We start from the raw sequence: 52656 nt of genomic DNA, 5'->3' as shown, positions 1-52656 counted from the left end.
TTTTATTCTTTGTTGCAAAAAACTAATTTAGAGTACTAAACTGCGTTTCTTGCGCCGCGACTAAAACGTTTTTAGCTCGAACAAAATTTTACCTCGAAAGGTAAGTTCGCCCTATGTTCAAAACTGTTAGAGACTGAAGGCATTAAAAGTAGATCGGGCCCGATCTGGATAAAGAGAGATTCATAGCAAATGATAACTAAGCTACTGACAAAAGTGATTGGTAGTCGCAATGACCGAACACTGCGCCGTCTGAGAAAGATTGTAAAAGAGATTAATAACTACGAACCAACATTTGAAGCACTTTCTGATGAAGAGCTAAAAGCGAAAACAGTTGAGTTCCGTCAGCGTTTAGAACAGGGTGAAACTCTAGATAAACTACTACCAGAAGCGTTCGCGACTGTGCGTGAAGCGTCTAAGCGTGTTTACGGCATGCGTCATTTCGACGTTCAGCTTATCGGTGGTATGGTACTGAACGCTGGTCAAATTGCAGAGATGCGTACAGGTGAAGGTAAAACGCTAACTGCAACACTTCCTGCTTATCTTAATGCGCTGCCTGGTAAAGGCGTACACGTTGTTACCGTCAACGACTACCTAGCGAAGCGTGACGCGGAAACCAACCGCCCTCTATTCGAATTCTTAGGTATGTCCGTCGGTGTTAACGTACCTAACATGCCACCTCAAGAGAAAAAAGAAGCTTACCTAGCGGATATTCTTTACGGTACAAACAACGAATTTGGTTTCGACTATCTACGTGACAACATGGCATTCCGCGCTGAAGACCGTGTACAACGTGAACGTTTCTTCGCTGTAGTCGATGAAGTGGACTCGATTCTTATCGATGAAGCGCGTACTCCGCTAATTATCTCTGGCCCTGCAGAAGACAGCTCTGAGCTATACATTCGAATCAATACTTTGATTCCTCATCTGCAAAAGCAAGATCAGGAAGACTCAGAAGAGTACCGCGGTGATGGTCACTACACGGTTGATGAAAAATCAAAGCAAGTTCACCTGACAGAAACAGGCCAAGAGTTTGTTGAAGAGCTGATGATCAAAAACGGTCTAATGGAAGAGGGCGATACGCTTTACTCTCCGACAAACATCAGCCTGTTGCATCACGTGAATGCAGCGCTTCGTGCCCACGTACTGTTTGAAAAGAACGTCGATTATATCGTAAATGAAGACGGCGAAGTCGTTATCGTTGATGAACACACGGGTCGTACTATGCCTGGTCGTCGTTGGTCTGAAGGTCTTCACCAAGCGGTAGAAGCGAAAGAAGGCGTTAAGATCCAAAACGAAAACCAAACGTTGGCATCGATTACCTTCCAGAACTTCTTCCGTCTATACGAAAAACTGTCAGGTATGACAGGTACGGCAGATACTGAAGCGTTCGAATTCCAGTCTATCTACGGCTTGGAAACGGTTGTTATCCCAACCAACAAACCAATGGTTCGTAATGATATGCCAGATGTGGTTTATCGTACCGAAGCAGACAAGTTCAACGCGATTATTGAAGATATCAAAGATCGTGTTGCCAAAGGTCAGCCATCTCTAGTGGGTACAGTGTCTATCGAGAAATCTGAGCTTCTCTCTAATGCACTGAAGAAAGCCAAGATTAAACACAACGTACTTAACGCTAAGTTCCACGAGAAAGAAGCTGAAATCGTTGCAGAAGCAGGTACACCTGGTGCAGTAACAATTGCAACTAACATGGCCGGTCGTGGTACCGATATCGTGTTAGGTGGTAGCTGGCAGGCTCAAGTTGAGAAGCTAGATAACCCAACTCAAGAGCAAATCGATAAGATTAAAGCTGACTGGAAAGTGGTTCATGATCAAGTACTAGAAGCAGGTGGTCTGCACATTATTGGTACAGAGCGTCATGAGTCTCGTCGTATCGATAACCAGCTACGTGGTCGTTCTGGTCGTCAAGGTGATGCGGGTTCATCTCGTTTCTATCTATCGATGGAAGACTCACTACTGCGTATCTTCACCTCTGATCGTATGGCAAGCTTGATTCAAAGCGGTATGGATGAAGGTGAGGCAATCGAATCTAAGATGCTGTCTCGCTCAATCGAAAAGGCACAACGTAAAGTTGAAGGCCGTAACTTCGATATTCGTAAACAGCTACTTGAATACGATGATGTTGCCAACGACCAACGTAAAGTGGTGTACGAGCTACGTGATGAGTTGATGGTTGTAGAAGACATCAGTGAGATGATCGAACAGAACCGTCAAGACGTTCTAACTGCGGTTATCGATGAGTACATTCCGCCACAATCTCTAGAAGACATGTGGGATGTGGAAGGTCTACAAGAGCGCTTGAAGAACGACTTCGATCTTGATGCGCCAGTGAAGCAGTGGCTAGAAGAAGATGACAAACTTTACGAAGAAGCACTGCGTGAGAAGATCATCGAAACAGCGATCACTGTATACAAACAGAAAGAAGAAGTGGTTGGCGAGCAAGTGCTGCGCAACTTCGAGAAATCTGTGATGCTACAAACGCTAGATACGCTTTGGAAAGAGCACCTAGCTGCAATGGATCACCTTCGTCAAGGTATTCACTTACGCGGTTACGCACAGAAGAACCCGAAACAAGAGTACAAGCGTGAGTCGTTTGAGCTGTTTGAAGGTTTGTTAGATGCGTTGAAGTCAGACGTGATTACCATTCTGTCTAAAGTTCGCGTTCAGCAACAAGAAGAAGTAGAGCGCATGGAAGAGCAGCGTCGCACTCAAGCGGAAGAAGCAGCTCGCCGTGCTCAAGCGCAACATGCGTCAGCGCAAAGCCAGCTTGCAGACGGTGAAGAAGAGGCAGAAGGCGCGCACCAACCAATGGTACGTGAAGAACGTAAAGTTGGTCGCAACGAGCCTTGCCCATGCGGTAGCGGTAAGAAATACAAGCAGTGTCATGGTCAGATTAACTAATTAGATCATCACTGTATAGAGATTGAAGAGTCGCTTAGGCGGCTCTTTTTATATCTAATGGTTATCTCAAAAATAGTCAGCCACAATGCAGGGCATGACAATGGAAAGTAAATAGGAAGTCTGATGAAACGAATTCATATCGTCGCGGGAATAATCTTCAATCAAGATAAATCGCAGGTGTTTATTACTAAGCGCCCTGATGACAAACATAAAGGCGGCTTTTGGGAGTTTCCTGGCGGTAAAGTAGAGCAGGGTGAAACCATAGAGCAAGCCATGGTTCGCGAGCTTGAAGAAGAGATTGGCATTACCACGACTGAGCAAGCGTTGTTTGAGCATCTTGAGTTTGACTACCCTGACAAGTCATTGAAGTTTGATTTTATGACGGTGACACAATTCGAAGGTCAGCCTTATGGTAAAGAAGGGCAACAAGGAGAGTGGACAGCGATCGCTGATCTCTCTAATTATACGTTTCCCGAGGCCAATGTCCCGATCCTAGAGCGCGTGATTAAAGAGTTTTCCTAAGCGATCAAATTTTCTTAAACGATCAAAGCCCCCTAGCCAGCGGTAGTGAATACTGTTAGTTTTAATGGATTGGCTAAAAAAAACGATTATTCGAAACGGAGATATGCAATGGTACGTATTGCAGTTGCAGGAGCAGCAGGCCGAATGGGCCGTAACCTAGTTAAAGCAACTTATCTAAATCAGCAGGCGCATGTTGGCGCGGGTTCAGAGCGACCAGAATCTTCACTCGTGGGTGTGGATGTCGGTGAACTGTGCGGTGAAGGTAAGTTTGATGTTGTTCTGACTGACGACCTAGCAAAAGAGATTGAAAACTTTGATGTCATCATCGACTTCACGGCGCCAGCAAGCACGCTTGTTAACTTGGAGCTGTGTCGTCAACACGGTAAGAGCATTGTTATTGGCACGACGGGGTTCACCGATCAAGAGCGAGAGCTCATCGATACGATTGCCAAAGAAGTACCTGTAGTGATGGCACCGAACTACTCGGTTGGCGTTAACTTGGTCTTTAAGCTTCTTGAGAAAGCGGCCAAGGTGATGGGTGATTACTGCGATATTGAAATTGTCGAAGCACACCACCGTCATAAAGTGGATGCGCCTTCTGGTACGGCTATTGGCATGGGTGAAGCGATTGCCGATGCGATGGGTAACAAGCTCAATGATGTCGCTGTCTATGCTCGTGAAGGTATTACCGGTGAGCGTACTAAAGATGAGATAGGCTTTGCTACGATTCGAGCGGGTGACATTATTGGTGAGCACACGGCCATGTTTGCTGATATCGGTGAGCGTGTTGAGGTGACCCATAAAGCGACTGACCGTATGACCTTTGCTAATGGTGCTGTTAAAGCCGCCGTTTGGCTAAATGAGAAGCCTGCAGGCTTCTATACCATGACCGATGTGTTAGGGCTCAATGAGCTGTAAATCAATAATTATGCGCTGGGCTTGCCCGGCGCTTTTAGTATCTAGCCAGTAATGCTCGTTTAATAAACCAGCTGGAGTACGCTGGTTATATGGTTTTTGAGTGCCCATTTTGGCTGTTATGACGTGCTTTTTGTTTTAACTGCTTAAAAACCTAAGTTAACTTAGGTTGTTCAACGTTTGCGCAAAAAGTGAAAACAAAACTGTGATCTGTAATGAGTGAAAAATGACACAATTCATAAATTTTTCATCTCATCCTCCCAATGCTCTGACTAAACTTTGTTTTTTAGCCATCTAAAACCCTTTTTTGATTTAACCGCTCTAAATATCCAACTTATTTTCACGACTCTGTTGACACAAATCACAACCATCATTAGAATACCGCCAATTTGTCTAATTTCCATAAACACGCACTTTTGAGTGTTGCAGGAAGGTAGATTTGCAAATTAAATCAATTTTAATGCATTTTTATTCCGGAGGTTGTCTTGAGCAAGTCAGCACTGCTAGTCCTAGAAGATGGGACAGTATTTCACGGTGAATCCATTGGCGCAGATGGTTCTGCTGTCGGTGAAGTCGTTTTTAACACCTCGATGACGGGGTACCAAGAAATCCTCACTGATCCTTCCTATTCTCAACAAATTGTTACTCTTACTTACCCTCACATTGGCAATACCGGAACCAATTCCGAAGATGAAGAATCCTCTTCAATCCACGCACAAGGCCTTGTGATTCGCGACCTTCCTCTTATCGCTTCTAACTTCCGTAACGAACAATCCCTTTCTGACTACCTTAAATCGCAAAACATCGTCGGCATTGCTGATATCGATACGCGTAAGCTCACACGTATTCTGCGTGAGAAAGGTGCGCAGAACGGTTGTATCGTAGCAGGTAACAACCTAGACGAGGCTCTAGCGCTAGCTAAAGCGAAAGAATTCCCTGGCCTAAAAGGTATGGACCTTGCGAAAGAAGTTACAACAAAAGAAGCGTATCAATGGAAACAAGGTTCGTGGACGCTTGAGGGTGGACTTCCTGAGGCGAAAGACGACAGCGAACTGCCATATCACGTTGTTGCCTACGACTTCGGTGCAAAACGCAATATCCTGCGCATGCTTGTTGACCGCGGCTGCCGCCTAACGGTAGTACCTGCAGAAACATCAGCAGAAGAAGTATTGGCTCTTAACCCAGATGGTGTGTTCTTATCAAACGGCCCGGGTGACCCAGAACCATGTACTTACGCGATTGAAGCGACAAAAGTCTTCCTAGATAAAGGCCTACCGATTTTCGGTATCTGTCTTGGTCATCAAATCCTAGCGCTAGCTTCTGGTGCTCAAACGGTGAAGATGAAGTTTGGTCACCACGGTGCAAACCACCCAGTTAAAGACCTAGACCGTAACGTTGTAATGATTACTTCTCAGAACCACGGTTTTGCTGCGGATGAAGCAACACTACCTGAGAATCTACGTGCCACTCACGTGTCGCTATTTGATGGCTCACTGCAAGGTATCCACCGTACAGACAAGCCAGCGTTTAGCTTCCAAGGTCACCCAGAGGCGAGCCCAGGTCCAGAAGATGCGGCACCGCTATTTGACCACTTTATCGAACTCATTAAACAACACAGCGCTTAATTCGGAGTAGTAGAGAATGCCAAAACGTACTGACTTAAAAAGTATTCTAATTCTAGGTGCAGGCCCGATTGTTATCGGTCAGGCATGTGAGTTTGACTACTCTGGTGCTCAAGCATGTAAAGCACTGCGTGAAGAGGGTTACCGAGTTATCCTTGTAAACTCTAACCCTGCAACCATCATGACTGACCCAGACATGGCGGATGCAACTTACATCGAACCAATCCAGTGGGAAGTGGTTCGCAAGATCATCGAGAAAGAGCGCCCAGATGCGGTACTACCAACTATGGGTGGTCAGACTGCGCTTAACTGTGCTCTAGATCTAGAAAAGCACGGCGTACTTGAAGAGTTCGGCGTAGAGATGATTGGTGCAACGGCTGACGCTATCGATAAAGCAGAAGACCGTTCTCGCTTCGATAAAGCGATGAAATCTATCGGCCTTGAGTGTCCACGTGCCGATACGGCGAAAACCATGGAAGAAGCTTACGGCGTCCTAGAGATGGTTGGCTTCCCTTGTATTATTCGTCCTTCATTCACTATGGGTGGTACCGGTGGTGGTATCGCTTATAACAAAGAAGAGTTCGAAGAGATTTGTCGTCGCGGTCTAGACCTTTCGCCAACTAACGAGCTTCTCATCGATGAATCCCTAATCGGTTGGAAAGAGTACGAGATGGAAGTGGTTCGCGACAAAGCCGACAACTGTATCATCGTATGTGCGATTGAAAACTTCGACCCAATGGGTATCCACACAGGTGACTCAATCACAGTAGCGCCAGCTCAGACGCTAACGGATAAAGAGTACCAGTTGATGCGTAATGCATCTCTAGCAGTACTGCGTGAGATTGGTGTAGAAACAGGCGGTTCAAACGTACAGTTTGGTATCAACCCGAAAGATGGCCGTATGGTTATCATCGAGATGAACCCACGTGTATCTCGCTCTTCTGCACTAGCGTCTAAAGCGACAGGTTTCCCAATCGCTAAGATTGCAGCGAAACTGGCTGTAGGCTTTACTCTTGATGAGCTACAGAATGACATCACTGGTGGTGCAACTCCTGCATCATTCGAACCTACTATCGACTACGTAGTGACTAAGATTCCTCGCTTTAACTTCGAGAAATTTGCTGGTGCTAACGACCGTCTAACGACTCAGATGAAGTCAGTAGGTGAGGTTATGGCGATTGGTCGTAACCAACAAGAATCGCTACAAAAAGCACTTCGCGGTCTAGAAGTTGGCGCGACTGGCTTTGATGAAATGGTTGACCTAGATGCGCCAGACGCACTAACAACTATTCGTCACGAGTTAAAAGAAGCGGGCGCTGAGCGTATTTGGTACATTGCTGATGCATTCCGTGCAGGTATGTCTGTCGATGGTGTATTTAACCTAACGCAAATCGACCGTTGGTTCCTAGTTCAAATCGAAGACCTAGTGAAGCTTGAGCAAGAGCTTAAAGTGAAAGGTTTCGCAGGCTTGAACAAAGAAGAACTGAAAAAGCTGAAGCGTAAAGGTTTCGCAGATGCTCGCCTATCTAAGATTCTAGGTGTATCTGAAAGCGAAATCCGTCGTCTACGTGACCAGTACGATATCCACCCAGTTTACAAGCGCGTAGATACCTGTGCGGCTGAATTCTCGTCTGATACCGCTTATATGTACTCATCTTACGATGATGAGTGTGAAGCGAACCCAACTGACAAAGAGAAGATCATGATTCTTGGCGGTGGTCCTAACCGTATCGGCCAAGGTATTGAATTCGACTACTGTTGTGTACACGCATCACTAGCGCTACGTGAAGATGGCTACGAAACTATCATGGTTAACTGTAACCCTGAGACAGTTTCAACAGACTACGATACTTCTGACCGTCTGTACTTCGAACCAGTAACACTGGAAGACGTACTAGCAATCGCTCGCGTTGAGAAACCAAAAGGCGTTATCGTTCAGTACGGTGGTCAAACGCCACTGAAACTGGCTCGCGCACTTGAAGCCGCAGGCGTGCCAATCATCGGTACTAGCCCAGATGCTATCGACCGTGCAGAAGACCGTGAGCGCTTCCAAGTTGCTGTCGACCGTCTAGGTCTTCTACAGCCAGAGAACGCGACGGTAACGACAATGGAACAAGCGGTAGAGAAAGCGCGTGAAATTGGTTACCCATTAGTTGTACGTCCTTCATACGTTCTTGGTGGTCGTGCGATGGAAATCGTATACGACGAGCAAGATTTACGTCGCTACTTCAACGAAGCGGTAAGCGTATCGAACGAATCTCCAGTTCTTCTTGATAGTTTCCTAGACGATGCAGTTGAAGTGGATATCGATGCTATCTGTGACGGTGAGCGCGTAGTTATCGGCGGTATCATGGAGCACATCGAGCAAGCGGGTGTTCACTCAGGTGACTCAGCATGTTCTCTTCCTGCATACACGCTAAGCCAAGAAATCCAAGACGTAATGCGTGAGCAAGTTGAAAAGCTAGCGTTCGAGTTGGGTGTTCGTGGTCTGATGAACACGCAGTTTGCCGTTAAGAACAACAAAGTATACCTAATCGAGGTTAACCCTCGTGCAGCACGTACTGTACCGTTCGTATCGAAAGCAACAGGCGCACCAATCGCTAAGATTGCGGCACGTGTTATGGCGGGTCAATCTCTAGAAGCTCAAGGCTTCACTAAAGAAATCATCCCACCATACTACTCTGTAAAAGAAGTGGTGTTACCGTTCAACAAGTTCCCAGGTGTTGACCCACTGTTAGGCCCAGAAATGCGCTCAACAGGTGAAGTAATGGGTGTCGGTGCAACATTCGCAGAAGCTTACGCAAAAGCAGAACTAGGTTGTGGCAAGGTATACCCAGAAGGTGGCCGTGCACTACTGTCTGTTCGTGAAGGCGATAAAGAACGTGTTGTAGACCTAGCGTCTAAGCTGTCTAAGCTTGGCTACCAGCTAGATGCTACTCACGGTACAGCGGTTATTCTCGGTGAAGCGGGTATCAACCCACGTCTAGTTAACAAGGTGCACGAAGGTCGTCCGCACATTCTTGACCGTATCAAGAACAATGAGTACACCTACATCGTTAACACGGCGGCAGGTCGTCAAGCGATTGAAGACTCAAAAGTACTTCGCCGTGGCGCACTAGCAGAGAAAGTGAACTACACCACAACGCTAAACGCAGCATTTGCAGCTTCTATGGCTCATACTGCTGACGCTTGTGCATCTGTAGCATCGGTTCAAGAGCTACACGCAAAAGTGAAAGCGAACGAAGCGTAATAAAAATCAGTAAGCTCAACTGAGAGCTTATATGACAACCTTATTGCCCACTCATTTGAGTGGGCTTTTTTTTACTCTTATTGATGAATTTTTGGAATGAATTAAAGTCTAATCTTTCTCTAAGAGAATTGTTAACTTAGTGATATTTTGGCTGATAGAAACTGATAACCGATTGATTGAGAATGGAACTGACACTCGAAATACTGACGATACTTTTCTTCGTGGCGACCGCAGCGGGATTCATTGATGCCATGGCTGGGGGAGGGGGACTACTTACTCTGCCCGCGCTACTCGCGGCTGGTGTCCCTCCGACTCAGGCGCTCGCGACAAACAAGCTTCAGAGTTCATTTGGCAGCTTTTCTGCCAGTTGGTATTTCGTGCGCAATGGTATTGTCAGCATTAAAGAGATGCGCCTTGCAATCGTTTGTACTTTTATTGGCTCGGCGGTGGGTGCGGAAGCCGTCCAGTACATAGACGCAGGGGTACTGACGAGTCTAATTCCGATTTTATTGGTTGCGATCTCGCTCTATTTCCTAATGATGCCTAAAGCGAAACAACACAAAGGTGAGGCAAAGCTATCTGAAGCCATGTTTGCTTTCTCGGTTGGCGGAGGTGTCGGCTTTTATGACGGCTTCTTTGGCCCCGGCACTGGGTCAATATTCACTGTCTGTTTTGTTGCACTAGGTCACTTCTCGCTGGTGGATGCGACAGCGCGTACTAAGGTGCTTAACTTCACCTCTAATATTGCAGCGCTGCTGTTCTTTATTTTTGCCGGATTGCCGATTTGGGAGTTGGGGCTTGTGATGGCCGTCGGAGGATTCATTGGGGCACGGCTCGGCGCTAAAGTGGTCGTTAGCAAAGGACAACAGTGGATTCGCCCATTGGTGATTACGATGTCGATACTGATGGCAGCAAAGTTATTGTGGCAAGAGCATTCACCGTGGTTACTCTCTTTTATTGCTTAGTGTTTTAGTTAGTGAGTATTAAGTGATGTATTTGCTGACTTAGCTATCGAAGCAACCACTTTATCAACTAGGGCTTTGATTCGTTGATTCTTATACGAAGAAGCGCGCAGGCACACATGCAGCGGGCGATAGAGTGGCTGCAACTGCTCAAAGTGATGGCAATGCTGTTGCTCGATCTTTAGCGTTTGGATGACGGATAAGGGCACCAAAGCAGGAGCAATCCCAGAAAGGGCAAGCTGGGCTGCCGCAGCATAAGAGTCCATCTCCATCACTGGTGTCATGGCAAGACTTTTGAGGATCTTTAGCTGGTAGGTATTGGCGGTATTGTCAAGATCATTGGTAATGATCTTGCTTGGCAGTTGCTTAAGAGGGCTATCAGATACAATAAAAAACGGCTCGTCGATAAGGTGAAAAGTTTTGAGTCCATGCTGCGGAGGAAGTAAACCCGCGCAAATACCTAGGTGCGCTTTGCCAGACTGAACATGCTCAACGATTCGCGGTGTATGATTGGTGGTGATGCGAATATAAGGATCGGATTTAAAGTGCTCACCAAGGATATCTGCAAGGTAGCTGGCGACTAAAGTTTCGGAGCAATCAACGCTTATGGTGCTCTGCTCCTCCATTGATTGTTGCTCATAGATACGGCCCCTCAATTCATTGAAGGTTGGGCCAATACTCTCGATAAGATTGAGTGCATCTTGTGTTAGCTGAACATTTCTTCCATCTGGAACAATCAACTTTTTGCCCAGTTTCTTCTCAAGGTTAGCAATGCGTTTGCTGACCGCTGATTGGCTAATATAGAGCTGGCTGCCAGTACGGCTCATGGTTTTGGCCTTACTGAGCGCTAACAGTGTTTCTATACCTTCTAACAGCATGCCATCATATCCATAAGAGTCGAACAGGTGTGATACTGTACCCAATAAAAAAGCGGCGCTCAATGAGCGCCGACTGAAGCTAAATACTACTTGTGATTAGATACTTACTTTTTTCAATCTAGTGAGATCATTAAAGTACTTATTAATCAGATTTTTATCTATTCTTGGAATACCATTTCCAAAATCAGCAATTTTGGTTTTAGCTACCTTTGATTCAAAGTGTTTTGAAGGAATAGGCGAGCCAGAAACGGCAGCTAACGGTGAGTGGTAGCTATGAATAAGTGGCCACAAAGATTCAGCCTTACGCTCTTCTCCTAGTTGTTGGTGAGCCTCTTTAAACAATTGATACCAAGCGGAATATTGCTCAATTCTGTGGAATCTTACTCCTATCTCTTCTAGCCAATCGACAAATGTATCTAACGAGATACCATCATGGTGAGGGTTGACTAGATTGTAGGTGTGGAATTCAGATTCGTTTTCTGAGCCCAGTCTAATGATCGCACTAGCAGTATAGTCGACTGGTAATCCATCATAGTGAGGAAGCACTCCTTGATTGGTATAATAGAAGCTCTTAGGTGCTATTCCCGTTTCAATTAAACTAATTAGCAGTCGAGTAAACATGTCCGGTAAGTTTAGCTGGTTGTCGTATTTGCTGTGAGCGAGAATCATACTTGACCGAAATATTGTCACTGGTAAACCGCAATGCTGGTGTGCTTCACGCAGTAACACCTCGCATGCCCACTTACTCGTTGCGTAGCCACTCGCATAGCTATCACTTATGACTCGTACTGGCTCGACGATTCGAATGTCTTGATACTCATCAATTGGTTCTCGCTCCCCTCTATCTGCGACAGCAATACTAGATAAAAAAGAGAAGTGTTTGATCTTATTTTCAAGGGCTAGAGCTATTAGTTGAGCTGTTCCAACTACATTTGCGTCAAAGCAATCTCGGTATGGCAGTACGTGATTTACCAAGGCACCAGCATGGATAATGGTATCCACTTCGGTTGTAAGGTACTGCCATTGCGTGGAATCTAAACCAAATTTAGGCTGTGATAAGTCTCCATTGACAACCTCGAGTCGCTGTGAAATGAGTTTATCTAGTCTTATGCTTATTTTCTCGTCGAGGTAAGAAAAGGCATCACGAATACGGCTAATGGCTTGCTCTTTGTCTCGGGCTCGAACTAAGCATATGACTTTCCCATCAGTTTGCTCAGCTTGCTCAAGCAAATCTAATAGTAGGAATCGCCCTAAATAACCGCTTGAACCAGTCAATAGAGCCACTTTTGGCTTGTCTGAACTAGGTAGGTTGTGGGCTTTTTTTAGGATACTTTCATCAATAAATTTATCTATTTTTAATTGTTCGGCATAGACATCAGTTGCCCCTATTTCGTGAATATCTTCAAAGCTGGGTGCGTTGCCGTTTTGATTGTTGTTGGCGATAAGTTCAATTATGTATTTCAGGTCATAGGCTGGACTTATAATAATATCGACAGGTACGCGAACTTGGAACAGCTCCTCTAGCATGGTCGCAAATGAAACTGCAGATAAAGAGTCGCCACCGAGGTCACGAAAATTATCACTTGTCAGAACCTCATGGCTATCGTTACCAATGAGGCTGGTGGCTGCTTTTAAGACGATTTCTTCTACTGTTAAATGTGCACTGTTTTGATGTAACTCACTAACTAAGCTTGATTCTTGCCGCTCCAAGCCTTCGTATAGTTTTTCTAGCTTATCTTCATATTTTAATCTGAGTTTAGGGAACAGTGCCTTGCCGTGATCCGAAAGTAGTCCATTACCGTGCGTAAAGGCTTGAGGTTCAATGATGAAGTCCCTAGGAATCTCATAACCATTCAGTGAATAAGCTTTGGCCAGAGAGCGGAAAGACTCTGAAATAAGTCGCTTTAGCGTATTTGGTTCATTTTCGTATTTGTTAAGAAGCTCTTCTTTAGGCACAACCACTGCGAGCAAGCTGGATCTCCGGCTATTACCATAAACAAAAATTTGGCGTACTAGTGGGCTTGAGGTGTAGATAGCTTCTAGACTTGCAGTTGTGACAAACTCACCTTGTGATAATTTTATAACGTTACTGCGACGATCAATATAATGTATTTTTCCGTTCTGATAATCCGCAAATATATCACCAGTTTTATAGTATCCATCAGGTGTAAATAGCTCTTTATCGAGCTCTGGATGATTAAAATATCCAGGAATGATCGACTGAGTTTTAATTAATAGCTCACCTCTGGGATAGGGATAATCTTGCGTTGAGTACCCCAATTCCGGTACATCGACTAACTTATAGTTGTCTACCGGAGGAGACAATAATTGGCCAGAGACTGCAATAGCTCCAGCTTCCGTAGAGCCGTATATTATGTTGAGCTCCAGATCAAACAATGATTCCATAAAAGATTGCATTTGCTCTGATAATGGAGCCGAACCACAACTGATCCAGTTGACTTGCCCACCAAAAACTTCTGTCCGAAATTCGTGTTTGAGTGCTTGTTCTATTTCTTTCGATACTAGGTTTTCAGTTTGGCGTCGTCTATTCAACTCTGAAACGAACTTTTGGTAGATCATTTCGCAAACACGTGGCACTAGCGACAGCTCAGTTGGTCGTGCAAGTACGATGTCCTCGAAGAAACTTGATAAATTACTTTCAGAGGCGAAAAAGCAGTTTCCGCCACGAACAAATGTGTTTTTTAAGGAGGAGTGTCCGGCAACGTGGCTCATTGGCATATAGTGAAAAGTGGAAGTTGGTTGGTCGGAAAAAAGGCTTGCCCAAGCACCTCCCCACATTCCTGCTGCTAGCTTCTTGGTGTACATTGCTCCCTTCGGAGTTCCTGTACTGCCAGAAGTATAAATAAGCATAGATAGTTCATCATCTTGCTCTTCAAAATCTGGTATTGATTCTCTAAGGGAGCGACCGTCGGCAATTAACTGCTCTAAGCTTGTTAACTCGATGTCTGACTGTTGTTTTGACAGCGATTCAAGTGCATCTTGGTAGTTATTTTGGTGTGTTTTGTCTCTGTGGTCATGATCTAGAATAACGACTCTTCTTATACTTGAACAGTTTGCGAGAAGACTGAGAGTGGTGCTAAGGTAGTTGTGGCTAACAGCTAGAGTATTGGAGTGCGTCTCTGTAATGATATGAGATAACTGTTCCTCGTTAGAGCTAGTTTGTAAATGAACTGAAACCGCACCTAAACGAATACATGCTAAATCAAAGACCGCATACTGACCGCTTGTAAAGGATAAGAATGCCACTTTAGTTTGATTAGAAACTGAAGCTTTTGAGCAAAAGAAAAGTGCTTTGGCCGCGTTTTCAGCATTTTGCCATACTTGCTGATAACTCATATGAGTGTACTCGTTATCTAGCGATGGTTGAGGAGCCGTTTGTTGGTTTAGTAAAGGCTTTCGTCTTCTACGTTCTGAAATAGCTGGGCGGTGAGCATATTTTTCCATTACAGAGCGTACAATTTGGAGCAATTGCATCGTGGTGTTTCTCCGAATAGTGTATAGAGCCTGAACGAAGGTAAGTTCGTTCAGGCATAGCGGTAGATAATTGAAAAGATTATTCTGGGAGTGTTCTAGGAACCCAAATAATGGCAAGAATACCCACGATTAGCGTCATGATCCCGGCAGCACCTAATGCTAGGTGCATCCCTTCCAGATAGGCATTTTGAGCATGTGCAATGGTGTCAATCGAGATCCCTTCTACATCTAAAGTTTCGTTTAAAGTCCCTGCTTCACCCGGTCCTGAAATACGAAACGTTAGTGCTGCCAATGAGCCCAACAGTGTAATTCCAAGCGCATTCCCAATTTCATTACTTGTTTCTGCAATCGCTGCGGCTGCACCCGCTCGCTCTGGTGGCGCAGCAGAAACTGCAATATCAGCAACCAAACTAAAAGATAGGCCATAGCCAACTCCAGCGATTATGGTTGAAGCGATAAATAGCAATACCCCATTATCGGTTGTTGTAAACAACAGAATAAATGAGCCGATACTGATCAAAAAATGGGTGAGAACTAAGCCATACTTCCTTCCGGTTCGCTCAACAATTTTGCTGGTGATAACACATGTGACAGTTAAGACAACAGCCCCTGGAATGGTGACCAAAGCGGCAGTTAGAACAGGCAACCCTAGAACTGACTGAAGGTAAATTCCCGCAAGGTAGCCAGTTGCAGACCAAACAACGAGAGAAAGAAGCCCTGTTAGGATTGCTACGGTGAAAACACGATCTTTGAATAGCGAAAGGTCAAGTAATGGGTCATCAAGTACTCGTTGACGGCGAATAAACCAAAGCATCGCGAACACGCCAATGGCACCTGTTAACATCTGCTCCGTTGAAAAACCTTCAGCCGCTGCGGTTTTAATTGAATAAGTAAATAACAGCATGCCGACAAAAGAGAGCACGAGGCTTAGTAGATCAATTTTACCAACACCTTCATCTCTAACTTCTTTTAGTAGAATTGGAGCAAAAATCAGAAATAGTACAACTATGGGTATATTGATAAGAAAAACCACTCCCCAAGCAAACTTACCAAGTAAAAGCCCTCCAATTAAAGGTCCGACTGCAAAACCGCCTGCAAATGTTGCTGCGAATATACCTATGGCTTGAGCTCTTTGTTTTGGGTTAGGAAAGAGTTCACTCACGATAGCTAAACCGGAAGGGAGTAAAGTCGCTCCACCAAGCCCCATTAGCGCTCTAAATCCAATTAGCATTTCTGGTGAGGTGGAGTAGGAAGCACCGACTGAACCTAAGCCGAAAATAAGTGCCCCAATCATCATCAGTTTTAAACGACCAAAGCGATCACCAATGTTACCGAATGCCACAAGTAAGGAACCAACTATGAATCCGTAAATATCGAGTATCCAAAGGGCTTGGTCTGCTGTCGGCATCAGTGCCGTAGTAATCTTGGGCATGGCCAAATAAAGGACTGAGCCGTCCATGGCGACGAGACCGACAGGGCCTAAAACCATAAGCAAGCCTAACCAAGCTTTTTGGGTTGCACTATCGGAAGCACTAGAGTGCTTTACTGCTATATCATCCATTTGATATTAATCTCCGGTTTTAATTAAACTAAGCTACTGCGTTGTGAGTGATTATTGTGTTGTTATCGCCTAAAAGACGTTTTAGGCTACCTTGCCAAATCTCCATACCTCGTTGAGTCAGAAGAGATTCAGGGTGGAATTGAAATGATGCGAAGTGCTCGCCACGAAGCGCATGAACCTCTAGGGAGTCAAAGTCGTAGCTAAAGCGAATGCCTTTGCAAAAATATCTATTGCTGTGATCTTCTGGCACGTAGGCAGAAAAAGAGTTGTAGAAACCGACGTTTTCAGCAGAACCAAATAGATCAATTTGTTTCTGGACGCCCTGATTCGGCTGCTCTTTTCTTTTAACTTGAAAGCCCAAATTCATCGATAGGATTTGATGACTTAGGCATACGGCAATGAAAGGCTTTTGATGCTCAAGAAGATAGTTTAATGTTCTATTGAGCGCGGTGACTCTCAAGTCGGTAAAATCCGCAGGATTTCCTGGGCCGGGACCGAGAACAGTCAAATCATAATCATCAGTATCGTATTTATCTTCACAACTCTTGACGGTAACTTGGCAGTTCAACGCGCGAAACTGATGAGCGATCATATAAGTAAATGTGTCTTCAGCATCTAAGATAAGCACTCGGTACTGGGACGTGTTTGGATGTGAACTCTGTCTTCTCTTGGCATGAGTGAGCCAAAATGGTGAAATTAGAGCATTTCTAGCCGTTAACTTCTCTTGAAGCGTGGTGTGTTCAAAAAATGAGTGAAAGTCCTCTGTGTGTCTACCTTTGGTTTGCTTCTTAATTGCAGAGAGGAAACCTTGAGCTTTAGCTCGACTTTCTTCTGACTCTTCTTTGGGGTTAGAGTGGCGAACCAGTGTACTACCAACAGCAATTTTTAACTCGCCTTGAAGGGTAATGTCTGCACTACGAATAAGGATGGCAGAATCCATGGTAGCAAGGCCGGATGCGTCGTTTCCTACCAATGCAATGATGCCGCTATAGTATCCGCGCCCTTCCGGCTCATATTTGCGAATCACTCTACATGCGTTTTCTAATGGACTTCCTGTGATTGTGGGGGCAAATAAGGTTTGTTTGAGAACCTCTGATGGTGAGAAATGGCATTGCCCATGTATTAAATACTCTGTATGGGCGACCTTAGACATTGACTTTATAAAGGGGCCAAGAACAGCACCTCCGTGCTCACAGATACTAGACATCATTTTCAGTTCTTCATCGACAACCATGAAGAGTTCGTCTTTCTCTTTGCCGTTATCTAAGAACTGCTCAAAGCTATGCCTATCAGGGCCCAAATTTGGGTAGCGATAGGTTCCGCTAATCGGATTCATTGCAGCAGATTGGTTGTTCAAAGTGACGTGTCTTTCTGGCGTAGCCCCAATAAGGTAGCGCTCACCAGTAAAAACAATATATGTCCAGTAAGACCCCGATTCATTTTCGATGAGCTTACGATACAAAGACAGTGCCAAGCTGCGGTCGAAGTTGTTAATTTGGCACTGAAAATTCCTCTTCAACACAAAGTTTGCACCTGCGCCCATGCCAATTTCGTCTTCAATGATCCGAGTGACGATGCTTTGATATTCATGATCATCTATATCGAAATGCTCATTTACCAGAGCAATGTCGAGCTCTGGTGCCAATGACAAAAAAGTGCTAGACGTCATCGTATGATGATCTTGAATAGAGAGAGAGAGTAACGGCGTCTTATCATCAACATACTCAAACCCTTTTTCTCTGATTTGACGATAAGGAACGAGCACCAGCTGGGAATAAGGAGTAGAGCTATTATTGGTTCGATCGATATCAGAAAGAACTTCAAGTTCTGATATTTTTCCATTTATGATGTCAATATGACCATCTTTACCATTTTCAGAGCGTTGTATGATTGCAAATGGTTGAGAGCTTTCCTTTAATATTCGATTAAAAGCATGAGTTGAAGCGCATACCTCCATTACACGAACTCCTCTGTTGTTGTGAGCACTGCACAATTGCGTGCAGCGTAGTCGAGAGCGAGCAGGTGATTTTCACGGGAAAAATCAGCAATAGCGTCTGCGACGACAAAGGTTTCAAAATCATTGGAAAACGAATCAACAGCGGTCATTAACACACCAACATGAGCGTAAACGCCACAAATAACTAGCTGGTCACGCCCGGCTTCTTGCATCATGTGGGAAAGGTTCGTTTTTTGAAACGCACTGTATCTCCATTTCACAACTTGCCAATCATTCTCTCGAATAGAAAGCGGTTCGACGATCGATGTATGAGAGGCGTCACGAGACATTCCTTCTCCCCAGTAATCCTTAAGTAATCCTCTTTCTTTACCAGTCATCGAGCCTGGTTGTGCCGAATAACACACAGGAACTGATTTATCATGACAGTAGCTCACGAGTTTAAAGACTCTAGCTGTCAAGAGAGAGCGCATTTCTTCAGAAAACGGTTCGACAAAGTAGTTCTGCATGTCGTGGACCAATAACACAGCGCGCTTTGGATCAAACTGCCAATCTACGCGATTGCTTGGAAGTTCATTTTTATTGGGTATTGAATACGGTGAAATTTTTGGAATACCAGTCATTACTTTCCCTTATAAACATTAAGAATGTATAAAGTGTCAGTCCGTGACACTTTTCTTTGGCTGTCATACTTATGTTGCTGACACTTTTTTTCAAGAAGTATTTGCCTAGCTTATTGCTGATATGTGAAACTTGTCACATATCAATAAATTTAACTTTATACATATTTATTAGTACCTTGGAGATAAAAAACACACTAAACCCACTAAATACAAGTCTCGCATCTCTTATTAATACTTTTGATGAAATAGAAAATGTATAGGATTATGCGACACTTCACTATTGACAGGAAAAAAAACAGCAATCATTATTTGGCCTCTCATATTCCAGGGAACTGATTTGTGAAATTAATTATTTCTAAAATAAAGGAGGAGTTATTTAATGCGTGGTTTGGCTGAACGGATTAATTATGAAAACTATCAAAATTTACCTATTTTGGAAGAGGTAATAGATGAACTACCCATCTCAGAAAAAATACAGGAATTTATTTCAAAAAAGAGACAGGAAATAGAAAGTATAATATCCGGTGAAGACGAAAGGTTATTGGTTATTGTAGGTCCTTGTTCTATTCATAATACATCTGATGCCTTTGAGTATGCAAAGAAACTAGCGTCAATATCAGATAAGTATAGTGAAGACTTGCTAATAGTAATGCGGACATATTTTGAGAAGCCTAGAACCAGAGTTGGTTGGAAAGGGTTGCTTATTGAGCCTGATTTAACCGATGGGATTAATGTTCGCAAGGGTATATATGAAGCGAGAAGTTTCTTAGAGAAAGTTCTAAACCTTGGGCTTCCGACCGCCACGGAATTTCTTGATAGTGGCTTATTTCCGTATATTTCTGATTTGATTTGTTGGGGGGCTATTGGCGCTAGAACTACAGAATCACAACCTCACAGGCAGATGGCCTCAGGGCTTCCTTGTCCAATAGGATTTAAAAATGGTACCGATGGAAATATTGATATTGCTATAGATGCAATTGTTTCATCTTTAGAGCCTCACGTATTATATACCTCTTGTGGAAAGGGGAGTCCCATTGCAATAACGACATCAGGAAACAAGTTTGGACATATAATTCTTCGAGGTGGCAAAGAGCCAAACTATACAGAGAAGCACGTGAAAAATGTGACTAAAAAATTAAAGGATAACAACTTGAACTCTAGGGTTATTATTGATTGCAGTCATGGTAATAGTGGGAAAGTTGCAAAGAATCAAACTATAGTTGCCAATAATGTTGCTTGGCAAATTTCCAACGGAGAGGATAATGTTTCAGGTGTGATGATTGAGAGCTTTTTGGTTTCTGGCAACCAGTGTATAAATTCAAATGAGCTGATAAAAGGGCAGTCAGTGACAGATGATTGTTTATGTTTGGATGATACGTTGCAGATAATCGACGTTTTAGCTAATGCGATAAAAAATAAACGCTATAATCTACTTTCAGTTGCTTAGTCAATAATTTAAATCGATTAAGGAGAGTTTGTTTCTCCTTAATCAATACTTGATAATTACGCATTCATGATTCGTTGTTTTCCAAAAATAAAAAAACATCATTGAGCACTTCGTAATAAGATTTATTATTTTGACTCTCGGATTTCCATAGATCATAGGAAGTGCTGTATGCAAACTCGATACTCGCAGCTAGAACCCTGGGTCTAATATCCTTGAGCATCGACACTTCCATTCTAGCGGCAATGAGATCGCTAAGTGCTTGGTTATAGCTATCTGAACGAGAAAGTTTTCTCGCACATACCATAGGGTGCTTACGTATCAGACTTCTAATTGTCGTGAATCGCTTTGGATCAATACCATAGCTACCCTCTTCACAACCTTTGGTCACTTCTACTGCAGCTTTGCGAATTGCAGTATAGATTGATTCACTCATAGGTCTTGAAGCCAAAGCAACTAAAATCTCTTTTTGCTCTACTTCGTAGTAGTCAAGTACGAGATCTTCCTTACAAGAGAAATACCTAAAAAATGTTCGACTCGAAATATCTACAATGTCTGTAATGTCTTCAATTCGAGTTTCATCAAAGCCTTTACTTACAAAAAGTTGGTAGGAAGCTTCCAAAAGAGAATTCCTTACCATTTGCTTCTTTCTTTCTCTGCGATTGACTTCTTTCGGAGCAATAGGAGGCTCTTTATCGGCGAGATGCATGCTATCTTGAAAGAACTGTCTCGTCATCGACTCATCAATACGATTTGTTATTAGAAAATCAATTAAAACACCATTTTTATCAATGGCTTCATAAAGGAATACGTTTTTTCCCTTAACCTTTATTTCTTTGTGTTCCATTCGCCAAGGAGAAGTTTTAAGTGGGGAAGCCTCAAAAAAACTACCTTCAAATTTAGGACAGAATTCCGAAATCCAGCGTTGTACTGTGGCGTGATCTACATTGATACCGCGTCGATTTAGCAATTCTTCTATTTCTCGATAGCTCAATTCATTATACACGTGCCATCGAAGAGCCATGATAATGGTTGCAGGTGGAAATTGCTTATTTGCAAATGAAATCATTCAATACCTCAATTAAAATTGTTTCTGCATCTCACGTCACAGCGCAAATGTCGTCACTTAACTATAAGTGCCAACTATCAGCCTCATTGAATACCGAAAAATTTCAACATGCATATTGCTTAGGCTTGCTTATGTGTATTGTGGGTGGAGTTTCTGTTAGCACAAACTTTCCGTTACTAAACTTCCATTTTTGATCGTTAACTTTGTCGGTTGCTCAGTTTTTTAGGCGAACAATTCGTGCTTCTAGCGGGCAATATTGTTTTTCGTAACAAGATTTTATCATAAGATTTCGGCTATCTGTATCAATCAGGCTAGCTTCAAATGAACCGCTATACAGTCCTGAAGTCGATGAACACACTCTGGCATACTCATGAGTGCGAAGTTATTGAGATCACGAATCAAGACATTACGCTCCCTAAACTGGCTTCTTACTTAGGAGAAAACTGGGTGAGGCTCCGTTTGAGTTTTAACTGTGTAGCGACTTTTATGAGTGGGGAGTTGAGAAAAACAAGTTCTGTAGATTTTCTTAGTTCAATAGATAGCAAAAAGGCGCTTGATGTACAGCGCCTTTATATTTAACTCTTGGATAGATTACAGGCTTTCGGTAAAAGTACGTGCGATTACATCGCGTTGCTGCTCTTGAGTTAGAGAGTTGAAACGTACCGCGTAGCCAGAAACGCGGATAGTTAGCTGAGGGTATTTTTCTGGATTAGCCACTGCGTCTTCTAGAGTTTCACGCTTAAGTACGTTTACGTTTAGGTGCTGACCGCCTTCGATGCGTGGTGCTGTTTCGATAGCAACTTCACGGCTTTCGTATTCGCCTAGTTCGTTGATTGCAACAACTTGATCTGCTTCGAAGCCAGAGTTCGCTGCTACACAACGCGCTTCGTTCTTTTCGCTGTCTAAAAGCCAGATTGAGTTCAGTAGATCGTCGTTAGCTGCTTTTGTAATTTGAATACCTTGGATCATCACTATCTCCTAGTCCACTTTAGTGGTTTATTGGTGTTAATTTTCGAATTTTATTGAGCTACGTATTATATAGCGAATATCCCTTATGATAATATTGATTTAAGTCAAAAAACAACCAAAAGCATCATTTTTCTAAAGGTTATTTTATTGTCCTAAATCAATAAAACCTTTGAAAACAATATATTTACAATATATTTGATAATATAAAAAATATTTAATAACTAGTTTTGTTGTAAATTTACTACAAAATGAGTTTGAAAATTGAACTGAGTCACCTAAGTGACTGTAAATAGGTTCATAGTCTGAAAGTATAAAGTGATTAAATGACAATGCGTAAAAATCAGTTTGGTAATAAGTATATTGGAGCCCATGTTTCTGCTGGTGGTGGTGTTGATCAAGCGCCGCTAAGAGCGAGAGAAATTGGCGCGAATGCCTTTGCACTATTTACTAAGAATCAACGCCAATGGGTGGCAAAACCGTTAGAAGAGAAAACCATCCGAGCGTTTCGGGCAAATTGCCAAATGTTAGGCTTCAGTAGTGAGCAGATACTTCCTCACGATTCCTATTTAATAAACCTTGGCGCTCCAGAAGAAGAGAAACTAGCTAAATCTCGCGCGGCTTTTATAGATGAGATGGAAAGGTGCAATCAGTTGGGGTTAACACTGCTCAATTTTCATCCTGGGAGTCATTTAAAGAAGATATCTGAGAAAGAGTGTTTAGCGCGAATAGCGGAGTCAATCAATCTTGCCCATCAAGCGGTGCCTAATGTTATTGCTGTGATTGAGAACACCGCAGGACAAGGAACGAATCTTGGTTGGCGATTTGAACATCTGGCCGAGATTATCGAGCAGGTAGAGGATAAGTCTCGGGTTGGTGTTTGCATTGATACTTGCCATACCTTTGCCGCAGGCTATGATCTGAGTTGTTTTGATGCTTGTGAGGCAACGTTTGCTGAGTTCGACCGTATTGTTGGTATGCATTATTTAAGGGCAATGCACATTAACGATTCAAAGATTGCTTTAGGCGGAAAGGTCGATAGGCATCACGCACTGGGTAAAGGAGAGATTGGCTGGGATTGTTTTGAATACATCGCAAAGGATCCTCGCTTCGATTCTATCCCATTGATTTTAGAAACGATTGAGCCTGAAATCTGGCCTGATGAGATCGATCAGTTACGTGCTTTTCATGCACAAGCGCAAGCAGAAATCGCTAACTAAGTAAAAGATGGCATCAATTTTTCATAGTTTTCAATGAAACAATATTATGAGGATGCCACTATGCCATATTCATACCGACACATTAGTATACGCCCAGCGCGCTTACCTGCACCGAATCGCCACATTACCGGTCAAGGTCATTATCGTACCCCGCAGAGAAACTAGTTAATTTAGCTCTAAATACCTTGTTCCTTTTACATATTCTGCCAAAATCGAGGCAGATATTTAGTAAGAGGAACAGAGCATGGGTGCGTCTTTGACTTGGCAAGATGTTATTGGAGCGGAAAAACAGCAAGAATACTTTCAGCAAACTCTGGCATTTGTTGAGCAAGAAAGAGCGGCTGGTAAGGTCGTTTACCCGCCAGCGAAAGATGTTTTTAACGCTTTTCGTACCACTGAGTTTGAAGATGTAAAGGTCGTGATCATCGGCCAAGATCCTTACCACGGACCAAACCAAGCGCATGGGCTTTGCTTCTCTGTGCTACCAGGGGTCAAGACGCCGCCGTCTTTAGTCAATATGTACAAAGAACTTGCCCAAGATATAGAAGGCTTTCAAATTCCGCAGCACGGCTACTTGCAAAGTTGGGCTGAGCAAGGGGTGTTGCTACTGAATACTGTTTTGACGGTTGAGCAGGGCAAAGCGCACTCACATTCTAAAACAGGTTGGGAGACCTTTACGGATAAAGTCATAGAAGCGCTCAATCAGCACCAATCGGGCGTGGTGTTTTTGCTTTGGGGAGCGCATGCTCAGAAAAAAGGGCGCTTTATCGATCGCGACAAACATTTTGTGCTGTCTGGACCTCACCCTTCGCCACTCTCTGCTCATCGGGGCTTTTTTGGTTGCCGTCACTTTTCGCAGACCAACCAAATATTGCAACAGCAAGGTAAACAAATGATCGAGTGGCGATTGCCGTTACAAATAGAAGAGTAACTCGGATTCTATGACGTTTGCCTAAATTTCGAACAAGCTCAAAGCACATCAGTAGCATCTCTTATACACTTAGTAAAAGTAGGTGTTAAGGAGAAACGCTATGATGATTGAAAGGATTAGGCGTGAGCACGGTTATATGGTGCGTTTATTAGCCGTGTTGCGCCATAAACTTACGATGCTCAAGAGTGAGCGTCAGGTGAATTATGGTGTGCTAAGAGAGCTGGTCGACTATCTCGCCAATCATTCTGAAAAAGTGCACCATCCTAAAGAGGACATCCTTTACCACTATTATCTTGAGCACTATGGCCACCACCATGAGATTGATAATCTAGAACTTGAGCACCAGACTCTATCGGAAAAGACTCATGGCTTCTTAAACGTGGTTGATATGGTGTTGCAAGATGCGGTTGTTCCACAAGATATGTTTATTGAACAACTTGAGCAGTTTTTAGAAGCACAGAAGCGCCACCTTGAGACCGAGGAACAACGTGTCTTTCCTTATTTAATAGAGAAGTTCACGGTCAAAGATTGGCAGGCAGTAGAAGAGCAATGGAGCGTTTGTGAAGACGACCCAGTGTTCGGTGAAACAATCGCAGAGCAATATGCTCAGCTAGCGGAACGAATCCACCAAACTGAGCATGAATGTATCTAGCGAAAACAAAAAGAGGCGAACAATCGCCTCTTTTTTTAGTATTCGAGTTTATCTAGATCATCAAAGCCGATATCCATGTCCATCAGCTCTTTTTGAAGACGCTGACGGTCTTTTATCGCCTCAATTTCGCGCCATTTGCGCTTCACGGGTTTTGAACGAGCCGTGCGTCCTTTGGGAAAGTCCTGTTCCAATAGTTCTTCAAAGTTTAAGCCTTCCATAAGCTACCTCTTTATGATTTTTATCCCTCTAAATGGGGTAGGTTTTTAATACCATATTCAAAACAACAGTAACTTTGATTCGTTTCTCATTTGTTACGTTTCAATGAAGTTTTTACGCATATTGTGCGAGCAAGTCACAAATTTTCGCTATCGGATTGGCGCTTTTTTGAACACTTAAACTGACGAAAACGATTAAATTGAACATTTGAGAATGTTAATTCAGTGTGCACATCACTATCACTATTGTGGATATTCAATCAGGCGAGCATCTTTGGTCATCAAGTTAGCTCATTTTACGGGCTCTTATTTTGTAATTGAGGTTTGACGCCTTATCTAGCAAGGGGATTCGATGGATTAACGACACATATGAAATTATGTTTCTTAATATGTGTGATGTTGTGATTTCTTTTGTTGTTTGTTTGTGGTTTGTTGGTTTTTTGTGTTGTTGCGTGTTAATTGGTGGTGATGATATGGTGAAAAATAACAATTGTACGCAGTTATTTTCATATTGATTTTTCCACATCTTCACTGCATTATCCGCCCGTCAAAAAATACGCTGACACGTAAAATGGAAGCACGAAGCGAGTTTTACAGGTCTAAACTGCATAAAACAACAAAATCAATGCTAAGCAATCTTGACACTTAGTCGAGCAGTTAGATGGATGGCTTGGACGCAGAGGTCAGCGAAAACTCACTATGAGGATGTTATGACAGACTTAATCAATTTAATGAATGACCTTTTATGGGGTTCTATTCTTGTTTACCTTCTGGTCGGTGTGGGAATTTACTTTACAGTCCGTTTGGGCTTTATTCAGTTCCGCCACTTTGGCCATATGTTCTCTGTTCTAAAAAACAGCCGTAAAGCAGATAAAGCAGGTATCTCTTCTTTCCAAGCACTTTGTACAAGTTTAGCTGCACGTGTTGGTACAGGTAACATGGCTGGTGTTGCTGTCGCTTTAACTGCGGGTGGCCCTGGCGCTATTTTTTGGATGTGGCTAATTGCTATGTTAGGTATGGCAACATCATTCGCCGAAAGTACTTTAGCGCAGCTGTACAAAACCAAAGATGATGATGGCAACTACCGCGGTGGTCCAGCGTACTACATGGAGAAAGGTTTAGGTATGCGTTGGATGGGGGTACTGTTCTCTGTATTCCTGATTATCGCTTTTGGCCTAGTTTTCAATGCAGTACAAGCAAACTCAATCGCTAATGCGATGAACAATGCCTTCGGTTGGGAAGATACCTACGTAGGTATCGCTGTAGTATTACTTTCATCGATTGTTATTTTTGGTGGCATCAAGCGTATTGCTAAAGTGGCTGAGCTGATTGTTCCGCTTATGGCACTGGCTTACTTACTGCTGGCGATGTTCGTCATGTTGACTAACTTAGAGAAACTTCCTGCCGTTCTTACACTGATCTTCAAGAGTGCATTTGGCTTGCAAGAAGCGGCCGCTGGTGGTCTTGGCTACGCAATCGCACAGGCGATGATCAACGGTATTAAGCGCGGTCTGTTCTCAAACGAAGCGGGTATGGGTTCAGCTCCGAACGCAGCGGCTTCTGCGACGCCATATCCTCCACACCCAGCATCACAAGGTTACGTGCAGATGTTAGGTGTCTTTATGGATACTATCGTTATCTGTTCGGCAACCGTGGCTATCATCCTAATGTCGGGTGAATATGTACCACACGGTGAAGTAACAGGTATCGAGTTAACGCAAACGGCTTTGAGTTCTCAAGTCGGTGAGTGGGGTGGCATCTTTGTTGCTGTGGCGATTTTCTTCTTTGCCTTTACCTCAATCATTGCCAACTACTCTTATGCAGAAACCAACCTAATCTTCTTAGAGCACAACCACAAAGCGGGGCTTGGTATTTTCCGTATCATCGTTTTGGGTATGGTGATGTTTGGTGCCGTGGCTTCTCTACCAGTTGTATGGGCTCTGGCAGATGTTTCCATGGGTCTAATGGCGATAGTTAACTTGGTGGCGATTATTCTGCTATCAGGCATCGTTATTAAGCTAGCGAAAGACTACAACCGTCAGCTAGACGAAGGTAAAGTGCCGACGTTTGATTCAAACGACTTCCCAGAGCTGAAGTCTCAGCTTGAGGATGGTATCTGGGATCAGAGCAAAAAAGATTAATATAACCGTCATACTTGAAGCTGTAGCGTCGTTGGCCGTATAAATTCCCTCTAATCACATGGGAACACTATGCTCATAGGGCTGAATTGATTTGCCGCCTAGCAACAGCTCCAATTATTTAGGTTATAACTTTTGCCTATTAAAACGATTCAAAAAGCCATGCAGACATTGCATGGCTTTTTTTGTAACCTATATCTAACAACATAATTAAACAGATAGAGTTAAGTCATGCTAATCGTCGTTTCACCTGCGAAAACCTTAGATTATGAATCGCCACTGGCAACAGAGAAATATACTCAACCCGATTTAATTGAGTACTCTAAGCAGCTTATTGATGTTTGTCGTAAACTGACACCGGCTGATGTAGCGAGCTTAATGAAGGTTAGCGATAAAATCGCCGATCTGAACGTTGGCCGTTTTCAAGAGTGGAGCGAGACATTTACCTCAGATAACTCGCGCCAAGCTATCTTAGCTTTTAAGGGCGACGTCTACACAGGGTTAGATGCGCAGTCATTATCTGAGCAAGACTTTGATTATGCGCAAAGCCATCTACGCATGCTGTCGGGTTTGTATGGTTTACTTAAGCCACTCGATTTAATGCAGCCTTACCGCCTTGAGATGGGCACTAAGCTTGCTAACGATAAAGGCAGTAACCTTTATCATTTTTGGGGCAATGTGATCACCGATAAGCTTAACGAGGCGATTGCTGATCAAGGTGATAATGTATTGGTTAACCTAGCGTCGAATGAGTACTTCAAAGCGGTTAAACCCAAAAATCTCGATGCCCAAGTGATTACGCCTGTATTTAAAGACTGCAAAAATGGTCAATATAAGGTGATCAGCTTTTATGCCAAGAAAGCCCGCGGCATGATGGCGCGCTACATTATTGAAAATCGCATTTCAAGCGTCGCTGAACTGACTAAGTTTGATACTGCGGGATATTACTTTGTTGAAGATGAGTCGACACCGACCGAATTAGTCTTTAAGCGCGAAGAGCAATAATTGATAGGAGTAGATGATGCTCAAATGGTTTAAGCAATGGCTAGCGAAGTATGATGCTTGGTGCCAGTCAATGGGGCTAACACCAGACAATAAACGCAGTTGTGTTCCCTATCGTAGCGACTCTACTTCATCAACAAGCAATAACAACAAGGCGCAGCGATAATGCGCCTTTTTGATACCCACTGTCATCTCGACTTTGAAGTATTCGCAAGCGGCTTAGAAAATCATATCAAGTCAGCGAATCAAGTTGGAGTCGAGCGCTTTTTGATTCCCTCTATTGGCCCATCAAACTGGAACAGGGTCGCGTCCCTTGCGAAGCAGTTTCCCTCTATTTATTACGCATTGGGAATACACCCTTATTTTCTTAGTCCCGATAGCCATACTCATCGTGATCAGTTAGACGCACTGCTCAGTCAGCGTTCTGGAAAATGTGTTGCCATAGGAGAGTGCGGGCTTGATGCTATGGTTGATGTTAATAGTCAGATTCAAGAGCGTGTTTTTATTCAGCAGCTTGAGCTGGCGCAAACTTACCAATTACCACTTATCCTTCATTCTCGGAAAACTCACAATCGCCTACTACAATTGCTTAAACAGTATCGTTTCTCGTATGGAGGTGTGTTACACGCTTTTTCCGGCAGTTTTCAGCAAGCGAAACAGTTTACAGACTTGGGTTTTTACATCGGAGTAGGAGGAATGATCACCTATCCAAGAGCGAATAAGACACGTCAAGCCATCATTCAGTTACCGCTTGAATATATCGTCTTGGAAACTGATTCTCCGGACATGCCACTAAATGGGTATCAAGGCAAGTTTAATCAGCCTAAGATGTTAGCTCAAACCTTGTCCTGTCTCGCATCTCTGAAAGGAATGTCGGAGCAAACGATTGCTGAAAACGTTTGGAAAAATAGCAATTCAGCATTCGGTATTTGTGAATAATTTCTAAATAAATTGTTCTTTTAATGATTACAAAGAGGGTGAATGGTGATCGGCTTCACGTAAATGAGTGAATGAATGGTGAATCTTATTAGAAACTGTGAGGGCGGCATTACTTTATCATTGGCCGGATGAGTATAATTGCCTCCGCTTTTGAGCTCCATTTTGTAACACGCCAACAAATAACATATAAGGAAGTCATAAACTATGAGCCTGTTTATGAGCCTAGTCGGTATGGCAGTATTGCTAGGAATTGCATTACTACTGTCTGATAACCGCAAAGCTATCAATCTAAGAACTGTGGGTGGCGCATTTGCTATCCAATTCCTCATCGGTGGTTTCGTTTTATACGTACCATGGGGTCGCGACCTACTAGCTGGTTTCTCAGCTGGTGTACAGAACGTTATCGACTACGGTAAAGACGGTACTGGTTTCCTATTCGGCAGCCTAGTTAACTTCTCTGTTGACGGTATCGGCTTCATCTTCGCGTTCCAAGTACTTCCAACGCTAATCTTCTTCTCTGCACTTATCTCTGTACTTTACTACATTGGTGTAATGCAGTGGGTTATCAAGATTCTTGGTGGTGGTCTACAAAAGGCACTAGGTACTTCACGTGCCGAGTCTATGTCTGCAGCAGCTAACATCTTCGTAGGTCAAACAGAAGCACCTCTAGTGGTTCGTCCGTTTGTTCCTAAAATGACTCAATCTGAGCTATTTGCAGTAATGTGTGGTGGTCTAGCGTCTGTTGCTGGTGGTGTACTAGCAGGTTACGCATCTATGGGTGTACCTCTAGAGTACCTTGTAGCAGCATCATTCATGGCAGCACCAGGTGGTCTACTGTTCGCTAAAATCATTAAGCCAGAAACAGAAACACCAGATGAAAATCTAGGTGATGACATTGACGGCGGTGACGACAAGCCTGCTAACGTTATTGACGCAGCAGCTGGCGGTGCTTCAGTTGGTCTACAACTAGCTCTAAACGTTGGTGCAATGCTACTAGCATTCATCGGTCTAATCGCGCTAATCAACGGTATCCTAGGTGGCGTTGGCGGTTGGTTCGGTATGCCAGAGCTAACTCTAGAAATTCTACTAGGTTACCTATTCTCACCTCTAGCATTCCTAATCGGTGTGCCATGGGCTGAAGCAACAGTCGCTGGCTCGTTCATCGGTCAGAAACTGGTTGTTAACGAATTCGTAGCTTACCTAAACTTTGTACCTTACGTTGGTGACGGCGCTCAAGTTGTTGCAGCAACAGGTCAAGTAATGTCTGAGAAGACTCAAGCAATCATCGCATTCGCTCTATGTGGTTTCGCAAACCTTTCTTCTATTGCGATTCTACTAGGTGGTCTAGGTGGTCTAGCTCCAAACCGTCGTCACGACATCGCTCGTATGGGTGTGAAAGCGGTTTGTGCAGGTACACTGTCTAACCTAATGGCGGCGACAATCGCTGGCTTCTTCCTATCTTTCTAATTGATTAAGCGAAAGATTATATAGACGCCGTTTTATAAAGCCCCGTAGTTGCATAGCTTGCTATGTACTACGGGGCTTTTTCGTTTTTTCTTTCGTCGTCTTTTGCCCGCTAACTGCGTTAACTGCGAATATTCGCCCCAATCATTTAGTAACACTAAACTCATGGGGACTCATATTCTTATTGCCTTGTTAGCGAACAAATGACTTAGAAAGAGTCAAACTTAGCCTGCGCAAAGTAGAGCTCTGTTTGATAGGTCTGGAATGAGTTCGGACAACAAGATTCATAATGTTTGTGAAGTTGATTAGATTGAGCAATCGTTAAGCAGAATCTTTTTTGAGATACAAACCGTTTGCGCTCTATGAGCGACTACAGTTCTGCGACAAATATCTATAATGTAGGTATCTATAGAAAGTAGGGTAAAACTCATGAATGAAGTTTTCCTCGCAACCTTAGCCGGTTTTGTTGTTGGAGTCCTGTTTTCCGCTATCAAGTTGCCGATACCGGCCCCGCCTGTTTTAGCAGGTGTTATGGGCATCGTTGGTGTTTATCTTGGTGGCGTAACTTATCAATGGATTATTGAGAAGTTTTTTAGCTAGCGATAATTGATACAAGGAGTATGATTGGCGCTGGCAGCAACGACACCGTTGCTTGGGCGTTTGCCCATATACGTTAGACACCGCAATCGCAGATTGTTGTGCCATAGACCAAACTGGTACTGTGCGGTGACAAGGATAGCAATTGGCATATTAAAACTCGCTGTATATGCCGAGTCTTCAGGGAACCAAGTCCGTTCATAAATGACTGCAGTTCTAAAAAGCTTTTTAGAACAGTAACTTTTTTGAATATTGATCGGAGATAGAAATGAGCGATTTAAAAGCAGCAGCACTACGTGCACTTAAACTAATGGACCTAACTACGCTGAATGATGATGACACTGATGCGAAAGTTATTTCACTATGTCATGACGCCAAATCAGCAGTAGGTAACACAGCTGCAATTTGTATTTACCCTCGCTTTATTCCTATTGCTAAGAAGACACTTCGTGAGCAAGGTACGCCAGAAGTTCGCATCGCAACTGTAACTAACTTCCCACACGGTAACGACGACATTGAGATCGCTGTTGCTGAAACTAAAGCGGCAGTAGCTTACGGTGCAGATGAAGTCGACGTAGTATTTCCTTACCGTGCTCTAATGGCAGGTAACGAAGAAGTGGGCTTCGAGCTAGTTAAGCAATGTAAAGAAGCTTGTGGTGATATTCTTCTAAAAGTGATCATCGAAACGGGTGAGCTAAAAGAAGAAGCACTAATCAAGAAAGCATCTGAAATCTGTATCAAAGCTGGCGCAGACTTCATTAAAACTTCTACTGGTAAAGTGCCAGTAAACGCGACACCTGAATACGCTCGCATGATGCTAGAAGTGATTCGTGATATGGGTGTTGCACAAACAGTTGGTTTTAAACCAGCAGGTGGTGTTCGTACTGCTGAAGATGCAGCGGACTACCTAGCAATGGCTGATGAAATCCTAGGCGATAACTGGGTTGATGCTCGTCACTACCGTTTCGGTGCGTCAAGCCTGCTTACAAACCTACTTAATACATTAGAAGTAACAGACGAAACTGCTGATCCAGCAGCTTACTAATTTTCTCGTCATATTTGACGCCGTAGCGTTGTTGACTGCGTAAGTTAATCCTAATCACATAGAACTTCTATGCTCATAGGAATGAACTTAATTGTCGCCTAGCTGTAACGCCAAATATTTAGAGAAATGATAACAACAATGTCTGTTTGGTGGAGTAGCGAGCCGCTGCTCCACATTACCTCTTTACCTTATAACCATCGCTTGCTAAAGCATGGGAGGATCTAATGTACTTACCTCAAGAAATCATTCGTAAAAAACGCGATGGCGAAGTGCTTACCGCGGAAGAAATTAACTTCTTTATCCAAGGCGTAGCGAAAAACACTGTATCTGAAGGTCAGATAGCGGCGTTTGCTATGACTATCTTCTTTAATGAAATGACGATGCCTGAGCGTATTGCACTCACTTGTGCCATGCGTGACTCTGGTATGGTTATCGATTGGAGCCACAAAGAGTTTGGCGGTCCTATCGTTGATAAACACTCAACGGGCGGTGTCGGTGATGTAACATCTCTAATGCTTGGCCCTATGGTCGCAGCATGTGGTGGTTTTGTTCCTATGATCTCAGGTCGTGGCTTAGGTCATACTGGCGGTACGCTAGATAAGCTTGAGTCAATTCCTGGCTACAACATTACCCCTACTAACGAAGTGTTTGGTGATGTAACCAAAGAAGCCGGTGTAGCTATCATCGGCCAAACCGGCGACTTAGCACCAGCTGATAAACGCGTATACGCGACACGTGATATTACTGCGACGGTTGATAACATCTCGTTGATCACCGCTTCAATTCTTTCTAAGAAACTAGCAGCAGGTCTTGAATCACTAGTGATGGATGTAAAAGTCGGTTCTGGTGCATTTATGCCAACTTACGAAGCGTCTGAAGAGCTAGCAAAATCTATTGTTGCCGTAGCAAATGGTGCAGGCACTAAGACAACGGCTATCCTAACCGATATGAACCAAGTACTGGCTTCTTCAGCGGGTAACGCAGTTGAAGTACGTGAAGCGGTTCAGTTCCTAACCGGTGAATACCGTAACCCTCGTCTACTTGAAGTGACTATGGCGTCATGTGCCGAGATGTTAGTTCTAGGAAAGCTTGCTGATAACACGGAAGATGCGCGTTCCAAGTTGATGGAAGTGCTTGACAACGGTAAAGCGGCAGAGTGTTTCGGCAAGATGGTTGCAGGCCTTGGTGGCCCTGCTGATTTTGTTGAAAACTACGATAACTACCTAGAAAAAGCGGACATCATCAAGCCTGTATACGCTGATCAAAACGGTACTGTATCAGCGATGGATACTCGTGCGATTGGTATGGCCGTTGTGTCTATGGGCGGTGGTCGCCGTGTTGCAACAGACGTTATTGACTATGCCGTGGGTTTTGACAGCTTTATCCGCTTAGGTGAAGAGGCGTCAAGTGATAAGCCTCTAGCGGTTATCCACGCTCGTAATGAAGAGCAGTGGCAGGAAGCAGCGCAAGCACTGAAAGCCGCGATCACGATTGGTGGTGAGTACACACCAACGCCAGAGGTGTATCGTCAGATTCGCGCTGAAGATCTTTAAACTCTTCATATTTGAACTTGCAGCGGCGTTAACTGCGCTCGCTCACCCCAGTCACATAGACGAGCTATGCTCAGGGGATTCGCTTGCTTGTTGCTTTGCTGCAAGTCCAACTATTTTGAGTTGAATTACTATTATTATTAGATTGGTCGATTGAGCTGTTGTTCTCGACCAATTAAAGGAAGAGAGCAATGAAAAGAGCATTTATTTTAGTCTTAGACTCATTTGGTATCGGTGCGACAGCTGATGCGAAAGACTTTGGCGACGTTGGTTCAGATACCCTAGGTCATATTGCTGAGCAATGTGATAAAGGTTTAGCGGATAACGCTGATCGTAGCGGCGCACTAAAACTACCTAATTTATCTAAGCTGGGCCTAGCAATGGCACACAAAGAGTCGACAGGTAGCTTTGCACCAGGTCTTGATGCTGACGCGGAAATCATCGGTGCTTATGGCCATGCAGCTGAGCTTTCTTCTGGTAAAGATACTCCATCAGGTCACTGGGAGATTGCAGGTGTACCTGTACTGTTTGATTGGGGCTACTTCACCGACAAAGAGAATAGTTTCCCTAAAGAGCTAACTGACCGCATTCTTGAGCGTGCAGGTCTTGACGGTTTCCTAGGTAACTGTCACGCATCGGGTACTCAAGTTCTTGATGACTTGGGTGAAGAGCATATGAAGACTGGTCAGCCAATCTTCTACACTTCTGCTGACTCTGTATTCCAAATTGCTTGTCATGAAGAGACGTTTGGTCTTGATCGTCTACTTGAACTTTGCCAGATCGCGCGTGAAGAACTTGAAGACTACAACATCGGTCGCGTTATCGCTCGTCCGTTTGTTGGCCCAGGTAAAGGTCAATTTGAGCGCACGGGTAACCGTCGTGACCTATCGGTAGAGCCACCTTCAGCGACTATTTTGCAAAAGTTAGTGGATGAAAAGGGTGGTGAAGTTCACTCGATCGGTAAGATCTCTGATATTTACGCTGGTTGCGGTATCACTAAGAAGACCAAAGCAACAGGTATTCCTGCTCTATTTGAAGCAACAAAAGAGGCAATCAAAGAAGCGGGTGACAACACGATCGTATTCACCAACTTTGTTGACTTCGATTCTGCTTATGGTCACCGCCGTGACGTTGCGGGCTATGCTGCGGCGCTAGAGTACTTTGATGGCCGTATCCACGAAGTGATGGAGATGATGGAAGAGGACGATGTGCTGATTCTAACTGCTGATCATGGCTGTGATCCTACTTGGCCAGGTACTGACCACACTCGTGAGCACATCCCAGTGATTGTTTACGGTCAGAAAGTGCCAGCAGGCTCGTTAGGTCTTCGTGAATCCTTTGCTGATATCGGCCAAACTTTGGCTAGCTATTTTGGTACATCACCAATGGATTACGGTAAAAACTTCTTGTAATCAAAATCGACTAAATTAGATAGAGGGCCTAGCCCTCTATTATTTTGTCCATTCTTACTAATATCCGATTAATAAAAGGAAATTGAATCATGGCAACTCCACATATCAACGCAGAAATGGGTGCATTTGCAGACGTCGTACTCATGCCGGGTGACCCGCTACGCGCAAAATACATTGCAGAAACCTTCTTGGAAGATGTTGTACAGGTATGTGATGTACGCAATATGTACGGCTTCACGGGCACTTACAAAGGTCGCAAGGTATCGGTAATGGGTCATGGTATGGGTATCCCATCATGTTCTATTTACGCAACAGAGCTAATCAAAGACTTCGGCGTGAAAAAGATCATTCGTGTCGGTAGCTGTGGTGCGGTAAGTGAAGACATTAAAGTGCGTGACGTAGTCATCGGCATGGGTGCATGTACGGATTCAAAAGTGAACCGCATCCGTTTCAAAGGCCATGACTTCGCTGCTATTGCTGACTACAAAATGGTTCGCGCAGCAGAAGATGCAGCAAAAGCACGCGGTATTGAAGTGAAAGTCGGTAACTTGTTCTCAGCGGAGCTGTTCTACACGCCTGATCCAGAGATGTTCGATGTGATGGATAAATACGGCATTGTTGGTGTAGAAATGGAAGCCGCAGGCATCTACGGCGTTTGTGCGGAATACGGTGCAAAAGCGCTAACCATCTGTACTGTGTCTGACCATATTAAGACAGGCGAGCAAACCACATCTGATGAGCGCCAAACAACGTTCAACGATATGATGATCGTCGCTCTAGACTCTGTTCTACTAGGTGACGCAGAGTAGAGTTTAGGATCGCTTCGCTGCGAGACCGGGCTGCGCCCGCGGGAATCTAGAACGGGCTTTGCCCTCCGAGATGTGTTCGTGGTAAGTGAGTCGAAAATTGCAGACAGTGATACTTTTCTTAGGATCTAATTGTTTGGATATAAAAGCAAAGGGTTGACACAATGTGCCAACCCTTCAATACTTCTCGCTTCTCGCTTCTCGCTTCTCGCTTCTCGCTTCTCGCTTCTCGCTTCTCGCTTCTCGCTTCTGCTACATATCCTTGAGCAACAAATTCTCACCTTTACGCTTGTTCGGCTTACGGCGAACAATCAGAGTGAGCAGTAGACCTGCGATAAAACTTAGGCCAACCATGGTGTACATGTATCGGTCACTCTTTCGGTAATAGTGATCGGAGAAGGCGGTAAGTTTACCGGTTTCAAAGGTAACTCGGACAAAGCCTATTACTGACCCATCGTGTAGAACAGGTTCTACCAATTGTTGTTTACCTATCCGCGCCGTCTGTAGCGGGGTATCTAGACCTAGCATCTCTCGTACAGATTTTGCTGCCTGACTGGCTGCCAGTTTTACCCCTTCAGAGTCATAGATGGTTGCATCGACTACAAGCTCATCTTTAGCTAATTGATTGGAAAGTTTGAGCAGTCGCTCTTGATCTTGATTGATGATCATATCACTGGCAGAAAGCGATGCCTGTGAGATCAGAATATTGGTCAGTGTCTCTAGTTGGTTGGCCTGAATCTCTTCGTTACCCTTCGTAATTTTGACGCTGTTAATTCCAATGGTCGCCACCATAGCAATCAAAGAGATAATCGCGAATACTTTCATCGCAGTACGAAAAGAAAACAGAGATGAGTCCATTTGTCACCTAAATAGAGCTTAATTATATTTTAGAGCATATTGAGACTTGCGCACCCAAATTGCAATAGGTTAACGTGTTGAGAGACTTTTTAGGAATAGTAGACATGGACACGTTAAAGACTCTCTCTATACGTAAACACATCCCGCTCATTAACCGCCTACCAGAATCTCGACTGGCTACCCAGTTTGATAAAGCCAATGCAGGTTGGGTTGTTTTTGGCGAGTACCTCTGCCCAAGCCAGTTTGAAGATATCGACTTTTTCGTTGGCTACTACAATGCTGTGGTCGACGTTTGGAAGGTAGGGCACTATGAAGTGGCCTTGATGGCTGGCGAATTAACAGCTGAGCATGAAGAAATCTTACAAGGCTTAGAGTTGGATTACTCTACATTGGTTGATATGCCTGACTTATCTAAACCCGGTTTGATCGTGTTGGATATGGACTCAACAGCGATTCAAATAGAGTGTATTGATGAGATCGCTAAACTCGCGGGTGTGGGTGAAGAAGTGGCGGAAGTTACTGAACGTGCGATGCAAGGAGAGCTCGATTTTGAGCAGAGCTTACGCCAACGTGTGGGCAAGCTTGCAGGCGCCGATGAGTCAATATTGAGTGAAGTACGCGCCGAGTTACCACTTATGCCTGATTTACCTGAGTTGATAGGTACGCTAAAACATTATGGCTGGAAAACGGCGATTGCCTCGGGCGGTTTCACCTATTTTTCAGACCACCTCAAACAGTTGTTAGCGCTTGACCATGCTCAGTCTAACCAGTTGGAAATTGTTAAAGGCAAACTGACAGGTAAGGTACTTGGTGATGTCGTTTCAGCCCAAACTAAAGCTGATATTCTTATCGAACTTGCAGAAAAGTACGATATTGAGTCTCACAACACGATTGCTGTCGGTGATGGCGCCAATGATTTGGTGATGATGGAAGCGGCGGGTTTAGGCATTGCTTATCATGCGAAACCGAAAGTTGAACAGCAAGCTAAGAGTGCCATTCGATACGCAGGCTTAGGTGGAATAGTGTGTATTCTATCGGCACTGCTGGTGAAGCAAAAGCGGGTCAGCTTTAATCCTCAACCATAAGCATAAACACTCAAAGCGAGGCAAACTAGGCCTCGCTTTTTTTATTGGGTTAATCCAAGGCGAATTAACACTTCTTCGGTAATGTCGGTGAGCTCTCCATAACCAACGATGTTATGGATGTCTTTTTCGAGGCTGCGTGCATGATGCAGACTGATATGCGTTAGCTCATCGAGATCTTTGCGCACCAAGGCAGTAATAGGGTCAAAGACTGGCGCTCCACAGATTCTAATCGCATAAAACTCTCCCATAGCTTGAGCATTTTTGACGAAGTTCATACGCTCTTTCAGGCTATCGAAGTCGCTGCTTAATTTTGATTCAACCGATTGGATACGTGTTCCGAACTTGACTGCAGTGAGGTAAAGCTCGTGATACTGAGGTTGGGCCCCTTCAATTCTCTTCATTGGTTGAGCGAGTAAAGTATTAGTTCGGCCTTTATAAATGGGGCCGAGAGAGAAGTTTTTCTCATCGCCCAGTTTTGCCAAAATGGTTAAGTAAGGTTTTAGCGGATAGTTAATACCAATCGCTTTAGGTCTGAGGCTTTTGCCTTTCTTCTCGATAAACAGTGGCGAGCTGACCATTTTATCGAGCAAGATATCATGCAGACCTTCGAGTAGCTCATTGCTTGGTAGCAGCTCTTTTTTGGCGATCAATTTATCTTGGTTATGATCGATCAGAGTGCCAAAGAAAGCGATAGTGCGCATAATCTGACTATCTTCAATGATAGCCAGTTGTAACTGCTTACCTCCGGGGCTAACTCTAATTACGCGGTAAGGCACTTCGCCAAGAGGTAATTTCTTATCATAGAGCTGAAGCTCTTTGAAATTGACCGAGCAAGTTTCGCCCGCTTTCAATTTACATGGCGCCGTCAGAGCGACGCTAACGCCATGTTTAGAAATATCTACGCTGATGCCTTCATACGTCGTTGTGTCTGGCTCAGAGAGCGTTATCGGTGATTTAAATTGGTATCGTGGCTCTTTACGACGAGACTGGGCGTCGAAATAAATGCACACAGGGTTGTGCTCAGGATTTCTAGCATGCCTGAATTGGTTGAGCTCGCTGCTCGCTAAACGAGGTTTTTCTGCCAGTAGATAGTCTTGGCGGCTGGTGTCATCCGCGATTTCTTGCAAGATGCCACAATGAGTCAGTGAAGAGGTTTCAAGCCCGAGTTCGTTGGTATGCTCTGAAAGTTCTAGTCTCTCTTCAGCTGACAGTTCAAACACCGATAATCGGAATACTTTCCAACTCTCTTTTTTTGCACCAATGTGCCAAAACAGCTGACGTAGTTCACGGGTTGCTTCTGGCATCATCATGGAAAAGAACAAGGTTTTGTCTTGATGGTCATGAGTGAAAGAGTAGATCACATTACTACTGCCTCTCATGCCTTCCGTCGTGAGCAACGACATTCGTTGGTTGTTGAATAAGTTAGTTAAACTTTGTTGATTGCGCTCATCATGCCAATACTGCCAAATCTTTTGGTTGTTTTCTGTCATAAGAGCAAGCTTTAACTCGTTGCCACTAAAGAATACAGGTAGGTTACAGGTGTGTTTCAGGTAGGTATGCTCAAAGCCTCGTGAACGAGCGCGAATAATTTTGTCTTGGTTATCGTGGCGAGTCTTCTGTCCTTCACTTTTAAGCAGTTGCTCAATCACCTCGTCAATTATATTCGTGGTATCCAACTTCAGTAGACGAAGGTACTTAACGGCGTCGTTCTCGTAAGATTCATCGATACCAACGATGCGATAAGGAATGACGGAGTCTATCCCTTCCACTTCAATGGTTTTGCTTAGCTCAACCAGACGAACATCAATCACCTCACCAAGTTTGTAATTGAATGCCGAGGGCACTTTAAACTTAGCGCCGGAAGGTGAGAGATCGACAGTCACCGCATGGACAATCTGTCCGCTCAGTAATTCAATCTCGATCTGGGAAGAGACTTTAAGACGATTCTCTTTCCTTTTTAGGTCATAACCCATCACGACGGCTTCAACATCAATACCATTGAGATCGGTAGTGATTTCTGTTCCGAGTGGTTTGCCACGCTTTTGCATCACTCTAAAATTGTTGTGAGTATTACAAAGCGCTTCCCACACCCCTTCGGTATAGCTACCGAATTTGCGCGTGTTCTTGTGGTAGGCATTAAATGCAACGTCATCGAGCCAATGTTTAAGGCCATCGAGCTCGTATTCTCTACATTCTCCCTTCACTCGTCCGCGAAGGTCGATAGGCTTAGTGCATGGCGCCATGACTCGGTTAAGTTCCATCTTAACTAAGATTTTGACAGACGGTGGGTCTCCCTCAGTCATTTGACCAAGAAGAAATTCGAAATCTTCCGAGTTGTAAGCAGGAATCAAACGTTCCGCAAGAGAGAGTATTTCTGGCTGCTGCATATTTTTTTGTTAGAGTATCCCTTACTCAAAATATCGACCTTGATATAAAGATCTTTAGTGATATGTTACTGCGAATCAAGTAGAGATGGTGAGATACGCAAGCGTAGACGATGTTTGCGTCACAAATACAATATTTTTAAGAGGCCTGAGGTTACATGGCAAAAGCGAAGAGAGCATACGTTTGTAATGACTGCGGAGCAGATTTTCCCCGTTGGCAAGGGCAGTGCAATGCGTGTGGAGCGTGGAATACTATCAGTGAAGTTCGTTTAGCTGCATCTCCAACGGTAGCACGTAACGAGCGTCTTGCAGGCTATGCCGGGGCGAGTACAGAAGCGAAAGTTCAAACGTTATCTGAGATCGATCTGCAAGAGGTTCCGCGTTTTACGAGTGGATTCAAAGAACTCGACCGAGTGCTTGGCGGAGGGGTGGTCCCGGGGGCTGCGATTCTAATTGGTGGTAACCCTGGTGCTGGTAAATCAACGCTCTTGTTACAAACCATGTGCTACTTGGCATCGCAAATGCCGACTCTTTATGTTACCGGTGAGGAATCTCTTCAACAGGTCGCGATGCGCGCCTCTCGACTTGGGTTACCCAAAGACAACTTAAAAATGTTGTCAGAAACCAATGTTGATCGCATCTGTCAAATTGCTGAAAAAGAACAGCCTAAAATTATGGTGATTGACTCGATTCAGGTTATGCATGTCTCGGACGTTCAATCCTCGCCGGGTAGTGTGGCTCAAGTACGAGAAGCGGCAACGGCACTGACTCGTTATGCTAAACAAAACAATGTGTCAGTGTTTATCGTTGGCCATGTAACTAAAGATGGCACCTTGGCTGGCCCCAAAGTACTTGAACACATCATTGACTGTTCGGTGTTACTCGATGGTGGCACAGACAGCCGTTTTCGAACTCTTCGCAGTCATAAAAACCGTTTTGGCGCAGTGAATGAGCTGGGTGTATTCGCCATGACGGGCCAAGGACTCAAAGAGGTCAGCAACCCTTCAGCAATTTTTTTATCACGTGGCGAGGAAGAAACCTCCGGCAGCTCGGTTATGGTGGTATGGGAAGGCACGCGTCCACTACTGGTAGAAATCCAAGCCTTAGTCGATTATTCGCAATTGGCTAACCCGCGCCGAGTCGCAGTTGGCCTAGAGCAAAACCGATTGTCGTTACTGCTTGCTGTGCTACACAAACATGGCGGTCTGCAAATGGCCGATCAAGACGTATTTGTTAATGTCGTCGGTGGGGTAAAAGTAACAGAAACCAGTGCTGACTTAGCGTTAGTGATGGCGTTGCTATCAAGCTTTAGAGATAGACCGCTGCCTAAGGATGTGGTTGTGTTTGGGGAGGTCGGCCTAGCGGGAGAGATTCGCCCTGTTCCAAGTGGACAAGAGCGCTTAAACGAAGCCTTCAAACATGGTTTTAAAAAGGCAATTGTTCCTGCCGCTAACATGCCAAAAGGCGGCATCCCAGGCATGCAGATCCATGGCGTGAAAAAGCTCTCTGAAGCGATTGAAGCGTTTGATGAGCTATAAGATCGAGCTGCGCTCGCGAGAACGCTTTGCTTCGAGAATCTAGATCGGACTTTGTCCTTCGAGAAGTAGTTACGATGATTGAATCTAAAAACACAGACACTATGAGGTGTTTTTTGGAGTTAGTTTTCTGAATTGTAATTGAAAGGGTTGATACTATGTGGCAACCCTTCAAACTTTCTCGCTTCTCGCTTCTCGCTTCTCGCTTCTCGCTTCTCGCTTCTCGCTTCTCGCTTCTCGCTTCTCGCTTCTCGCTTCTCGCTTCTCGCTAAAGCATATCCACTGCTTTCTCAACCGCAGCGACTAATCTATCAACGTCTTCCACGGTGTTGTATACCGCAAAAGAGGCGCGGATAGTGCCTTTCACACCTAACGCATCCATTAGCGGGTGGGCGCAGTGGTTGCCTGCTCTCACTGCGATACCTTGCTGATCTAACAAGGTGGCGACATCTTGATGATGTACGCCATCAATAATGAAAGAGATGACTGATGCGCCTTTCTGAAAGCCTAAGATTTGCACATCTTCGACTTGGCTTAGTTTTTGGTGCGCACGTTCGACAAGCTGGTGGATATGTTGTTCAACTAGGGCCTGATCTAATGATGTATACCAATTGATCGCGGTAGCTAAAGCGATTGCTCCGGCCACATTTGGCGTCCCGGCTTCAAACTTACCTGGAACGCCAGTGAAGGTTGTGCCGCTGAAAGAGACTTTTTCAACCATCTTCCCACCACCATGCCAAGGCGGCATGGACTCTAGTAAGCTAAGTTTGCCGTAGAGCACGCCAATCCCCGCAGGAGCAAAGAGTTTGTGCCCTGAGAATACATAGAAATCCGCACCAAGTTTTTGCACGTCTACTTTCTCGTGCACGACTCCCTGTGCACCATCAACAACCACAATGGCATCGTGTTGGTGGGCAAGTTCAATGACTTGCTCGATAGGCTGTCTTGTTCCAGTTACATTGGTGATATGGGCAAGTGCAACGATTTTGGTTTTATCCGTGATCAGTTTTTGATACGCGGCAAAGTCAAACTGACATTCCTGAGTCATCGGTACTTTGACTACTTTTGCTCCGGTCTGCTCAGCAACAATTTGCCATGGTACTATGTTGGCGTGATGTTCCATTTCACTAACCAGTATCTCGTCACCAGAGCTAAGCATTGCCCGTGCATAAGTTTGAGCAATCAGGTTAAGGGCTTCTGTTGCACCGCGAGCCCAAATAATCTCGCTAGCCGATGCTGCGCCAACAAAGTTAGCGACCGTTTCGCGTGCGCTCTCAAATTCACTGGTCGCTTTGGCAGTCAAGCTATGACTGCCACGATGGACATTGGCATTTTGCTGGCTGTAGTAATCAGAAATCGCCTTGATGACACTCTGAGGTTTTTGACTTGTTGCAGCGCTATCAAGATAAACAAGTCTCTGGTCATTAATTTGTTGCTTTAAAGCGGGGAACTGATCAGCAATAAGCGTGGCGTCGAACATTATTCATCACCCAGTTTATGGTATTGCAGGGTAGGGATGGTGACCATTGGCTCTGCGACCGTCCACGCGTGTGCTTTGCCAGATAAATTAATGATAATCTCCATCGCAAATTCGAGCGCGGTGCCCGGCCCTTGGCTAGTGAGCAAATTATGGTTTACATCATAGGTCACACGCTTAACACGCCAGTTTTTCTTTTCAATATGACTTTCGAAGCTAGGGTGACAAGTCATTAAAGCTTCTGAGTAAAGGCCATGGTGAGCTAACACTAAGGCAGGTGCAGCGCAGATTGCCGCGACCAACTTACCTTCGTACATCTGCTGACGTACAATCTCGACCAAAACAGTGCTATCACGGAATACCTCAGCGCCGCCAACGCCACCTGGTAAAATAACGGCATCAAATTCATCATCAGCAATGTCGACTAACTTACAATCAGCACTAAGAGTGACCCCTCGTGATGCTTTCATAGTGAGGTTGCCATCAAAGTCTGCGCTAGCCACAACAACTTGATAGCCCGCACGAATCATCATATCTATGATGGTAATAGCTTCCATTTCTTCACTACCGGGAGCGATTGGGACGAGTACTTTTTTAGTCATTATGAATTCCAACTTTGTTCTATGTTTTTGATTGCTTGATAGAGTTTGCGATTCTTGGGCGTCGAGATGCCATGATGCTGCGCACGCTCAAGTAAGTATCCAGTAATAAAGTCTATCTCGCTTGGGCGGCGATGGAAAATATCTTGCTGCATAGAAGAGTGATTGGCAGCAGTTGCTGTTATTACCTGATTGACTGTTTGCGACAGTTGCTCACGTGATAGCGGTATTTGTTCAGCGGCTAACACTTGATAGATTTCATCCAGTAGCTCATTAATTGCAAGTTGGTGGTCTTGTTCGGCAAGTTGACCATTAGTGACTTGATGAATGGCCGTAAGGGGGTTGATCGCACAATTTATCGCGAGCTTAGTCCAAAGCGCGTGGTGAATATTGTCATTCCAATCTGTAAGTGGAAGTGCATGAGTAAAGACTTCTTCAAGAAAGGAACAGTGAGTACCAAGTGAATTAAAACCACCGAGCTGTGTTTGCCCTATGCCAGTATGCAAAACTTGTTGTTTACTTGGCTTATACGCCCCGTGGGTGGTTGTGGCCAGTACCAACGGGTTTTTAGGCATTTTCTGCGCTACGGCTTCAGCCGTTCCCATACCATTATGCATTAGCACTATGATGGCATCTGGGCTGATGCTTGGCATCAGCGGGGTCAGTGCAGAGTCAACTTGCCACGCTTTTACCGTAATAAGAATCAGGTCTGCTCGTTCAACGTCGGCTATGTTGTGGTTAGAAAAGGTTTGCGGCGATTGCTGATCAAGTTGAAGGGTGAGTCTTGGTTCGACAGAAGTCGACCAGAGATAAACATTGTGCCCTGCTGCTTGAAACTTGGTTGCCCATAAAGAGCCGATCGCCCCTGGGCCTAGGATAAGAATATTCACTGAACGCTCGCAAATAGAGAACTTTGCACCAAGGATAATGTCAGCGAAGGGGAAAGCAATAAAAATGGCACCCGAAGGTGCCATTTTTAGTCAATACATCAACAATTAGAAGTTGTATTGTACGCGGTAGATTACAAGATCTTGGTAATCTTTACGTGCAAGCTTGTTAACTGTGTAACGGTATAGGATACCTGTTGACCAGTTTTGCGTCACATTCCACATTGCATTTAGGCTGCCGTTTAGACCCCAGCTTTCTGAGCTTTCATTAGAGCCTGCAGTTGTGCTTTGAAGCGTAGAGTAAGCATCGTTGCGCGCAAATTCTAGCTCATTCCAAGTAGAGAAGGTGAAGTTTTGACCTGCAATATCTGTGTTGTAGTAACCAACGTAGCCAAACATACCGCCGTTGCTGCCTTTGATATCACCAGAGTTGATTTGGTGTACACCAATGAATGGAGTGAAGCCCCAACCATCGCCTTTAAGGCCTGTGTAACCTAGACCTAACACGCGGTTTTGCTCGTGGAAACCTTTGTCTGTATCTGTATTGTATACTTGAGCGTATAGAGAGATACCTGAGTCAGTTAGGTTGTAGTGGATTGTACCTTTCGTAGATGCACCACGGTCATCACCAGCACGATCTACACCTTCGTAATCGTAGAAGCCGTAGATTTGGCCCCAATCGAATACCGCACCACCTTCAATACCGATTACCGCTTGGTTGCGATCTTCGATTTCGCCGCCAAAGTTGTCTTTATCGTTACCGATACCGTGGTTCCATGCTTGGTAGTCAACATACATGCCACCGAAACCGAATAAGTATTCTGCTTGTGCTGGTACAGCTGATACCGCTGCAACAACACCTAGAGCTAAAAGTGATTTACGCATAATGGGAACTCTCTATGTTTGTTAATTTAAATATTCAGTAGATATTTACTTGGTTGCACAATCTTAGCTGTGCTTTATGGGAGGGAATAATATCGATAAAAATCTCAAAAGCCATGTGCAACCAATGTAAAAAAACATAAAACCGGTGATCGAGATCTCATTAACAGACTAAAATTTTAAATGTAACGGAGCTTTCATTGCATTGCACAGAAAGTGATATAGGTATCGATTACGCAAACGTTGGCCTAAATTTTTATGCTTATCATGTATTCAACATATTCGGTGAATGATCGGGTCGGTGTGTTGTAACGTAACTGTTAATAAAAAGATAGGGAGTTACATTTATGCCTGAGATTATGCTTTTTCCTTTGAGTTCTTTTGTGTTGCCGGAAGGAAAAATGCGTTTAAGGATTTTTGAGCCGCGATATAAAAGATTGGTTTCACAAGCTATGAAATCCGATGGAACATTCGGTGTGTGCTTGTTCGAAAAGAGTGAGGAGCCAACTGGTAGTGAGTTATCTAAAGTTGGAACGCTTGTTAAAGTGATCGATTTTGAGCAGCTTGATGATGGTTTGCTAGGGATTTCTGTTACTGGTTTAACCAAGTTTGAGATTAAGCACGTTAGAGTTGAATTTGATGGTTTACGATATGCCAGAGTAAAGTGGCTTCCAAGCTGGGAATATTCTACTGTTGATAAAGATGTTGAGCCCATCTGCCATTATTTGAGCCGGGTTTATCAGCAATTCCCCGATATTGGCGACCTCTACGAACAGAAGTTTTTTGATGACGCCAGTTGGGTTAGCCAACGTTGGTTAGAAATACTACCACTCACTAATCAGCAATTTGACAGTTTGGTTGGGAAAAAAGATTGTACAGATGCTGTCAACTTTCTAACTAAAACCTTAGGCGATGAACTTCCACAGTGATCCAAAAGGTTTGCCAAACGTATTAGTGGGTTCAAGGGCTTTATTAAGGATATCGAAATGGCCAACATAGATACCCAAGCTTTTAACAAAAATGACTGGGCGTCCTGTATGGAGAAAGTGAAACAGCAAGATAAGCAAGCTTTTGCTTTGGTGTTTTCTCACTTCTCCCCACGTTTAAAACAGTTTGCCTTCAGGCACATGGGCAATGAACAGGTTGCTTTGGAGATTGTTCAAGAAGCGATGGCAACCGTGTGGCAAAAAGGTGCTTTGTTCGATGGGAGTAAAAGCTCGTTATCGACTTGGATTTACACTATCGCTCGTAATCTCTGTTTTGACACCTTACGCAAACAAAAGGGTAGAGAAGCTCATATTCACTCAGAAGATATTTGGCCTAACGACTATTGTCCGCCAGATATGGTCGAGCACTACTCCCCAGAAACAGAGCGGTTAAAACAGCAGATTATCAAGTATCTAGATATTTTGCCCGAAGCGCAGAAGAAGGTGGTCAAAGCCGTTTACCTTGAAGAGCTTCCCCATCAGCAAGTCGCAGATATGTTTGATATACCCCTAGGTACCGTTAAGTCGCGATTGCGATTAGCAGTAGAGAAATTACGCAATTCAATTGAGGCAGAGTAGTATGAGTTACCATCCACAAACATCAATGTTGCAGGCTTATGCTCAAGGCATTCTCGATGATGTGAGTGCTTTTACAATTGCCACTCATATTGAGAGTTGCCCAAAGTGTAGGCAGCAAGTTCAGCAATTTGAAATGCAGTGCGGGGAAGATCTGGCCAGTGAAAGCGTCGATTCCAACTTAGATTTGGAGTCAATGTTCGAGCAGATTGTATGCTTGGAGCAAAACAGTGAACCGTTGAGGCCTCCGCGCTTACCAACTTTTATCGAAGTTAATGATAAAACATTTCGACTCCCTTTATCGCTAACACGCTTTAGAGACAAAATAGGTGAATGGAAAAGCTACGGAGGTAAGGTCTATAGCGCTTCTATAGATATCTCCGAGCAAGCGAGAATTAATCTGATGTACATAGCAGAAGATGTCACCATTCCACAGCATACCCATAAAGGCTTAGAGTCAACATTAGTTTTGCATGGTGGGTTTAGTGACGAGGATGGTCATTATGAAGTGGGTGATTACTTACTTAAAGATGGTTCGGTGAAACATAGCCCGTTCACACGTGCCGGCGAAGATTGCTTGTGCTTGACCGTGCTCACTGAGCCGATGTTATTCACCCAAGGAGTAGCAAGAGTATTCAACCTATTTGGCAAAGGCATGTATCCTTAGTGCGGGCAACATGAAAAGAACAAAGGCTTGGTTATTTGAACCAAGCCTTTTTTGATCAATTACTTTCTGTACTTTGCTGCTGCAATTCCTGTTTATCTCGTTCTCTTGCCTTATCCAACATGTCTGAAAAATAGTGCCTTAGAGAATAGAGCATAATCAGGCTTGGAATCACCATCAATGCGGTCAAGATAAAGAAGGTGGACCAGTCATTGAGGTAATCGACCAGCTCACCTGAGAAAGAAGCCAGCGTGGTACGACCGAAGTTACCCAACGAAGCAAGCAGGGCGTATTGCGTTGCCGAGAAGGCTTGTCCTGTTACCACGGTCAAGAAGGAGACAAAGGCGACCGTCGAGAAGGCTGAGGTAAAGTTATCGACCACGAGTGTGGCTAAGAACAGTTGCTCATTTGGCCCCACTTTAGCGATCCATGCAAACATCAGGTTACTGGAGGCCATGGCAATTCCGCCGATCATCAGGCCGCGCACAATACCAAATTTCACATTGACCATACTGCCAACTAGGGTGAACAGAATTGTTAGTCCCCAACCAATCAGCTTAGAGTAGTAGCCGATCTGTTCATTGCTAAACCCAATTTCTTTGTAGAAGGTAATCGACATTCGGCCAAGGAAAGCCTCCCCAATCTTAAACAGGAAGACAAACAGGAGTAGTGTCAGTGCGACACGGAAGCCATTACGTTTGAAGAAATCTAAGAACGGTTCCACCACGGTTACAGTTAGCCATGCCACGGCACGATTGCCAACTACTTTGCTATGGCGCTGTTCCGCTTGGGCTTGCAATGAATCACGTTGCGTTTTTGGCTCACCGACGAGCAAGGTGAATACCATTAGAATGGCGACAATGGCGGCCATGCCGTAGTAAACGCCATTCCAACCAATGGAATCGGCATTTATAAAGGCAAGGTAACCAGGCACAGAGTAGCCCGTCCACCAACCAATCACTGCCATCGCGGAAGCCTGTGGCAATTTTGATGGCTCTGATTTAGGGAAAGTATCGATACGAAACGCATCGATTGCGATATCTTGAGTCGCAGACGAGATGGCAATACCCAGTGCTAACATTGAAGTGAGCATCAGGTTTTGCGATGGGTCAACACCCGCAATAAACAAGGTACAAACCAGCACCACGGATTGGCATAAGAATATCCAACTTCGGCGTTGCCCTAGTATTGCGTGCAGTAATGGCAGACGAACCCTGTCAACCAGTGGCGCCCATAGAAAGTTAATCGCGTAGACAGCGAAAACGCTACCAAAGTAGCCGATTGCTGCGCGAGTCAAGCCAGCATCTTTGAGCCAGCCAGACATGTTTGAACCAATCAATACCCAGGGAAATCCACTAGAACAGCCAAGCATGAACACCCACATCAGGCGTTTATCCATGTAGCTTTGAATTGTTTCTCGCCAAGACAGTGAAGGGGAGTCAGAAGACATACACTATTCCTTGTTTGAGTTTCCGGTATGCAAGAAGAAAGGCTCTAACCGTGGAGGTTAGAGCCTAAGAGGATTATTTTAGAAGAGTCGCTTTTGTAATTATGATTGGCTCAACAGGAACATCACGGTAACGTCCTACTGAGTGGGTCGGCTTTTTACCCATCTTTTTAATTACGTCAAAACCTTGAGTTACTTTACCAAACACGGCGTAACCCGGTGGACGTTGGTCATAATCAAGGAAGTTATTGTCGACGAAGTTAATAAAAAACTGACGAGTTGCAGAGTTCGGGTTGTTGGTACGCGCCATTGCAATCGTCGCCGTATTGTTCTTCAACCCATTCGACGCTTCATTTTTGATCGGCGAGTAAGTCGCTAGCGGCTTCATTTCTTTATCAAAACCACCGCCCTGAGCCATAAAGTTGGGAATCACGCGATGAAATTGAGAACCGACATAACTGCCATCGTCGACATACTTTAAAAAGTTCGCCACTGTGATAGGGGCTTTCTCTTGGTTTAGCTCAACAGTGAAAGAGCCTAGGTTGGTTTCGAATTCTACCTTGGGACCTGCAAATGCTAGACTGCTAACTAACGCAAGTGAGGCAATTGCTGTTTTCCACATTAGAATCGCTCCTGCATGTAATTTTGAAGTTCGCGGTCGTTAGAAACTTCTTGAAGTACAAGGTTGATGACATCATTAAGTACTTCTTCGATCTCTTCGTTTGAAGCGCTCAGTGCACCTGTACGTTTTGCTGTGCCCGTGTATGTCTTAACAAGCTTGCCCTGAGGTGTTTCCGCAGTAATCTCCAGAACGACTTTTCCATCCATCTGGTTTTCCATTACGGTGTGCTTAACCGAAACTAGCGCTTCTTGTACTTCTACTTCCACGGAGTTTTCGCTGTTAACAGTGCTACGGAAACCTTGTGATTTGAACTGATCCAATAGTGCGTTTTCGATTGAGATGCGAACATTTTGCTTAGAGTGAATCGGTTCAATGTTTGAACGTCCACTGTCTACTAAAGCAACATACTGAGCGGAACGCATGTCTTTACTGGTTAGAGTAAAACTTGCATCTTGAACAATATCGCTGTTGCTCAATACCGCTTTAGGCATGAAGTTGATTTGCTCTTGCTGCGGCGCCGAACACGCAGTGAGTAATGCCATTGACGCGGCTAGAACCAGTTTTCTCATTGTAATTTCCTTTCTTGTTAACTCTGCGAGCCTACTGAAACGTATAGACAGATAATAGTGGACTATTTAGTCGCTTGTAAAATAACAAATTTCTTATTGGAAGCGACAACTTTTACGTTCGACTTGCCAAACAGCCTAGATAGTTTTCCATCGTAGCCGAGGTGACGGTTACCGATAACTAATAATTGTCCACCGACACTAAGAATTTGCTTTGCATCACAGAACATCTGCCATGCAATGTGATCCGTAATTGCTTGTTGTTGATGAAAAGGGGGGTTACACATCACTAGATCGACATCTTGCGCCCGCATTCCATCGAGGCAGTTGTTGGCGATGCAGTCGATTTCTCTCTCTTTTCCTAGGTTTGAAATAAGGTTTTGTTGCGCGGATTCTACCGCCATAAAGCTCTCGTCGACACAGGTCAGTTTTATCTGAGGATTCAGTTGGCCCATTTTTACGGATAACACGCCATTACCACAGCCTAAATCGAGTACGTGTTTTAGTTGAGGATTTTGTGGTAAGTGTTCAAGCATAAAGCGAGCGCCAAGATCTAGACTCTCTCCAGAATAAACATTTGGCAGATTGTTTAGCTCAATCTGTTCGTTATCAACAGACCAACGAGTGTCAGGGGAGACCTTAATTGGTGTTTGACTGTTGGCATAGCTAAAGACAAGGCGATGTTTTTTCCAAGCTAGCGATGTCTTGGTTTCGCCAAGGTGTTTTTCGAACAATTTCAGTGTTGAAGAGTGAATCTCTTTGGCCTTGTTGACAGCAATCACAGGGACTGAGCTATCTAGCGTATTGTGCAGCTGACTGAGTAGCCAGACTAAGTGGCGATTACTCTTAGGTAACTGAAACAGCACCAAATCGACCTTACTTGGAATCTGACTCATCGTGGTCAAGTAATTGATCGTCGGGCAGCCATTTGCTTTAAGGTTAGCGTTTGCACCTTGATGAGAGATAAACGAGTCACTCATCAAAGTGACTTGATGGCGTTGACTAAACCAACAACTCAGAGCGCCAAAGTGATCGTTAATAATCAGAATGTTCTGATTACTTGGTAGCTCTAACTCTTCAACATGATTGATGAGATATTCGTCTCCAGCATCCCATGCTTGCAGGGTTTCATTATTTCTTTTTGGGTATCGGTACAAAGAAAGAGTACGCTCGTGCAAAGTAAGCTCAGTTTTCATATTTGGAATGCTAGCTAGTCGTTAATCGCTAAATTGTCGCAAAACCGGAGAGGAGAGGAAACTAAAACCTTTAGCTTTATGATAGAGGCGATTATTATCTAACCTTATAAAGTTGTTCATATCTGATGGTAAAAACCGATGATACAAGAAGTTATTGAAAACAAACTGACTGAAGCCTTTAGCCCTGACTACCTTAACGTCGTCAATGAGAGTTACATGCACAATGTACCGCCAGGCTCAGAAAGCCATTTTAAGGTGGTTATTGTCAGTGAAGTATTTGAAGGGGCGCGTTTGATTGCACGCCACCGCCAAGTAAATCAAGTGCTTGCTGAAGAGTTAGCCAACCAAATTCATGCTTTGTCTATGCACACCTATACGGCTGATGAATGGAAAGAGCAGAATCAGCTCGCGCCAGATAGCCCGATGTGTTTAGGCGGTTCAAAATAAGTCACAAAAAGGGGTAGCGTTTGCTACCCTTTTTATTGGTAGCGATAGTCTAGATGTTAACAAGGTAGAAACAAATAAATGCAATGGTTAGTTTTAAAACAGAATGTTTCACGATGTGAATGAATTAGAAAAATAGGAATTAGGGTGCGGATTTATGTTTGTGCGGTGGCTCAAAGTTATGACTATTCTATCGCCTTTTAAACCCTATTCACTCGAAATATCTCTGTTAATCATAGCATTCATCATGGCATCACCTTCTAAAAAGATGATAGACTACCGCACCTGATAAATCCC

Annotated in this window: 44 protein-coding genes and 1 pseudogene; 26 read left to right on the top strand and 19 right to left on the bottom strand. The window is 44.2% G+C overall.

Features of this window, described 5'->3' with window-relative positions:
• Window positions 1-189 precede the first annotated feature (189 nt).
• The 6 genes from secA to AC6R16_RS06785 all read left to right on the top strand — a co-directional run bounded on the left by secA (window position 190) and on the right by AC6R16_RS06785 (window position 10193).
• Window positions 190-2919: a preprotein translocase subunit SecA gene (secA, locus tag AC6R16_RS06810; RefSeq protein ID WP_500673947.1), complete on the top strand. Its 2730-nt coding sequence runs from the start codon at window positions 190-192 to the stop codon at window positions 2917-2919.
• Window positions 2920-3042: 123 nt separating this feature from the next.
• Window positions 3043-3441, top strand: a complete 399-nt coding sequence (mutT, locus tag AC6R16_RS06805; protein ID WP_500673946.1) for an 8-oxo-dGTP diphosphatase MutT — start codon at window positions 3043-3045, stop codon at window positions 3439-3441.
• A 108-nt stretch (window positions 3442-3549) separates the two neighbouring features.
• Window positions 3550-4359, top strand: coding sequence for a 4-hydroxy-tetrahydrodipicolinate reductase (gene dapB / locus AC6R16_RS06800; RefSeq protein ID WP_171381838.1), 810 nt, complete (start codon window positions 3550-3552; stop codon window positions 4357-4359).
• Between the two features lie 482 nt (window positions 4360-4841).
• Window positions 4842-5981, top strand: coding sequence for a glutamine-hydrolyzing carbamoyl-phosphate synthase small subunit (carA, locus tag AC6R16_RS06795; protein ID WP_500641527.1), 1140 nt, complete (start codon window positions 4842-4844; stop codon window positions 5979-5981).
• Window positions 5982-5997: 16 nt separating this feature from the next.
• Window positions 5998-9228 (top strand): carbamoyl-phosphate synthase large subunit, encoded by a 3231-nt coding sequence (gene carB, locus AC6R16_RS06790; RefSeq protein WP_004744941.1) that lies wholly within the window; start codon window positions 5998-6000, stop codon window positions 9226-9228.
• A gap of 182 nt (window positions 9229-9410) precedes the next feature.
• On the top strand, window positions 9411-10193 hold the full coding sequence (locus tag AC6R16_RS06785; RefSeq protein ID WP_500641528.1) for a TSUP family transporter: 783 nt from the start codon (window positions 9411-9413) through the stop codon (window positions 10191-10193).
• A gap of 8 nt (window positions 10194-10201) precedes the next feature.
• On the opposite strand, the gene AC6R16_RS06780 is transcribed toward AC6R16_RS06785, so the two are convergent.
• The 5 genes from AC6R16_RS06780 to AC6R16_RS06760 all read right to left on the bottom strand — a co-directional run bounded on the left by AC6R16_RS06780 (window position 10202) and on the right by AC6R16_RS06760 (window position 18701).
• On the bottom strand, window positions 10202-11068 hold the full coding sequence (locus AC6R16_RS06780; RefSeq protein ID WP_500673945.1) for a LysR family transcriptional regulator: 867 nt from the start codon (window positions 11066-11068) through the stop codon (window positions 10202-10204).
• Window positions 11069-11164: 96 nt separating this feature from the next.
• A complete protein-coding gene (gene car, locus AC6R16_RS06775; RefSeq protein ID WP_500673950.1) occupies window positions 11165-14563 on the bottom strand; it encodes a carboxylic acid reductase in 3399 nt (1132 codons plus the stop codon).
• A gap of 79 nt (window positions 14564-14642) precedes the next feature.
• Complete coding sequence (locus AC6R16_RS06770; protein ID WP_500641531.1) at window positions 14643-16124, bottom strand: MFS transporter; 1482 nt, start codon at window positions 16122-16124, stop codon at window positions 14643-14645.
• A 28-nt stretch (window positions 16125-16152) separates the two neighbouring features.
• Window positions 16153-18081 carry an anthranilate synthase family protein gene (locus AC6R16_RS06765; protein WP_500673944.1) on the bottom strand — a complete coding sequence of 643 codons (1929 nt, stop codon included), beginning with the start codon at window positions 18079-18081 and terminating at the stop codon, window positions 16153-16155.
• Window positions 18081-18701 (bottom strand): isochorismatase family protein, encoded by a 621-nt coding sequence (locus tag AC6R16_RS06760; RefSeq protein ID WP_500673943.1) that lies wholly within the window; start codon window positions 18699-18701, stop codon window positions 18081-18083. Before AC6R16_RS06760 ends, AC6R16_RS06765 begins: the two co-directional genes overlap by 1 nt.
• Before the next feature lie 379 nt (window positions 18702-19080).
• Here AC6R16_RS06760 and AC6R16_RS06755 point away from each other — a divergent pair, with 379 nt between their 5' ends.
• Window positions 19081-20148, top strand: a complete 1068-nt coding sequence (locus AC6R16_RS06755) for a 3-deoxy-7-phosphoheptulonate synthase (RefSeq protein ID WP_500673942.1) — start codon at window positions 19081-19083, stop codon at window positions 20146-20148.
• A 64-nt stretch (window positions 20149-20212) separates the two neighbouring features.
• Here the strand turns inward: AC6R16_RS06755 and AC6R16_RS06750 are convergent, their stop codons facing one another.
• On the bottom strand, window positions 20213-21214 hold the full coding sequence (locus AC6R16_RS06750; protein ID WP_500673941.1) for a TetR family transcriptional regulator: 1002 nt from the start codon (window positions 21212-21214) through the stop codon (window positions 20213-20215).
• A 591-nt stretch (window positions 21215-21805) separates the two neighbouring features.
• Window positions 21806-22183, bottom strand: a complete 378-nt coding sequence (gene grcA, locus AC6R16_RS06745) for an autonomous glycyl radical cofactor GrcA (RefSeq protein WP_049842864.1) — start codon at window positions 22181-22183, stop codon at window positions 21806-21808.
• A 323-nt stretch (window positions 22184-22506) separates the two neighbouring features.
• Between grcA and nfo the strand changes: the two genes are divergently transcribed.
• From nfo to AC6R16_RS06730, 3 genes are all read left to right on the top strand, one after another.
• Window positions 22507-23400 (top strand): deoxyribonuclease IV, encoded by an 894-nt coding sequence (nfo, locus tag AC6R16_RS06740; protein ID WP_500673940.1) that lies wholly within the window; start codon window positions 22507-22509, stop codon window positions 23398-23400.
• A 244-nt stretch (window positions 23401-23644) separates the two neighbouring features.
• On the top strand, window positions 23645-24331 hold the full coding sequence (ung, locus tag AC6R16_RS06735) for a uracil-DNA glycosylase (RefSeq protein WP_500673939.1): 687 nt from the start codon (window positions 23645-23647) through the stop codon (window positions 24329-24331).
• 100 nt (window positions 24332-24431) lie between these two features.
• Entirely contained in the window at window positions 24432-24983 is a 552-nt protein-coding gene (locus AC6R16_RS06730; protein ID WP_500673938.1) for a hemerythrin domain-containing protein, read from the top strand.
• A gap of 35 nt (window positions 24984-25018) precedes the next feature.
• Here the strand turns inward: AC6R16_RS06730 and AC6R16_RS06725 are convergent, their stop codons facing one another.
• Window positions 25019-25201: a DUF3545 family protein gene (locus tag AC6R16_RS06725; RefSeq protein WP_004744935.1), complete on the bottom strand. Its 183-nt coding sequence runs from the start codon at window positions 25199-25201 to the stop codon at window positions 25019-25021.
• Between the two features lie 707 nt (window positions 25202-25908).
• Between AC6R16_RS06725 and AC6R16_RS06720 the strand changes: the two genes are divergently transcribed.
• The 6 genes from AC6R16_RS06720 to AC6R16_RS06695 all read left to right on the top strand — a co-directional run bounded on the left by AC6R16_RS06720 (window position 25909) and on the right by AC6R16_RS06695 (window position 31341).
• Window positions 25909-27339: an alanine/glycine:cation symporter family protein gene (locus AC6R16_RS06720; RefSeq protein WP_500641539.1), complete on the top strand. Its 1431-nt coding sequence runs from the start codon at window positions 25909-25911 to the stop codon at window positions 27337-27339.
• A 228-nt stretch (window positions 27340-27567) separates the two neighbouring features.
• Complete coding sequence (yaaA, locus tag AC6R16_RS06715; RefSeq protein ID WP_500673937.1) at window positions 27568-28341, top strand: peroxide stress protein YaaA; 774 nt, start codon at window positions 27568-27570, stop codon at window positions 28339-28341.
• Window positions 28342-28357: 16 nt separating this feature from the next.
• Complete coding sequence (locus AC6R16_RS06710; RefSeq protein ID WP_500641541.1) at window positions 28358-28504, top strand: DUF5363 family protein; 147 nt, start codon at window positions 28358-28360, stop codon at window positions 28502-28504.
• Entirely contained in the window at window positions 28504-29277 is a 774-nt protein-coding gene (locus AC6R16_RS06705) for a TatD family hydrolase (RefSeq protein WP_500673936.1), read from the top strand. The genes AC6R16_RS06710 and AC6R16_RS06705 overlap by 1 nt, the downstream gene beginning before the upstream one ends.
• Window positions 29278-29481: 204 nt before the next feature.
• Entirely contained in the window at window positions 29482-30744 is a 1263-nt protein-coding gene (locus AC6R16_RS06700; protein WP_500641543.1) for a NupC/NupG family nucleoside CNT transporter, read from the top strand.
• A gap of 426 nt (window positions 30745-31170) precedes the next feature.
• Complete coding sequence (locus tag AC6R16_RS06695) at window positions 31171-31341, top strand: XapX domain-containing protein (RefSeq protein ID WP_004744928.1); 171 nt, start codon at window positions 31171-31173, stop codon at window positions 31339-31341.
• Here the strand turns inward: AC6R16_RS06695 and AC6R16_RS06690 are convergent.
• Window positions 31261-31492, bottom strand: a pseudogene (locus AC6R16_RS06690) (hypothetical protein). The gene AC6R16_RS06695 and the pseudogene AC6R16_RS06690 sit on opposite strands and share 81 nt — an antisense overlap.
• Window positions 31493-31606: 114 nt before the next feature.
• Between AC6R16_RS06690 and deoC the strand changes: the two are divergent.
• From deoC to deoD, 4 genes are all read left to right on the top strand, one after another.
• On the top strand, window positions 31607-32383 hold the full coding sequence (gene deoC / locus AC6R16_RS06685) for a deoxyribose-phosphate aldolase (RefSeq protein ID WP_004744927.1): 777 nt from the start codon (window positions 31607-31609) through the stop codon (window positions 32381-32383).
• Window positions 32384-32607: 224 nt separating this feature from the next.
• Window positions 32608-33936: a thymidine phosphorylase gene (gene deoA, locus AC6R16_RS06680; RefSeq protein ID WP_500673935.1), complete on the top strand. Its 1329-nt coding sequence runs from the start codon at window positions 32608-32610 to the stop codon at window positions 33934-33936.
• 188 nt (window positions 33937-34124) lie between these two features.
• A complete protein-coding gene (locus AC6R16_RS06675) occupies window positions 34125-35345 on the top strand; it encodes a phosphopentomutase (RefSeq protein WP_004744925.1) in 1221 nt (406 codons plus the stop codon).
• Window positions 35346-35434: 89 nt separating this feature from the next.
• Entirely contained in the window at window positions 35435-36154 is a 720-nt protein-coding gene (gene deoD, locus AC6R16_RS06670; RefSeq protein WP_171323020.1) for a purine-nucleoside phosphorylase, read from the top strand.
• 249 nt (window positions 36155-36403) lie between these two features.
• Here the strand turns inward: deoD and AC6R16_RS06665 are convergent, their stop codons facing one another.
• Window positions 36404-37009: a YtjB family periplasmic protein gene (locus AC6R16_RS06665; RefSeq protein WP_500673934.1), complete on the bottom strand. Its 606-nt coding sequence runs from the start codon at window positions 37007-37009 to the stop codon at window positions 36404-36406.
• 104 nt (window positions 37010-37113) lie between these two features.
• On the opposite strand from AC6R16_RS06665, the gene serB reads away from it, so the two are divergent.
• Window positions 37114-38094, top strand: coding sequence for a phosphoserine phosphatase (gene serB / locus AC6R16_RS06660; RefSeq protein ID WP_500641545.1), 981 nt, complete (start codon window positions 37114-37116; stop codon window positions 38092-38094).
• Between the two features lie 41 nt (window positions 38095-38135).
• Here serB and AC6R16_RS06655 read toward each other — a convergent pair whose 3' ends face one another.
• Window positions 38136-40481, bottom strand: coding sequence for a PilZ domain-containing protein (locus AC6R16_RS06655; RefSeq protein WP_500673933.1), 2346 nt, complete (start codon window positions 40479-40481; stop codon window positions 38136-38138).
• Between the two features lie 155 nt (window positions 40482-40636).
• Between AC6R16_RS06655 and radA the strand changes: the two genes are divergently transcribed.
• The gene (radA, locus tag AC6R16_RS06650) at window positions 40637-42016 is read left to right on the top strand and encodes a DNA repair protein RadA (RefSeq protein ID WP_171323012.1); all 1380 of its coding nucleotides are present in this window, start codon (window positions 40637-40639) and stop codon (window positions 42014-42016) included.
• Between the two features lie 265 nt (window positions 42017-42281).
• Here the strand turns inward: radA and csdA are convergent, their stop codons facing one another.
• From csdA to AC6R16_RS06630, 4 genes are all read right to left on the bottom strand, one after another.
• The gene (gene csdA / locus AC6R16_RS06645; RefSeq protein WP_500673932.1) at window positions 42282-43493 is read right to left on the bottom strand and encodes a cysteine desulfurase CsdA; all 1212 of its coding nucleotides are present in this window, start codon (window positions 43491-43493) and stop codon (window positions 42282-42284) included.
• The gene (locus AC6R16_RS06640; protein ID WP_500641548.1) at window positions 43493-44092 is read right to left on the bottom strand and encodes a DJ-1 family glyoxalase III; all 600 of its coding nucleotides are present in this window, start codon (window positions 44090-44092) and stop codon (window positions 43493-43495) included. The genes csdA and AC6R16_RS06640 overlap by 1 nt, the downstream gene beginning before the upstream one ends.
• The gene (gene panE, locus AC6R16_RS06635; RefSeq protein WP_500642209.1) at window positions 44092-44979 is read right to left on the bottom strand and encodes a 2-dehydropantoate 2-reductase; all 888 of its coding nucleotides are present in this window, start codon (window positions 44977-44979) and stop codon (window positions 44092-44094) included. Before panE ends, AC6R16_RS06640 begins: the two co-directional genes overlap by 1 nt.
• A 105-nt stretch (window positions 44980-45084) precedes the next feature.
• On the bottom strand, window positions 45085-45861 hold the full coding sequence (locus AC6R16_RS06630) for an outer membrane protein OmpK (RefSeq protein WP_004744916.1): 777 nt from the start codon (window positions 45859-45861) through the stop codon (window positions 45085-45087).
• A 344-nt stretch (window positions 45862-46205) separates the two neighbouring features.
• On the opposite strand from AC6R16_RS06630, the gene AC6R16_RS06625 reads away from it, so the two are divergent.
• From AC6R16_RS06625 to AC6R16_RS06615, 3 genes are read left to right on the top strand one after another with little or no spacing between them, the layout of a single operon-like run.
• Window positions 46206-46787: an LON peptidase substrate-binding domain-containing protein gene (locus AC6R16_RS06625; protein WP_500641549.1), complete on the top strand. Its 582-nt coding sequence runs from the start codon at window positions 46206-46208 to the stop codon at window positions 46785-46787.
• 57 nt (window positions 46788-46844) lie between these two features.
• Window positions 46845-47423, top strand: coding sequence for a sigma-70 family RNA polymerase sigma factor (locus tag AC6R16_RS06620; RefSeq protein ID WP_500641550.1), 579 nt, complete (start codon window positions 46845-46847; stop codon window positions 47421-47423).
• Between the two features lies 1 nt (window position 47424).
• Complete coding sequence (locus AC6R16_RS06615; protein ID WP_500641551.1) at window positions 47425-48087, top strand: ChrR family anti-sigma-E factor; 663 nt, start codon at window positions 47425-47427, stop codon at window positions 48085-48087.
• A 55-nt stretch (window positions 48088-48142) separates the two neighbouring features.
• Here AC6R16_RS06615 and AC6R16_RS06610 read toward each other — a convergent pair whose 3' ends face one another.
• From AC6R16_RS06610 to AC6R16_RS06595, 4 genes are all read right to left on the bottom strand, one after another.
• Window positions 48143-49534: an AmpG family muropeptide MFS transporter gene (locus AC6R16_RS06610; protein WP_500641552.1), complete on the bottom strand. Its 1392-nt coding sequence runs from the start codon at window positions 49532-49534 to the stop codon at window positions 48143-48145.
• A gap of 73 nt (window positions 49535-49607) precedes the next feature.
• The gene (locus AC6R16_RS06605; RefSeq protein WP_171322998.1) at window positions 49608-50153 is read right to left on the bottom strand and encodes a peptidylprolyl isomerase; all 546 of its coding nucleotides are present in this window, start codon (window positions 50151-50153) and stop codon (window positions 49608-49610) included.
• Window positions 50153-50722, bottom strand: a complete 570-nt coding sequence (locus AC6R16_RS06600) for a YajG family lipoprotein (RefSeq protein WP_004744909.1) — start codon at window positions 50720-50722, stop codon at window positions 50153-50155. Before AC6R16_RS06600 ends, AC6R16_RS06605 begins: the two co-directional genes overlap by 1 nt.
• A 62-nt stretch (window positions 50723-50784) precedes the next feature.
• Window positions 50785-51915, bottom strand: coding sequence for a methyltransferase (locus AC6R16_RS06595; RefSeq protein WP_500641554.1), 1131 nt, complete (start codon window positions 51913-51915; stop codon window positions 50785-50787).
• 138 nt (window positions 51916-52053) lie between these two features.
• Here AC6R16_RS06595 and bolA point away from each other — a divergent pair, with 138 nt between their 5' ends.
• The gene (gene bolA / locus AC6R16_RS06590; RefSeq protein ID WP_500641555.1) at window positions 52054-52362 is read left to right on the top strand and encodes a transcriptional regulator BolA; all 309 of its coding nucleotides are present in this window, start codon (window positions 52054-52056) and stop codon (window positions 52360-52362) included.
• Window positions 52363-52656: the final 294 nt, after the last annotated feature.

It is taken from the genome of Vibrio sp. R10-SG3-ISO10, from assembly GCF_059834185.1.
Note: the sequence above shows the minus strand (reverse complement) of the source record. Positions and strands in the feature narration are given on the sequence as shown.

Coding starts and splice junctions, on each gene's coding strand:
- secA (WP_500673947.1), top strand. CDS start 190: ATGATAACTAAGCTACTGACAAAAGTGATTGGTAGTCGCAATGACCGA.
- mutT (WP_500673946.1), top strand. CDS start 3,043: ATGAAACGAATTCATATCGTCGCGGGAATAATCTTCAATCAAGATAAA.
- dapB (WP_171381838.1), top strand. CDS start 3,550: ATGGTACGTATTGCAGTTGCAGGAGCAGCAGGCCGAATGGGCCGTAAC.
- carB (WP_004744941.1), top strand. CDS start 5,998: ATGCCAAAACGTACTGACTTAAAAAGTATTCTAATTCTAGGTGCAGGC.
- AC6R16_RS06785 (WP_500641528.1), top strand. CDS start 9,411: ATGGAACTGACACTCGAAATACTGACGATACTTTTCTTCGTGGCGACC.
- AC6R16_RS06780 (WP_500673945.1), bottom strand. CDS start 11,068: ATGCTGTTAGAAGGTATAGAAACACTGTTAGCGCTCAGTAAGGCCAAA.
- car (WP_500673950.1), bottom strand. CDS start 14,563: ATGCAATTGCTCCAAATTGTACGCTCTGTAATGGAAAAATATGCTCAC.
- AC6R16_RS06770 (WP_500641531.1), bottom strand. CDS start 16,124: ATGGATGATATAGCAGTAAAGCACTCTAGTGCTTCCGATAGTGCAACC.
- AC6R16_RS06765 (WP_500673944.1), bottom strand. CDS start 18,081: ATGGAGGTATGCGCTTCAACTCATGCTTTTAATCGAATATTAAAGGAA.
- AC6R16_RS06760 (WP_500673943.1), bottom strand. CDS start 18,701: ATGACTGGTATTCCAAAAATTTCACCGTATTCAATACCCAATAAAAAT.
- AC6R16_RS06755 (WP_500673942.1), top strand. CDS start 19,081: ATGCGTGGTTTGGCTGAACGGATTAATTATGAAAACTATCAAAATTTA.
- AC6R16_RS06750 (WP_500673941.1), bottom strand. CDS start 21,214: ATGATTTCATTTGCAAATAAGCAATTTCCACCTGCAACCATTATCATG.
- grcA (WP_049842864.1), bottom strand. CDS start 22,183: ATGATCCAAGGTATTCAAATTACAAAAGCAGCTAACGACGATCTACTG.
- nfo (WP_500673940.1), top strand. CDS start 22,507: ATGACAATGCGTAAAAATCAGTTTGGTAATAAGTATATTGGAGCCCAT.
- ung (WP_500673939.1), top strand. CDS start 23,645: ATGGGTGCGTCTTTGACTTGGCAAGATGTTATTGGAGCGGAAAAACAG.
- AC6R16_RS06730 (WP_500673938.1), top strand. CDS start 24,432: ATGATGATTGAAAGGATTAGGCGTGAGCACGGTTATATGGTGCGTTTA.
- AC6R16_RS06725 (WP_004744935.1), bottom strand. CDS start 25,201: ATGGAAGGCTTAAACTTTGAAGAACTATTGGAACAGGACTTTCCCAAA.
- AC6R16_RS06720 (WP_500641539.1), top strand. CDS start 25,909: ATGACAGACTTAATCAATTTAATGAATGACCTTTTATGGGGTTCTATT.
- yaaA (WP_500673937.1), top strand. CDS start 27,568: ATGCTAATCGTCGTTTCACCTGCGAAAACCTTAGATTATGAATCGCCA.
- AC6R16_RS06710 (WP_500641541.1), top strand. CDS start 28,358: ATGCTCAAATGGTTTAAGCAATGGCTAGCGAAGTATGATGCTTGGTGC.
- AC6R16_RS06705 (WP_500673936.1), top strand. CDS start 28,504: ATGCGCCTTTTTGATACCCACTGTCATCTCGACTTTGAAGTATTCGCA.
- AC6R16_RS06700 (WP_500641543.1), top strand. CDS start 29,482: ATGAGCCTGTTTATGAGCCTAGTCGGTATGGCAGTATTGCTAGGAATT.
- AC6R16_RS06695 (WP_004744928.1), top strand. CDS start 31,171: ATGAATGAAGTTTTCCTCGCAACCTTAGCCGGTTTTGTTGTTGGAGTC.
- deoC (WP_004744927.1), top strand. CDS start 31,607: ATGAGCGATTTAAAAGCAGCAGCACTACGTGCACTTAAACTAATGGAC.
- deoA (WP_500673935.1), top strand. CDS start 32,608: ATGTACTTACCTCAAGAAATCATTCGTAAAAAACGCGATGGCGAAGTG.
- AC6R16_RS06675 (WP_004744925.1), top strand. CDS start 34,125: ATGAAAAGAGCATTTATTTTAGTCTTAGACTCATTTGGTATCGGTGCG.
- deoD (WP_171323020.1), top strand. CDS start 35,435: ATGGCAACTCCACATATCAACGCAGAAATGGGTGCATTTGCAGACGTC.
- AC6R16_RS06665 (WP_500673934.1), bottom strand. CDS start 37,009: ATGGACTCATCTCTGTTTTCTTTTCGTACTGCGATGAAAGTATTCGCG.
- serB (WP_500641545.1), top strand. CDS start 37,114: ATGGACACGTTAAAGACTCTCTCTATACGTAAACACATCCCGCTCATT.
- AC6R16_RS06655 (WP_500673933.1), bottom strand. CDS start 40,481: ATGCAGCAGCCAGAAATACTCTCTCTTGCGGAACGTTTGATTCCTGCT.
- radA (WP_171323012.1), top strand. CDS start 40,637: ATGGCAAAAGCGAAGAGAGCATACGTTTGTAATGACTGCGGAGCAGAT.
- csdA (WP_500673932.1), bottom strand. CDS start 43,493: ATGTTCGACGCCACGCTTATTGCTGATCAGTTCCCCGCTTTAAAGCAA.
- AC6R16_RS06640 (WP_500641548.1), bottom strand. CDS start 44,092: ATGACTAAAAAAGTACTCGTCCCAATCGCTCCCGGTAGTGAAGAAATG.
- AC6R16_RS06630 (WP_004744916.1), bottom strand. CDS start 45,861: ATGCGTAAATCACTTTTAGCTCTAGGTGTTGTTGCAGCGGTATCAGCT.
- AC6R16_RS06625 (WP_500641549.1), top strand. CDS start 46,206: ATGCCTGAGATTATGCTTTTTCCTTTGAGTTCTTTTGTGTTGCCGGAA.
- AC6R16_RS06620 (WP_500641550.1), top strand. CDS start 46,845: ATGGCCAACATAGATACCCAAGCTTTTAACAAAAATGACTGGGCGTCC.
- AC6R16_RS06615 (WP_500641551.1), top strand. CDS start 47,425: ATGAGTTACCATCCACAAACATCAATGTTGCAGGCTTATGCTCAAGGC.
- AC6R16_RS06610 (WP_500641552.1), bottom strand. CDS start 49,534: ATGTCTTCTGACTCCCCTTCACTGTCTTGGCGAGAAACAATTCAAAGC.
- AC6R16_RS06605 (WP_171322998.1), bottom strand. CDS start 50,153: ATGTGGAAAACAGCAATTGCCTCACTTGCGTTAGTTAGCAGTCTAGCA.
- AC6R16_RS06600 (WP_004744909.1), bottom strand. CDS start 50,722: ATGAGAAAACTGGTTCTAGCCGCGTCAATGGCATTACTCACTGCGTGT.
- AC6R16_RS06595 (WP_500641554.1), bottom strand. CDS start 51,915: ATGAAAACTGAGCTTACTTTGCACGAGCGTACTCTTTCTTTGTACCGA.
- bolA (WP_500641555.1), top strand. CDS start 52,054: ATGATACAAGAAGTTATTGAAAACAAACTGACTGAAGCCTTTAGCCCT.